The sequence below is a fragment of the Nocardia takedensis NBRC 100417 genome, assembly GCF_000308695.1.
GTDB classification, from domain to species: Bacteria; Actinomycetota; Actinomycetes; order Mycobacteriales; family Mycobacteriaceae; genus Nocardia; species Nocardia takedensis.
In genome coordinates, this window is sequence record NZ_BAGG01000099.1 from 1 (window position 1) to 56,660 (window position 56,660).

Annotated in this window: 55 protein-coding genes and 1 pseudogene (1 of these 56 running past the window's edge); 23 read left to right on the top strand and 33 right to left on the bottom strand. The window is 70.4% G+C overall.

Annotated features, from left to right (window positions below; translation table 11 throughout):
* Positions 1-382: pseudogene (locus ON30_RS21160) on the bottom strand (S9 family peptidase); the annotation flags it as partial.
* 25 nt (positions 383-407) lie between these two features.
* Entirely contained in the window at positions 408-1,700 is a 1,293-nt protein-coding gene (locus tag ON30_RS21165) for an acetyl-CoA C-acyltransferase (RefSeq protein WP_040709479.1), read from the bottom strand.
* 362 nt (positions 1,701-2,062) lie between these two features.
* Between ON30_RS21165 and ON30_RS21170 the strand changes: the two genes are divergently transcribed.
* Genes ON30_RS21170 through ON30_RS21180 form a run of 3 tightly spaced genes read left to right on the top strand, consistent with a single transcriptional unit; the run spans position 2,063 to position 3,772 of the window.
* Positions 2,063-2,746 (top strand): helix-turn-helix domain-containing protein, encoded by a 684-nt coding sequence (locus tag ON30_RS21170; protein ID WP_051029695.1) that lies wholly within the window; start codon positions 2,063-2,065, stop codon positions 2,744-2,746.
* Positions 2,747-2,763: 17 nt separating this feature from the next.
* Positions 2,764-3,192: a hypothetical protein gene (locus ON30_RS21175; RefSeq protein ID WP_157183802.1), complete on the top strand. Its 429-nt coding sequence runs from the start codon at positions 2,764-2,766 to the stop codon at positions 3,190-3,192.
* Positions 3,193-3,247: 55 nt separating this feature from the next.
* Entirely contained in the window at positions 3,248-3,772 is a 525-nt protein-coding gene (locus tag ON30_RS21180; protein ID WP_040709483.1) for a zinc metalloprotease, read from the top strand.
* Positions 3,773-3,832: 60 nt separating this feature from the next.
* Here ON30_RS21180 and hpf read toward each other — a convergent pair whose 3' ends face one another.
* From hpf to cofD, 16 genes are all read right to left on the bottom strand, one after another.
* Positions 3,833-4,534: a ribosome hibernation-promoting factor, HPF/YfiA family gene (gene hpf / locus ON30_RS21185; RefSeq protein WP_040709485.1), complete on the bottom strand. Its 702-nt coding sequence runs from the start codon at positions 4,532-4,534 to the stop codon at positions 3,833-3,835.
* A 301-nt stretch (positions 4,535-4,835) separates the two neighbouring features.
* Positions 4,836-5,480: a ComF family protein gene (locus ON30_RS21190; RefSeq protein WP_040709486.1), complete on the bottom strand. Its 645-nt coding sequence runs from the start codon at positions 5,478-5,480 to the stop codon at positions 4,836-4,838.
* 147 nt (positions 5,481-5,627) lie between these two features.
* Positions 5,628-7,433: an MtrAB system accessory lipoprotein LpqB gene (lpqB, locus tag ON30_RS21195; RefSeq protein WP_040709487.1), complete on the bottom strand. Its 1,806-nt coding sequence runs from the start codon at positions 7,431-7,433 to the stop codon at positions 5,628-5,630.
* Entirely contained in the window at positions 7,430-9,214 is a 1,785-nt protein-coding gene (gene mtrB / locus ON30_RS21200; RefSeq protein ID WP_373282599.1) for an MtrAB system histidine kinase MtrB, read from the bottom strand. The genes lpqB and mtrB overlap by 4 nt, the downstream gene beginning before the upstream one ends.
* A gap of 76 nt (positions 9,215-9,290) precedes the next feature.
* Positions 9,291-9,968, bottom strand: coding sequence for an MtrAB system response regulator MtrA (gene mtrA / locus ON30_RS21205; protein ID WP_040709488.1), 678 nt, complete (start codon positions 9,966-9,968; stop codon positions 9,291-9,293).
* A gap of 78 nt (positions 9,969-10,046) precedes the next feature.
* Positions 10,047-10,694 carry a dTMP kinase gene (locus ON30_RS21210; protein WP_040709489.1) on the bottom strand — a complete coding sequence of 216 codons (648 nt, stop codon included), beginning with the start codon at positions 10,692-10,694 and terminating at the stop codon, positions 10,047-10,049.
* A gap of 138 nt (positions 10,695-10,832) precedes the next feature.
* On the bottom strand, positions 10,833-12,317 hold the full coding sequence (ahcY, locus tag ON30_RS21215; protein WP_040709490.1) for an adenosylhomocysteinase: 1,485 nt from the start codon (positions 12,315-12,317) through the stop codon (positions 10,833-10,835).
* Positions 12,318-12,419: 102 nt separating this feature from the next.
* On the bottom strand, positions 12,420-13,163 hold the full coding sequence (locus ON30_RS21220) for an esterase/lipase family protein (protein ID WP_245554149.1): 744 nt from the start codon (positions 13,161-13,163) through the stop codon (positions 12,420-12,422).
* Between the two features lie 31 nt (positions 13,164-13,194).
* On the bottom strand, positions 13,195-14,352 hold the full coding sequence (locus ON30_RS21225) for an alkane 1-monooxygenase (RefSeq protein WP_040709491.1): 1,158 nt from the start codon (positions 14,350-14,352) through the stop codon (positions 13,195-13,197).
* A gap of 181 nt (positions 14,353-14,533) precedes the next feature.
* On the bottom strand, positions 14,534-15,166 hold the full coding sequence (locus tag ON30_RS21230; protein WP_040709494.1) for a TetR/AcrR family transcriptional regulator: 633 nt from the start codon (positions 15,164-15,166) through the stop codon (positions 14,534-14,536).
* Positions 15,167-15,206: 40 nt separating this feature from the next.
* Positions 15,207-15,389 carry a rubredoxin gene (locus ON30_RS21235; protein ID WP_040709496.1) on the bottom strand — a complete coding sequence of 61 codons (183 nt, stop codon included), beginning with the start codon at positions 15,387-15,389 and terminating at the stop codon, positions 15,207-15,209.
* The gene (locus ON30_RS21240) at positions 15,389-15,559 is read right to left on the bottom strand and encodes a rubredoxin (protein ID WP_040709498.1); all 171 of its coding nucleotides are present in this window, start codon (positions 15,557-15,559) and stop codon (positions 15,389-15,391) included. The genes ON30_RS21235 and ON30_RS21240 overlap by 1 nt, the downstream gene beginning before the upstream one ends.
* Positions 15,556-16,812: an alkane 1-monooxygenase gene (locus tag ON30_RS21245; RefSeq protein ID WP_040709562.1), complete on the bottom strand. Its 1,257-nt coding sequence runs from the start codon at positions 16,810-16,812 to the stop codon at positions 15,556-15,558. Before ON30_RS21245 ends, ON30_RS21240 begins: the two co-directional genes overlap by 4 nt.
* 208 nt (positions 16,813-17,020) lie before the next feature.
* On the bottom strand, positions 17,021-17,539 hold the full coding sequence (locus tag ON30_RS21250; RefSeq protein WP_040709500.1) for an NUDIX hydrolase: 519 nt from the start codon (positions 17,537-17,539) through the stop codon (positions 17,021-17,023).
* The gene (locus ON30_RS21255) at positions 17,536-18,885 is read right to left on the bottom strand and encodes a coenzyme F420-0:L-glutamate ligase (protein WP_051029704.1); all 1,350 of its coding nucleotides are present in this window, start codon (positions 18,883-18,885) and stop codon (positions 17,536-17,538) included. Before ON30_RS21255 ends, ON30_RS21250 begins: the two co-directional genes overlap by 4 nt.
* Complete coding sequence (cofD, locus tag ON30_RS21260; RefSeq protein WP_083911576.1) at positions 18,879-19,856, bottom strand: 2-phospho-L-lactate transferase; 978 nt, start codon at positions 19,854-19,856, stop codon at positions 18,879-18,881. The genes ON30_RS21255 and cofD overlap by 7 nt, the downstream gene beginning before the upstream one ends.
* A 511-nt stretch (positions 19,857-20,367) precedes the next feature.
* Here cofD and ON30_RS40160 point away from each other — a divergent pair.
* From ON30_RS40160 to ON30_RS21300, 7 genes are all read left to right on the top strand, one after another.
* Positions 20,368-20,601 carry a WhiB family transcriptional regulator gene (locus tag ON30_RS40160; protein ID WP_040709504.1) on the top strand — a complete coding sequence of 78 codons (234 nt, stop codon included), beginning with the start codon at positions 20,368-20,370 and terminating at the stop codon, positions 20,599-20,601.
* Between the two features lie 94 nt (positions 20,602-20,695).
* Positions 20,696-21,175 carry a metallopeptidase family protein gene (locus ON30_RS21275; RefSeq protein ID WP_169334933.1) on the top strand — a complete coding sequence of 160 codons (480 nt, stop codon included), beginning with the start codon at positions 20,696-20,698 and terminating at the stop codon, positions 21,173-21,175.
* A 105-nt stretch (positions 21,176-21,280) separates the two neighbouring features.
* Complete coding sequence (locus ON30_RS21280) at positions 21,281-21,661, top strand: DUF3499 domain-containing protein (RefSeq protein WP_083911577.1); 381 nt, start codon at positions 21,281-21,283, stop codon at positions 21,659-21,661.
* Positions 21,662-21,735: 74 nt separating this feature from the next.
* The gene (locus ON30_RS21285; RefSeq protein ID WP_040709507.1) at positions 21,736-23,112 is read left to right on the top strand and encodes a phosphomannomutase/phosphoglucomutase; all 1,377 of its coding nucleotides are present in this window, start codon (positions 21,736-21,738) and stop codon (positions 23,110-23,112) included.
* Between the two features lie 115 nt (positions 23,113-23,227).
* Positions 23,228-24,448, top strand: a complete 1,221-nt coding sequence (locus ON30_RS21290; RefSeq protein ID WP_040709508.1) for a hypothetical protein — start codon at positions 23,228-23,230, stop codon at positions 24,446-24,448.
* Positions 24,448-25,668 (top strand): mannose-6-phosphate isomerase, class I, encoded by a 1,221-nt coding sequence (manA, locus tag ON30_RS21295; protein WP_040709509.1) that lies wholly within the window; start codon positions 24,448-24,450, stop codon positions 25,666-25,668. The genes ON30_RS21290 and manA overlap by 1 nt, the downstream gene beginning before the upstream one ends.
* A 97-nt stretch (positions 25,669-25,765) precedes the next feature.
* Complete coding sequence (locus ON30_RS21300; RefSeq protein ID WP_040709510.1) at positions 25,766-26,680, top strand: cation diffusion facilitator family transporter; 915 nt, start codon at positions 25,766-25,768, stop codon at positions 26,678-26,680.
* 99 nt (positions 26,681-26,779) lie between these two features.
* Here ON30_RS21300 and ON30_RS21305 read toward each other — a convergent pair whose 3' ends face one another.
* The 3 genes from ON30_RS21305 to ON30_RS37655 all read right to left on the bottom strand — a co-directional run bounded on the left by ON30_RS21305 (position 26,780) and on the right by ON30_RS37655 (position 28,737).
* Entirely contained in the window at positions 26,780-27,034 is a 255-nt protein-coding gene (locus tag ON30_RS21305) for a hypothetical protein (RefSeq protein WP_051029707.1), read from the bottom strand.
* A 9-nt stretch (positions 27,035-27,043) separates the two neighbouring features.
* On the bottom strand, positions 27,044-27,382 hold the full coding sequence (locus ON30_RS38500; protein WP_157183803.1) for a DUF6247 family protein: 339 nt from the start codon (positions 27,380-27,382) through the stop codon (positions 27,044-27,046).
* Positions 27,383-27,516: 134 nt separating this feature from the next.
* Positions 27,517-28,737: a helix-turn-helix domain-containing protein gene (locus tag ON30_RS37655; protein WP_306307391.1), complete on the bottom strand. Its 1,221-nt coding sequence runs from the start codon at positions 28,735-28,737 to the stop codon at positions 27,517-27,519.
* On the opposite strand from ON30_RS37655, the gene ON30_RS40165 reads away from it, so the two are divergent.
* From ON30_RS40165 to ON30_RS21330, 3 genes are read left to right on the top strand one after another with little or no spacing between them, the layout of a single operon-like run.
* The gene (locus ON30_RS40165) at positions 28,738-29,184 is read left to right on the top strand and encodes a hypothetical protein (RefSeq protein WP_169334935.1); all 447 of its coding nucleotides are present in this window, start codon (positions 28,738-28,740) and stop codon (positions 29,182-29,184) included.
* Positions 29,181-29,678: a hypothetical protein gene (locus tag ON30_RS21325; RefSeq protein WP_040709514.1), complete on the top strand. Its 498-nt coding sequence runs from the start codon at positions 29,181-29,183 to the stop codon at positions 29,676-29,678. The genes ON30_RS40165 and ON30_RS21325 overlap by 4 nt, the downstream gene beginning before the upstream one ends.
* Positions 29,675-29,914, top strand: a complete 240-nt coding sequence (locus tag ON30_RS21330; protein WP_040709515.1) for a hypothetical protein — start codon at positions 29,675-29,677, stop codon at positions 29,912-29,914. The genes ON30_RS21325 and ON30_RS21330 overlap by 4 nt, the downstream gene beginning before the upstream one ends.
* Here the strand turns inward: ON30_RS21330 and ON30_RS21335 are convergent.
* Positions 29,895-30,935, bottom strand: a complete 1,041-nt coding sequence (locus ON30_RS21335) for an NAD(P)-dependent alcohol dehydrogenase (RefSeq protein ID WP_040709569.1) — start codon at positions 30,933-30,935, stop codon at positions 29,895-29,897. The genes ON30_RS21330 and ON30_RS21335 overlap by 20 nt on opposite strands.
* A 220-nt stretch (positions 30,936-31,155) precedes the next feature.
* Between ON30_RS21335 and ON30_RS40675 the strand changes: the two genes are divergently transcribed.
* Positions 31,156-31,563 carry a hypothetical protein gene (locus ON30_RS40675; protein ID WP_040709517.1) on the top strand — a complete coding sequence of 136 codons (408 nt, stop codon included), beginning with the start codon at positions 31,156-31,158 and terminating at the stop codon, positions 31,561-31,563.
* Positions 31,564-31,684: 121 nt separating this feature from the next.
* Positions 31,685-32,608 carry a cation diffusion facilitator family transporter gene (locus ON30_RS21345; protein WP_040709518.1) on the top strand — a complete coding sequence of 308 codons (924 nt, stop codon included), beginning with the start codon at positions 31,685-31,687 and terminating at the stop codon, positions 32,606-32,608.
* Here ON30_RS21345 and ON30_RS21350 read toward each other — a convergent pair.
* The 4 genes from ON30_RS21350 to rfbD all read right to left on the bottom strand — a co-directional run bounded on the left by ON30_RS21350 (position 32,563) and on the right by rfbD (position 37,075).
* Entirely contained in the window at positions 32,563-34,029 is a 1,467-nt protein-coding gene (locus tag ON30_RS21350; RefSeq protein WP_040709519.1) for a phytoene desaturase family protein, read from the bottom strand. The genes ON30_RS21345 and ON30_RS21350 overlap by 46 nt on opposite strands.
* A 39-nt stretch (positions 34,030-34,068) precedes the next feature.
* Positions 34,069-35,148 carry a mannose-1-phosphate guanylyltransferase gene (gene manB / locus ON30_RS21355; protein WP_040709520.1) on the bottom strand — a complete coding sequence of 360 codons (1,080 nt, stop codon included), beginning with the start codon at positions 35,146-35,148 and terminating at the stop codon, positions 34,069-34,071.
* 57 nt (positions 35,149-35,205) lie between these two features.
* Entirely contained in the window at positions 35,206-36,105 is a 900-nt protein-coding gene (locus ON30_RS21360) for a glycosyltransferase family 2 protein (RefSeq protein ID WP_051029711.1), read from the bottom strand.
* Positions 36,106-36,208: 103 nt separating this feature from the next.
* Entirely contained in the window at positions 36,209-37,075 is an 867-nt protein-coding gene (rfbD, locus tag ON30_RS21365; protein WP_245554150.1) for a dTDP-4-dehydrorhamnose reductase, read from the bottom strand.
* 184 nt (positions 37,076-37,259) lie between these two features.
* On the opposite strand from rfbD, the gene ON30_RS21370 reads away from it, so the two are divergent.
* From ON30_RS21370 to ON30_RS21380, 3 genes are all read left to right on the top strand, one after another.
* A complete protein-coding gene (locus tag ON30_RS21370; RefSeq protein ID WP_281004742.1) occupies positions 37,260-38,753 on the top strand; it encodes an LCP family protein in 1,494 nt (497 codons plus the stop codon).
* Between the two features lie 21 nt (positions 38,754-38,774).
* Positions 38,775-39,497: a TIGR03089 family protein gene (locus tag ON30_RS21375; RefSeq protein ID WP_040709523.1), complete on the top strand. Its 723-nt coding sequence runs from the start codon at positions 38,775-38,777 to the stop codon at positions 39,495-39,497.
* Between the two features lie 121 nt (positions 39,498-39,618).
* Positions 39,619-40,929, top strand: coding sequence for a cytochrome P450 (locus tag ON30_RS21380; RefSeq protein WP_040709524.1), 1,311 nt, complete (start codon positions 39,619-39,621; stop codon positions 40,927-40,929).
* Here ON30_RS21380 and ON30_RS21385 read toward each other — a convergent pair.
* The gene (locus tag ON30_RS21385) at positions 40,908-42,512 is read right to left on the bottom strand and encodes a carboxylesterase/lipase family protein (protein WP_083911572.1); all 1,605 of its coding nucleotides are present in this window, start codon (positions 42,510-42,512) and stop codon (positions 40,908-40,910) included. The two genes, ON30_RS21380 and ON30_RS21385, sit on opposite strands and share 22 nt — an antisense overlap.
* 147 nt (positions 42,513-42,659) lie before the next feature.
* Here ON30_RS21385 and ON30_RS37670 point away from each other — a divergent pair, with 147 nt between their 5' ends.
* On the top strand, positions 42,660-42,893 hold the full coding sequence (locus ON30_RS37670) for an FmdB family zinc ribbon protein (protein WP_040709526.1): 234 nt from the start codon (positions 42,660-42,662) through the stop codon (positions 42,891-42,893).
* Between the two features lie 38 nt (positions 42,894-42,931).
* Here the strand turns inward: ON30_RS37670 and ON30_RS21395 are convergent, their stop codons facing one another.
* The 4 genes from ON30_RS21395 to ON30_RS21410 all read right to left on the bottom strand — a co-directional run bounded on the left by ON30_RS21395 (position 42,932) and on the right by ON30_RS21410 (position 46,603).
* Positions 42,932-43,225 (bottom strand): Rdx family protein, encoded by a 294-nt coding sequence (locus ON30_RS21395; RefSeq protein WP_040709528.1) that lies wholly within the window; start codon positions 43,223-43,225, stop codon positions 42,932-42,934.
* Positions 43,226-43,297: 72 nt separating this feature from the next.
* Positions 43,298-43,687, bottom strand: coding sequence for a YchJ family protein (locus ON30_RS21400; RefSeq protein ID WP_040709572.1), 390 nt, complete (start codon positions 43,685-43,687; stop codon positions 43,298-43,300).
* Positions 43,688-43,722: 35 nt separating this feature from the next.
* The gene (locus ON30_RS21405; protein ID WP_085999376.1) at positions 43,723-44,082 is read right to left on the bottom strand and encodes a hypothetical protein; all 360 of its coding nucleotides are present in this window, start codon (positions 44,080-44,082) and stop codon (positions 43,723-43,725) included.
* Between the two features lie 82 nt (positions 44,083-44,164).
* The gene (locus tag ON30_RS21410) at positions 44,165-46,603 is read right to left on the bottom strand and encodes an AAA family ATPase (protein ID WP_040709532.1); all 2,439 of its coding nucleotides are present in this window, start codon (positions 46,601-46,603) and stop codon (positions 44,165-44,167) included.
* A 464-nt stretch (positions 46,604-47,067) separates the two neighbouring features.
* Here ON30_RS21410 and ON30_RS21415 point away from each other — a divergent pair, with 464 nt between their 5' ends.
* Genes ON30_RS21415 through ON30_RS21430 form a run of 4 tightly spaced genes read left to right on the top strand, consistent with a single transcriptional unit; the run spans position 47,068 to position 54,095 of the window.
* Positions 47,068-49,617, top strand: coding sequence for a DUF5691 domain-containing protein (locus ON30_RS21415; protein WP_040709534.1), 2,550 nt, complete (start codon positions 47,068-47,070; stop codon positions 49,615-49,617).
* Positions 49,614-50,708: an ATP-binding protein gene (locus ON30_RS21420; RefSeq protein ID WP_040709536.1), complete on the top strand. Its 1,095-nt coding sequence runs from the start codon at positions 49,614-49,616 to the stop codon at positions 50,706-50,708. The genes ON30_RS21415 and ON30_RS21420 overlap by 4 nt, the downstream gene beginning before the upstream one ends.
* A 16-nt stretch (positions 50,709-50,724) precedes the next feature.
* Entirely contained in the window at positions 50,725-52,947 is a 2,223-nt protein-coding gene (locus ON30_RS21425; protein ID WP_083911573.1) for a DUF5682 family protein, read from the top strand.
* Positions 52,944-54,095, top strand: coding sequence for a vWA domain-containing protein (locus ON30_RS21430; RefSeq protein WP_040709539.1), 1,152 nt, complete (start codon positions 52,944-52,946; stop codon positions 54,093-54,095). Before ON30_RS21425 ends, ON30_RS21430 begins: the two co-directional genes overlap by 4 nt.
* Before the next feature lie 15 nt (positions 54,096-54,110).
* On the opposite strand, the gene ON30_RS21435 is transcribed toward ON30_RS21430, so the two are convergent.
* A complete protein-coding gene (locus ON30_RS21435) occupies positions 54,111-56,660 on the bottom strand; it encodes an ABC transporter permease (protein ID WP_040709541.1) in 2,550 nt (849 codons plus the stop codon).
* Position 56,660, bottom strand: partial view of an ABC transporter ATP-binding protein gene (locus ON30_RS21440; RefSeq protein ID WP_051029713.1) — a 1-nt sliver only. Its footprint extends 776 nt past the window's final position; just 1 of its 777 coding nucleotides falls inside the window; its start codon lies beyond the right edge, outside the window; the stop codon is cut by the window's right edge — 1 of its three bases falls inside, at position 56,660. The genes ON30_RS21435 and ON30_RS21440 overlap by 1 nt, the downstream gene beginning before the upstream one ends.

Genomic DNA, 56,660 nt, shown 5'->3' on the forward strand with positions numbered 1-56,660 from the left:
CGCCGTCGGCGTAGCGATCACCGCGCGGAACGGCCGATTCCGGGGTCAGCGCCACCGGTTCGCCGCCCGGTGCGAGCCGGTACAGGCGCTGGTCGGCCCAGTCGGTGAACCACAGCACGCCGTCGCGGACCCACCACGCCGCGCCGCCGTATTCGTGCACCGCCGTGCGCGCGTCCCGGCCCTCGGGCAGCAGATCCGTCACCGTCCCGTCGGCGGCGCGGCGCACGATCTGGGTCCGCCCGCCCTCGCCGGGCCTGCCCTCGGACCAGTAGACGTCCGTGCCGTCCACCCGCACCTCCCCGAGTCGCACCGCCGCGGCGACGACGTGTTCGGAGGTGAGGGCAGTCGGCCAGGACCCGAAGGGCAGTTCGGTGGAAGTCACCCGGCTCAGGCTAGTCGGGGCGGGATCAGACCCGTTCGAGCACCGCCGACGCGCCGATGCCGCCCGCGGCGCAGATCCCCAGCAGCGCGGTCGATTTGCCGGTGCGGGCCAACTCGTTGGCGACGGTGGTGACCATGCGCGCGCCGGTGGCGCCGAACGGGTGACCCAGCGACACCGAACCGCCGTGCACGTTGAGCCGATCGATGTCGACCTCGCCGACCGCCGTGTCGCGGTCGAGGCGGGTCTTGGCCCATTCGTCGCTGCCCAGCGCGCTCAGCACCGCCAGGGTCTGCGCGGCGAACGCCTCGTGGATGTCGACCAGGTCGACCTCGCCCAGGCTCAGCCCCGCCTTGTCCAGCGCGCGCGGCATGGAGATCGCGGGACCGATGAGCACCTGGTCGGTGGGGTCGACCGAGACGTAGCTCCAGGACCGGAAGGCGGCCAGCGGCTTGTAGCCCAGCGCCCGCGCGGCCTGCTCGCTCATCAGCAGCACCGCGGACGCGCCGTCGGTGAGCGGGCTGGCGTTGCCCGCGGTGACGGTGCCGTTCTCGGCGAAGACCGGCTTCAGTTTCGCCAACTTCTCGACGCTGGCGCCCGCGCGGACGAGTCCGTCGCGGTCGATCTCCACGCCCTCGGGGGTGCGCACCCGCAGCACCTCGTCGTCGAAGCGGCCGGATTCGATCGCGGCGGCGGCGCGCTGGTGCGAGCGCGCGGCGAAGGCGTCCTGGTCGGCGCGGGAGATGCCGTGGATGCGCGCCATCTTCTCGGCCGATTCGCCCATCACCTCGCCGGTGGTGCGCTCGGCGATCTTGGGCCGGGTGGGCAGGATGTCGGTGAAGGGGGCGAGTTGGCGCAGCGCCGAGACGTAGTCCTTGGGCTTGGGCTTGCCCAGGGCGATCGGGGCGCCCGCGTGCACGATCTTCTGCGGCAGTTTCACTTCGGCGTTGCTGGTGGAGTCGCTGCCGCCGGCGATCATGATGTCGTATTCGCCGCGTTCGATCGCGGCGACGGCCGAGGTGACCGCCTGCAATCCCGACGCGCACGCCCTGGTGACGGTGTAGCCCTCGCAGCCGGCGTCGAGCCCCAGGTCCAGGGCGATCTCGCGCGCGATGTTGGGGGCCGCGCTGGGCAGGATCACCCCGCCCCACACGATGGCCTGCACCTGACCGGCGGGCAGCGCGGTGCGTTCGAGCAGTCCGCGCACGGCGGCGTCGGCCAGTGCGATGGAATCCATTCGGGTGTAGTCGGTGAACGCCCGCAGGAACGGGGTCCGAGCACCGGAGACGACGACGGCACGGCGAGCGCCCTTGGTAGCCATGGGGATTCCTTTCGAGAGACCTGCCCCACAAACTTACCGCGAGGTAAGTTCCAGGTCCACGGGGTGGCGCGGGTAACCGCCGGGTGCGTCGTTCGACGCGCCCGGCGATCCCCCCACCGCACCCACCCCGACCCGAGACGCGCCGCACGACTCAGCGATCCCCTCCGAATCCGCTGAGCCGGACTGCCGCGTTCTCGCACGACGAAGCCGCTCATCCCGGCGAACGCCCCTGCTCGCCCCGGAATCCCGACGCGGTCGGTGGGCTTCGGCGCAGCAGTACAGTAGCAATATTTCTACAAACTTTTCAAATCTTTTCGATTAACTTGCCATCCAGTTGCCAGACCTCTACGCTGAGGCCCACTATGCAAAGCACTTCGGAGCTGTCGCGGCAGAAGCGCTTCGGCCGGATCATCAGAGAGCGGCGGGATCAACTCGGCCTCACCCAGATGCAGATCGGCGACCTGGGGGGACCCTCGGCTCCGACGATCCGCAAGATCGAGGACGGCGACGCCGCGATCAGCATCCACACGCTCAACAAACTCGACGCGCCGCTGAGGTGGCGGCCGGGCAGCGCGGCGCGCACCTACGCGGGCGGCAGCCCGACCGAGGAACACGTCGAACAGCGCGACGACGAATCGATCGTCTCCGGCCCCGACTCGATCCGCTTCGAGCTCTCCGACCTCACGGCGCTGCTCGCCGCCTCCGGCCGACTCACCGACGCCGTCGAACTCGGCGCCGTCGACCCGCGCATCGCCGCGGCCATCGCCGACCTCAACGGCGTCGTGTCGCGCCTGTCGGCCCGCTACGCCACCGCCATGCTCGAACGCAACGGCGGACCGGGACGCGATCTGCATCCGCTGGTCGAGATGGCCTTCGCCCACTTGCTCGAGGTGCCCGTCGCGGCGGGCGAACCGGACGAGATCGAGGAACGGCGCTACCGACGCTGGCTGGCCAGTCGCGTCACCGACATCGACGCGAGCACCGAGGCCCGCTTCCGCAGCCGATGGCTGGCCGCGCACGGCACATCGAGAAACGGCAGACAGTAGTGAAGATGGTGATGGACATGACCGACAGCACGCGCAACGGTCTGGAGCTCAGCGACAAGATCAACCGCCTTTTCGAGACCATGCGGCCGCGGTCGGCGCCGCAGCGCAGCACCTCCTCGGTGGCCGAACAGGTCAGCGGCGCGCTGCGCCGCGCGATCCCCACCGATCACATCGACCGCATGCGCGCGGGCGCGTTCGACGACCGCGCGACCGAAGCGGCCGAACCGGAGGTCCTGGCCGCCATCGCCCAGTGTTTCGGCGTCAAACCGGATTACCTGACCACCACCGGGCCCTCGGCGGCGGCCATCGACCGCGAACTGGAACTGCTCGCCACCATGCGCGACGCCAACGTCGCCAGCATCGCGCTGCGCGGTTCCGAGGTGGACCCGGCCCGGCTGGCCCGACTGATCCAGAGCACCGAAGACGTCCCGCCGACGAGTCGGTAGCATCGTCACCTACACGGGGGGCGTAGCGCCGAACAGTTGTAGGAGATCGCGTCGCATGGCCGGTATGGACACCCGGTTCCGGGAACTGTCCCGGGAAGTCCCCCTTCCGCAACCCTGGGATCTGACCGCCTATCTCGCGGCGGTCGCCGACTATCGCGACCGTCCCATCACCTTGCATCCGGTCGACACCGCCGTCCTGGTCGGCACCGGCTGCGGCACCGGCAGCGGGCTGTGGATCGCCAAGAAGGACAGCGACGTCATCGTCTACGGCGCGGACGCCACCGAATGGCACGCCGAACACATCGTCGCCCACGAACTCGGGCACATGCTGCTCGGCCACGGCCCGGCCCCCGACCGGGACGCCGACCTGCCCAACGCCGAAACCCTCGCTGCCGTCACCGAATTGCTGCCCTCCATCGCCCCGGAGTCCATCCGGCACGTGCTGGGCCGCACCGACTACGGCAGCATGCGCGAACGCGACGCCGAGACCTTCGCCGACATGGTGATGTTGCAGGCGATGCGCTCCCAGCGCCGCGACTCGCTGCTGCACCGGACCTTCTTCCGCGACCGGCGGCACTAGCCGCCCGATACACGGCGAGGCCCGGCCGCGCGACGCGGGCCGGGCCTCGGTGTCGAGGTGTCAGGTCAGGCGGATCAGCCCGTAGTCGAAGGCATGCCTGCGATACACGACCGACGGACGATCGGTCGCGCGGTCGTGGAAGAGGAAGAAGTCGTGACCGACGAGCTCCATCTGGTAGAGGGCGTCGTCGACCGACATCGGGGTCGCGGAGTGCACTTTGGTGCGCACGATGTGGCCGGGACCGGCCTCGTAGTCCGGCGACAGCGCCGATGTGTCGGCGCGCTCGCCCGGGTGCGTGTGGGCGGCGTCGCCGTTGGTGAGCGCGAACAGGTGATCGTCGACCAGATCGGCGGTCGCCTCGGCGACCGAGACCGGGGTCTTCTCCCCGTAGTGCACCCGCCTGCGGTCCTTGGTGCGACGAAGGCGACTCTCCAACTTGGAGGTCACCGACTCCAGCGCGGCGTAGAAACTGTCCGCGCACGCCTCGGCGCGAACCACGGGACCCTTACCGCGCGCGGTGATCTCGACGCGCTGGCAACTCTTGCGTTGACGACGGTTGCGTTCGTGGAACAGTTCGACGTCGAAGAGGAAGATCGACGGATCGAAGCGTTCCAGACGGGAAAGCTTCTCCGCGACGTAGACGCGGAAATGATCGGGCACCTCGACGTTGCGGCCCTTGACCACGACGTCCGCGCGCGGGGCCTTGGGCTCCCGCTCCGCCTCGGGTGACTCGGCTGATTCGAACGTGCCCGTGTCGAGCATCGAAGGATCTTGCACTGAAGGTCGTGAAGAAGTCGTCACGCGTACCTCCCGGATCTGGCCGCACGGCCTGATTCCCGTGCGGCGGGGTCGATCCGCGCCGAGCGAGTTCTGATCCGGCCGAACCTGATGACCGGTGGACCCGTCGTGGTCACTCCTGGGGCATGTCCGCCCTGCTCACGTCGGGGAATCGCACGGCACGAAGTTGTCCGTTGCGCCACCTCCCAACTCCCGGTTCGGTGTGTGTCCGCGACGGTAGTACGCCGACGGGCAGTCCGCCAGTTTTCACGCGAATTTTCCCGAGTCAAGCGGCGCAGGTCACCAGCACGACATCCGGGCGGGCTCCCGCGCGGGTCAGCGCGCGTACCGATTCGCGCGCGGTGGCCCCGGTCGTCGCCACATCGTCGAGCAGGACTACCTCGACGTTCGCGCACGTCGGCCAGGGTGGCCGCCACCCGGGCGACACCCGGACCCGACCCTGCAGATTGCGGCGGCGTTGCGTCGAGGTCAACCCGACCGAGTCGCGGACCCCCGGCGAGAGGCACAGGATCGGAAGCACCTGGCTATCACTCAGCCACCGCGCCGCGGCGTGCGCCGCGCGCAGGACCGGATCGCCGCCGCGCCGCCGAGCCGCCGCACGGCGACTCGGCGCCGGAATCAGCGCCAGAGCGCTTCCGGGCGTGCGCATCCCGGACAGCGCCGCGGCCGTGGCCCGGCCGATCGGCTCGGCCAGATCGCGGCGACCGCGCTCCTTGGCCGCGAGCACCGCACGTCGCGCGGGACCGGCGTAGGGCGCCAGCGCCCAGCAGGGCACGCCCGGGTCCAGCCGGGGACGGATACGGATCGGTCCCGCGTCCAACGCGCGGGCGCATTCGGAGCACCAGGCGAGGCCGGGCAGGCCGCAGCCACCGCAGGACAGCGGCAGGACGAGGTCGAGCAAGGTGCGCATCGCCCGAGTGTGCACCCGGGCACCGACATCCCGGTTCGGCCGTGCTCCGATACCCCGTCCGGCCCGGGCTGGACATCTCAGCCCCGCCCGAACACCGGCATCCCGGCCCGAACTCCGGCACCTCGGTCCCGCCCGGGCACCGACACCTCAGCCCGGCAGCACCGGGACGGCGTTCTCCCCCAGTCCGGGGACCTCGCGCCAGTACGGTTCGCCGCCGTCGGGGTTGCTGGTCAGTTCCAGCACCGCACGCGAATCCGCGACGTACTGGTGTTCCAGCGAGACGCTGACCGAGCGCACCGGCGGAGTCAGGTTGCGTCCGGTCAGCGGCAGCAGGCCCGACCCGTCGATCTGCACGGTGCGCACCGGGTCGACATTGCCTTGGAAGGCGATGAAGATCGTGTCGCCGCCGAGCCAGTTCACCGACACCGCGGGCGTGCCGACGTCCACGGCCACCGGGATCGGCGAGTTCAGGGCGTACTTGCCGTCCGGTTTGCGGACCGCGACGGCGACGTAGACCTTGCCGTCGGCGATCAGCACCGCGCGCACGCCTGCCCGCGAGATCCGCACCTCGGTGATCGGCAGGCGCAGCCCTTCCGAGCCCGAGGTCAGGCCGGAGATGTCGACGTCCTCGAGCGAGACCGTGCCGGTGCCGCGGTCGTTGACCACCCGGATGACCCGCTCGCCGTCGATGACCGCCCACGCCGCACTGCCGTCGGCGGTCCAGGAGGGTCTGCTGATCGTGGTGCCCTCGGCCACGGGGAACTGGGTGCCGCCGTAGTTGCCGACCATCAGCGTGCGCGGCGGTTCCGGGGCCGGGCGGCCCGCGTCGGCCACCGCGGCGACGAACTGGCCGTCAGGGGTCAGCGCCGCCGACTGGAGGTTGCTGACCGCGCCGAAGTAGCCGGGCGCGGGCTGGATGCCGTCGGCGTCGACCTCGACCAGCGACCCCTGGCGCAGCGCGTGCAGGCCGACGCGGTTCTGGGCGATGAATTCCGGGCTCAACTGCTGGACGTCGGCCGCCGACCACCCGTTGGCGGCGTAGCGGTCGTCGAGCGGACGCCCGTCGGCGAGCAGGACGTACGGACCGAGGATGTCGGCCCTTGCCAAGGTCAGCACCACCTGGGCGGCCAGCAGTTCGCGGTCGCGTGGGGCCAGCGCCGAGGCCCCCGCGAAATCGATCCTGACCCCGCCGAGACCGACGCCGACCTCTTCGGGGTCGCCGTTGGCCTTGGTGATCGGCCCGCGCAGCGACACCGGGGGCGCGAGATTGTTGCGGACCACGGGAGCCAGGCCGGGCTGCGGCCCCTCGACCAGCAGCGTCATCAGGCGCTGAGTCAGCTGGTTCTTGGGCGAGGACACCCAGCGCAGGTCCGGCACCACCGCCGACCCGGACTGTTCGGCGAAGTAGAGCATGTAGCGGCGATAGGACTTGGCGAAGGCCGTCTCGTCCATCACCACGCCGTCGGGCAGATCCGCGATCCGCCACTCCCCGCCGACCTTGCTCATCTCGATCTTGTACTCCAGCGGCGGACCCTCGATGGCCCGGTACGCACCGTCCGGCGCGATTTCGGCGACCCGCTGCGCGCGGATGCGGTAGGTCGCGGTGTCCTCGGCCCTGGACTCGAGCAGTGTGTCGGGCCGGTCGACGATCACCGTGCTGGTGGTGTCGTCCCACCGGGCGTCGGCCGCCGGGGTCAGGTACTGCCGGGCGGCCGCGTGCCGGTTGGCCGGATCGGCGGTGGCCTGGAGGAAATCGCGCAGCAGCAGGCCGGGATCGCGGCCGAGCGCGGGCGGAACCGGCCCTTCGGAGGTCGGTTCCTGGTTGATGGTGCCCAACGCTTGCGGGGCCGAGGACTCCGGCAGGCTCGCGCACCCGCCCAGCATCGCGACGACCAGCGCCAGCACCCCGAGCAACAGCGGGTGACGACGCGAGAGTCGGACAGACACGGTCATGACTGTACGTCCCCGGATTCGCGCACCCGTCCGCCGCCGTCGGGCCCGGCGGTGTCGCCTTCGCCCGTTCGCCCGGCCTCCGGCGCGGTGCCGTTGCTCCCGGCCTCGGGGGTCTCGGGGGTGTCCGGGTGGTGCGGGAACGGGACCGCCGCGACATCCGGGGATTCGGCGGGCTCCGGATCGGCCGGGCGCGTCGACTTGCGCGACATCGGCTCCAGCGGCAGCGGGCTCGCGCCCATCCTGCGGCCGCGCACCAGCGGCAACGTCAACCGGAAGCTCGCGCCGACGCCGAGTTCGCCCCACGCCTCCAACCGGCCTTCGTGCAGGTTGGCGTCCTCGACGCTGATCGACAGGCCCAGCCCCGTACCGCCCGAGCGCCGCATCCGCGACGGGTCCGACCGCCAGAACCGGTTGAAGACCAGCTTCTCCTCGCCGGGACGCAGGCCGACGCCCTGATCGCGGACCACCACGGCCACCGCGTTGACCTCGCCGTCCCCGCGCATCCGGATCAGCACCGGCTTGCCCTCGCTGTGATCGATGGCGTTGGCGAGCAGATTACGCAGCACCCGCTCCACGCGGCGCGGATCGACCTCGGCGACCAGCGGGTCCTCCGGCAGGTCGACGACCACTTCGATACCGGCGTCCTTGGCCAGGTGCCGCACCGTGGTGATCGCGGCCCGCGCGCACATGCGCACGTCCAGCGATTCGATCTGCAATTCGGCCACACCCGCGTCGTGTCGACTGATCTCCAGCAGATCGTTGAGCAGACCCTCGAATCGGTCCAATTCGGTCACGAGCAATTCCGCGCTGCGCGCCAGAGCCGGATCGAGTTCGTCGCTGCTGCTGTGGATCAGATCCGCCGCCATCCGCACCGTGGTCAACGGCGTGCGCAATTCATGGCTGACATCGGAGGTGAACCGACGTTGCAGATTGCCGAATTCCTCCAGTTGGGTGATCTGGTTCGACAGGCTCTCGGCCATTTCGTTGAACGCCTGCGCCAGCCGGGCCATGTCGTCCTCGCCGCGCACCAACATGCGTTCCTTGAGCCTGCCGTCGGCGAAACGGCTGGCGATGCGCGCGGCCGAGCGGATCGGCAACACCACCTGACGGGTCACCAGCGCCGTGATCGCGGCCAGCAGGACCAGCAGCACCAAGCCGCCGATCATCATGGTGCCGCGCATCAGCGCCAGGCTGCGTTCCTCGTTGGCCAGCGGGAAGACCAGGTACATCTCCAGCGTGGGGATCTCCGCGCTGGGACTGCCGATGATCAGCGCGCGCCCGTGGTAGCCGTCGGGATCGGCGACCGTCGCGAACTGGTAGCTGACCTGGTTGCGCTGCACGAACCGGCGCAGCTCGTCGGGGATCTCCGAGATCGGGCCCACCGAGATCTGCTGCTGCGGCGTGCCGCCGACGATGCTCAGCGCCGAATCGAAACTGCCCGCGACGCCGCTGGATTGACCGGTGCCGCCGCGATTGGACAGCGCGTTGCGGGCATCGGCGAGGCGCTGCTGCTGGGTGCCGATGTCGTGCACGCCCGCGAGCTGACTCTCCACCGTGTTGCGGGCGCGGTCCATCTCCTCGACGGCGGCGTTGATCTTCGCGTCCAACAGCCGGTCGGTGATCTGGCTGGTCAGCACCACCCCGAGGATGGTGATGACGATCAGCGACAGCGTCAACGTCGAGACGATGACCCGCAGTTGCAGCGAACGACGCCACAGATGTCCCAGCGCGGTGCCGACCTCTTTGAACCACGTCGCCACCAACGCCGGTATCCGATCCACGCGACGACCGATCCCACCGTCGGCGCGAGATCGGTCCTGCTCCCCCGCGCGTCCGAGGGACGCTCCTCGCCATCGGTCACGGCGGTCCGGCCTTGTACCCGACTCCGCGAACGGTCAGCACGATCTCGGGGTTCTCCGGGTCCTTCTCGACCTTGGCGCGTAACCGCTGCACGTGCACGTTGACCAGCCGGGTGTCGGCCGCGTGCCGGTAGCCCCAGACCTGTTCGAGCAGCACCTCGCGGGTGAACACCTGGCGCGGCTTGCGGGCCAGCGCCACCAGCAGGTCGAACTCGAGCGGGGTCAGCGAGATCTGCGTGCCCGCCCGGCTGACCTTGTGCGCGGGCACGTCGATGACGATATCCGCGATGGACAGCAGTTCGGCGGGCTCCTCCTCGGTGCGGCGCAGCCGGGCGCGCACCCGGGCCACCAGCTCCTTGGGCTTGAAGGGCTTGACGATGTAGTCGTCGGCCCCCGATTCGAGCCCGAGCACGACGTCGACCGTGTCGGTCTTGGCCGTGAGCATCACGATGGGAACCCCGGAGTCGGCGCGCAGCACGCGGCACACGTCGATGCCGTTCATACCGGGCAGCATCAGGTCGAGCAGCACGAGGTCGGGACGCAATTCGCGCACCGCCGTCAACGCCTGCGTGCCGTCGCCGACCACATGCGGGTCGAACCCTTCCCCGCGCAAGACGATCGTGAGCATCTCCGCGAGCGCCATATCGTCGTCGACGACCAGAATCTTCGGCTTCATAATTACTATGTTGTCATCTCCCAGGCCAGGATCGGGCCGCCACGCCATTAATGGTGCGAACCCGCCGCACATCCAACCTTATCCGGCAACAAATTCGGCTAAACGCGCGGTCAGCGATCTCGGATCGTCATCGGAACCGAATACCCACCACGGCCCGCGCCAGTTCAGTTCGGCCAGGTCACGATATACCGTCGCCGTTCTATCCTGTAGTCCGCCATCGCGTTCGTAGGCGTCCAGCGCGCGGGCGGCGTCGGCGGCCTCGCGCGAGCGCGCCCGCTCGGCCGCCACCTCGGTCGCGACGTCGAGCAGGACCTGGAGGTCGGGCGCGGGCAGCGCGAAGCGGTCGAACTCCAATTCACCCACCCAGCGCGTGATTTCGCCGTCCGCCGACTCCTTCAGGCGGGCCGCCGAATACGCCGCGTTGGAGGCGACGTAGCGGTCCAGGATGACGATGTCGTTGTCGGCCAGCAGTTTCGACAGCTCCGGCAGCGAATCCGCCCGGTCCAGCGCCCACATCAGCGCCATCGCGTACACCGAGTCGAGCAGATCGCCGTGCCTGCCGCGCAGCGCCTCCGCGCCCAGATCGGCGTACACCGAACCGCCGTAGCGCGGGAAGGCCAGCGTCGCGACCCGCGCGCCGCCGGCACGCAGACCCGCCGCGACGCCGTCGATCAGCGTTCGCTTGCCCGCTCCGTCGAGCCCCTCGACCGATACCAGCGCTCCCATGCCGTGCAGGTTACAGGCGTGCCGGGACGATTCCCGCGAGACCCCGACCGCTTCTCGGCGAATACGGTCGCCGGGCACCTCGGGACACGGGTGTGCCCCGCCGGGCGGACCCGGCGGGGCACACGCGAGGTTCGGGACTCAGTACCGGTAGTGATCCGGCTTGTACGGGCCCTCGACGTCGACGCCGATGTACTCGGCCTGATCCTTGGTGAGCTTGGTCAGCTCGCCACCCAGCGCCTCGACGTGGATGCGGGCGACCTTCTCGTCCAGGTGCTTGGGCAGGCGGTAGACCTCGTTGTCGTACTCTTCCGGCTTGGTCCACAGCTCGATCTGCGCGATGACCTGGTTGGAGAAGCTGTTCGACATCACGAACGACGGGTGGCCGGTCGCGTTGCCGAGGTTGAGCAGACGCCCCTCCGACAGCACGATGATCGCCTTGCCGGACTCACCGAAGGTCCACAGGTCGACCTGCGGCTTGATGGTCAGCCGGGTGGCGCCCGAACGCTCCAGGGCGGCCATGTCGATCTCGTTGTCGAAGTGGCCGATATTGCCCAGGATGGCCTGGTTCTTCATCGCCTTCATGTGCTCGAGGGTGATGATGTCCTTGTTGCCGGTCGAGGTGATGACGATGTCGGCCTCGCCGATCGCCTTCTCCACGGTGACCACGTCGTAGCCGTCCATCAGCGCCTGCAACGCGTTGATCGGGTCGATTTCGGTGACCTGCACCCGCGCGCCCTGTCCGGCAAGCGATTCCGCGCAGCCCTTGCCCACATCGCCGTAGCCGCAGATCAATACCTTCTTGCCGCCGATGAGTACATCGGTGCCGCGGTTGATGCCGTCGATCAGCGAGTGGCGGGTGCCGTACTTGTTGTCGAACTTGGACTTGGTGACCGAGTCGTTGACGTTGATCGCCGGGAACACCAGTTCACCGGCCGCGGCGAACTGGTACAGGCGCAGCACGCCGGTGGTGGTCTCCTCGGTGACGCCCTTGACCGATTCGGCGATCGCGCCCCACTTGCCCTTGTCGGTCTCGAAGCGCTCGCGCAGCAGGTTCAGGAAGACCTTGTACTCGGCGGAGTGGTTCTCGTCCTCGGGCGGCACGGTGCCCGCCTTCTCGAACTGCGCGCCGCGCAGCACCAGCATGGTGGCGTCGCCGCCGTCGTCGAGGATCATGTTGGCGGGCTCGTTCGGCCAGGTGAGCATCTGCTCGGCGGCCCACCAGTACTCCTCGAGGGTCTCGCCCTTCCAGGCGAAGACCGGGGTGCCCGAGGGGGCGTCGACGGTGCCGTGCGGCCCGACGACGACCGCCGCGGCGGCGTGGTCCTGGGTGGAGAAGATGTTGCACGAGGCCCAGCGCACCTGCGCGCCGAGGGCGACCAAGGTCTCGATCAGCACCGCGGTCTGCACGGTCATGTGCAGAGATCCGGAGATCCGCGCGCCCTGCAACGGCAGGACCTCCGCGTATTCGCGGCGCAGCGCCATCAGACCGGGCATCTCGTGTTCGGCCAACCGGATCTCGTTGCGGCCGAACTCGGCCAGCGACAGATCCGCCACCTTGTAGTCGACGCCGTTGCGGACATCGGCGGTCAGGGACGTACGTGCGGGAAGTTCTGAGGTTGTCATGCGCCTGGCTCAGCCTCTCGGTGAATGTCGGTTCGTTCAAAGGCTAGTCCGTCCGCCCGTCGGTAAGCCAAGCCGCCGACTGCGGAATCGGACCGGGGCCGCTCAGCCGAAGGGCACGCCCGCGGGCCACAGGCTCGACTGTTCGTCGACCGCGCCCTCCGGGTCGTCGGCGGAGACGCCGTCGCAGACGCCCGCGAGCGCACCGCGCACCTGGGACTCCACCACCGGGATCACCGGCTCGAGGGTGTGGTCGAGTCCGCCGTTGCCGAGCGAGGCGAAGGGGGTGATCCGGCACTGTCCGCCGTCGAGACGGCCGTCGGTCCATTCGCGCTCGCTGCGGATCGAGTAGTAGGCGGTGCGGCCGGGGGTGTCGTCGCCCGTGTTGAGGGCGGTCATGAATTCGGTGCCGGGGCAGACCTCGGCCCCGACCGGTTGACCGCACGCGCCGGGCGAGCCGTATTGCGGCGCGCCGATGGCGACGTAGGTCGCGATCCGGTCCGCGCCGCCGAGTTCGCGCAGGTAGTAACGGCTGCTGACCGCGCCGACACTGTGGGTGACGAGCGCGACCGGCACGCCGGGATGGTCCGCGCGCGCGGCGTCGACGGCCGTGGCGACCGCATCCGCGTCGGCGACCATGTCGAAACCGCGCAGGTCCAGGACGCGGGTGGCGTAGCCGTCGGCGCGCAACGCGGCGGCCAGTGGTTGGTAGGGCAGCGCGCCGATGGACTGACCGGGGACGACCAGCACGACGCCGCGCGGGGTTTCGGCGGCGTGGGCGGTGGGCTCGGCGAGCGGGGTGGCGACCGCCGCGGCGGCGACGGCGAGCACCGACATCCTGGACAACATTAGCGCAGCCTAACCTAACCGCACTCGACCGTCAGACCGTGGCCCCGTGCTCGGCGAGCAACCTGCCACGCTTGCGCGGCTGGATGTTGGCCTTGGTGATGTCGCCGTCGTAGTGCGCCAGCACCCGCTTGTCCATCACGGCCCGCCACACCCGCGGCACGGCCGCCAGCACGATCATGGCCGCGTACCCGGCGGGCAGTTGCGGGGCCTGCGTGGAGGTGCGCAGCGTCTGATAGCGCCTGCCCGGATTGGCGTGATGATCGCTGTGCCGCTGGAGATGGAACAGGAAGATGTTGGTGACCAGGCGATCACTGTTCCAACTGTCGCGCGGCGAGCAGCGCCGGTACAGGCCGTTGGGCCGCCGCTCGCGCAGCAGTCCGTAGTGCTCGACGTAGTTGACCGTCTCCAACAGCCCGAACCCGATCACCGCCTGCAACAGCAGCCACGGCAGCACCGCGATCCCGAACAGCGCGATCAGCCCGCCGAACAGCACCGCCGTCATCGACCAGGCTTGCAGGATGTGGTTGTGCGGACTCCACCACCGACGACCCTGCCGGGCCAGTCGGAGGCGTTCGAGGGTGACGGCCGAGCGGAACCCGCCCACGACACTGCGCGGCAGGAACTCCCACAGCGTCTCGCCCAGGCGCGCGCTGGCCGGATCCTCCGGGGTGGCGACGCGCGCGTGGTGCCCGCGGTTGTGTTCGACGAAGAAGTGGCCGTAACCGGACTGCGCGAGCGCGATCTTGGCCAGCCAGCGCTCCAGACTCTCGACCCGGTGCCCCAGTTCGTGGGCGGCGTTGATGCCGATGCCGCTGACGAATCCGAGGGTGGCGGCCAACCCGAGTTTGTCCACGACGCTCAGATCGTCGCCCGCCCACATCGCGGCGGCGATGACCAGGCCGATCAGCTGGATCGGCAGGAACAGGTAGGTGCACCACCGGTAGTAGCGGTCGTTGGAGAGCACCTCGTAGTCCTCGTCGCGGGGATTGGTGCCGTCCTCGCCCACGAGAACATCCAGCACCGGGATCACGACGAGCACGATGATCGGGCCGATCCACCAGAAGATCTCCAGATCGGTGTGCAACACCAACTGCGAGGGCAGCAGCGCGCAGGCGGGAGCAATCAGACCGAGCACCCACAGGTGGCGTTTGGGATCGGGGGAACCCGACCGTTTGCCCTCTGATTGCACGTTTGCCCCGCTACTCCATTACGCCGACTTCGTTGCGACACCATACATACAGCGTTTCGGTTCGTTACACACTCTCTAGAACGAGAAACGTGGTGTCTGTTACAAGCGGCCTGGTCGGTTTTTGGAATCCTTCACAGGTGACGCGAGGCACGGCATGTGCCCGGCTACCGGCGAGAGCCCCTCAGGAACCCTGTTGGGACCGCGCCCGCGCCGCCAGGATCGACTCCACATAGGGCGCCAGCAACTCGCTGAGCTCGACAGGGGCATTACGCCCCGGCCCCGGCGGCGTCGGGATGTAACTCAACGCGATCCGCACCAACGCGTGCGCCAACACCTCGGATTCGGCCCGGGTGGCATCCACCCAGCTGTTCTCGAACGCCGTCGCCAACCGCTCGGTCGCGTGGTCCAGCAGCGGGGCGGCGTCCAAGGTGATCAACCGCAGCAGGTCGAGTTTCACCTCGCCCGCCAGCAGCGAACGCACCAGCGGGTCGGTGGCCGCGTCCAGGAAGAAGCCGGCCAGCCCCTCCCGGAACGCGGCCCGCGCGTCGCCGACGTTGCCGTCGATCGCGGTGTGCACGTGGTCGACCAGATCGTCGGCCAGGCGCAGCGCGTACGCCTGCGCCAGACCGGCCCGCGAGCCGAATTCGTTGTAGAGGGTCTGCCTGCTCACGCCCGCCCTGGTCGCCACGTCACCCAGGGTGATCTTGGCCCAGTCGCGTTCGGTGAGCAGTTCGCGCACGGCGTCCAGGACCGAGGTGCGCAACAACACCCGCGCGGCTTCCTGGTAGGGAACCCTCGGTCCGGGACGCGGCATACCCGCGACATTGTCACGGGCCCGCGTCCCAGTCAAAACGTCACGACCGCTCGATCTCGACCATGAAGAAGTCGGCCTTGGCCGCTCCGCAGTCGGGACAGGTCCAGTCGTCCGGGATGTCGTCCCAGCGAGTGCCGGGGGCGATCCCGTCCTCCGGCCAGCCCTGCGCCTCGTCGTACTCGAAACCGCACTGGACGCACTGATACAGCTTGTATTCGGTCATCACGCCACTCCTACCGGGTCGAAGTCGATCTTCTCGCGGACACCGCAATCCGGGCAGCACCAGTCGTCGGGCACCGCGGTCCAGGGTGTGCCCGCCGGAAAGCCCTCGTGCGGTTCACCCTTGGATTCGTCGTAGACGTACTCGCAGACCGGACAACGGAACGCGCTCACGCCCCGACTCCCTCGGTGGCCCCTGCCCGCCCCGCACCGTAGCGCGCGAGCACCCGCTCGCGCTTGCTCGGCTGGATATTGGCCTTGGTGATGTCGCCGTCGTAGTGCGCCAGCACCCGCTTGTCCATCACCCGACGCCACAGCGGCGGGAAGTAGGCCAGCATGATCATGCTCGCGTAACCGCTGGGCAGGTTCGGCGCGCCGTCCCAACTGCGCAGCGTCTGGTAGCGCCGGGTCGGGTAGGCGTGATGGTCGCTGTGCCGCTGCAAGTGGTACAGGAAGATGTTGGTGACGATGTGGTCGCTGTTCCAGCTGTGCACGGGGGCGGGCCGCTCGTAGCGTCCCGAGGCGGTGCGCTGCCGGACCAACCCGTAGTGCTCCAGGTAGTTGACCGCCTCGAGCAAACTGAAGCCGACCACGGCTTGCAGGATCAGGTACGGCAACAGTTCGATGCCGAACGCCGCGATCAGCACCGCGTACAGGGCCACCGTCATCAGCCAGGCGCTGAGCACCTCGTTGCGCAAGGTCCACGGCTTGCTGCCGAGGCGTTCGAGGCGGGTCTTCTCCAATCCCCAGGAGGAGCGCAGACTCCCCCACACCGTGCGCGGCCAGAAACCCCAGAAGGTCTCACCCACCCGCGAACTCGCCGGGTCCTCCGGCGTGGCGACGCGCACGTGGTGGCCGCGGTTGTGCTCGATGTAGAAGTGGCCGTAGCCCGTCTGAGCCAGTGCGATCCGGGAGAGCCACCGCTCCATGTGGACCTTCTTGTGGCCGAGTTCGTGGGCGGTGTTGATGCCGATGCCGCCGATCATGCCGACGGTGATGGCCAGGCCGATCTTGTCGATCAGGTGCAGTCCGCCGTCTATGCCGAGCCAACTCACGTTGTCGGCGGTGATGAGGTAGCAGGCCAGCAGCAGCGTCGCGTACTGGAACGGCAGGTACAGGTAGGTCAGGTAGCGGTAGTACCGGTCGTTCTCCAGGTACTCCATGACCTCGTCGGGCGGGTTGTCGCCGTCGGGTCCGAAGAAGACGTCGGCGATCGGGATCAGGATGTAGATCAGGATCGGCCCGAGCCAGAACGGCACCTGCGCCAGGCGGTGCCAGCCGAGTTCGTTGAGCCCCCAGATCAGCGGCAGGCCGATGGTGAACACTCCCGTCGGCGCGAACAGCCCCCACAGCCACATGTACCGCTTGCGATCGCGCCAGTCGGGGGTCCGCGCCTCCCGGCCGGGCGCGTCGGTATCCGTAGACATCATCGTCTCCATTTCCACACCGCGTGTGTGACACGCATTACATCTAGAATCGACAATAGAACCGATCATGTCGTCTGTCTAGACAAATTTGCCGATTTGTAAAACTTCGCCGGGCGATCGCTCCCGTCCCGTGACGGCAGCGACCCGGACACAGCGAACGGGCCGCATCCCGATGAGGGATACGGCCCGTTCGCTCGGCACGCGGGGTTCAGCGCAACAGGACCCCGGCATCCGCGGGCAGCGCGTCGATCGGCCACCAGCGCAGATCGGTCGACTCCGCGCTGCGCACCGGCACCGCGCCCGGCGGCGCGGTGATGCGGAACAGCAGGTCCAGGTGCCGGGTCGGCACACCCAGCGAACAGGTGATCGGATGGGCCTGCGCGCCGTAGAGCTTGGGGTCCAGATCCAGATCGGCGATACCGGACTCCTCGACCGCCTCGCGCAACGCCGCCGCCGCGACCGACTCGTCGCCCTGCTCGCAGTGCCCGCCCAATTGGATCCACCGTCCCACCCGGGGATGCAGGGTCAACAGCACCTCGCTCCCGTCGTGGGAGAAGACCACCGCCGAGGCGGTGATGTGCCCGGCGGCGTGCTCGCGCAGACACCCGCGCGGCGCGGAACCCAAGAAGGCCAGGAACGCCTCGCGCAGCGCCGACTCGCACTCGGTGGGCGGCGCCCAGCCCTCGAGCAACTCGACCGCCGAGGCGTGCAGCGACTCCGCGCTCACAGTTCGACCAACCCCGGGCCGGGACCGAACACCGGACGCGGCGTCAACTCCTCGAGCGGGTAGCCGATCGCGATCGCGCCCAACGGATTCCAGTCCTCGTCGAGATCGAGCGCCGCGCGGGTCACCTCGGGGGCGAAGATGGTCGACCCGATCCAGCAACTGCCGACGCCTTCGGTGGCCAACGCCACCAACAGTCCCTGCACCGCCGCGCCCACCGCGACGGTGAACATGGTGCGCTCGGCCGCGCGCCGCGGCTCGTCGGGATAGTCGTGCGCGCCGTCGGGCACGCAGAACGGCACGATCACCTCGGGGGCGTCGAACAGGATGCGGCCGCGCGCGATCCGACGCTCCACCCGTTCCGGATCGAGTCCGTCGGCGGTCAGATCCGCCCGCCACTTCTCCGTCGTGGCCGCCAGCAGTCGGGCGCGCACCTCGGGCGTGCGCAACCACACGAACCGCACCGGCCTGGTGTGATGCGGGGCGGGCGCGGTCAACGCCGTCGCCACCGCAGACCGGATGCGCTCCGGTTCGACCGGGGTGTCGGCGAACTGCCGGATCGAGCGACGCAGGCGCAGCGCCTCGCCGCGCCCCTTCTCGATGGCCTCGGCCGTGCCCAGCCAGAACAGGTCCTCCACGCCGCGGCGCAGCAGATCCGCGGCGCTGGACCCGTCATCGACCACCGGCAGGCCGCGCACCACCGCGATCGGCACCCCGCCGAGTTTGCCCTTGACCAGATCCGCCGCGGCCGCGAGTTCGTCGGCGATCGCGACCTGGGTGACGTGCAGTTCGTTACCCTGCCCGTCGACCGCGCCGTCGTAGTCGTGCAGCACGCGCAACCCGGACGCGCCGATCGCGGCGTCGGTCTGCCCGTTGCGCCAAGCCCGGCCCATGGTGTCGGTGACGACCACCGCCACCCGCACGCCCAACCGTTCGGCCAGCGCGCGCCGCAGCGCTTTGGCGCTGGCGTCGGGATCGCTGGGCAGCAGCACCAACTCGCCCTGTTCGACATTGGAGCCGTCCACCCCGGAGGCGGCCTGCACGATGCCCAGTTTGTTCTCGGTGATCAGCGTGCGGCCCTTGCGGGCGAGCACCCGCACCGCCTCTTGGTCGACCAGCGCGCGGCGCGCGGTGTCGCGCTCCTCGGGATCGAGCGGAGCCGTCACCACCCGCCCCTCCACTTTGGCCACGATCTTGCTGGTGACCACCAGGATGTCGCCGTCGACCAGCCACGGCGCGGCCTCGGCGACCCGCTCGGCGAGATCGTCACCGGGCCGGAACTCCGGTAGCCCGGTGATCGGGAGTATGCGCAGTTCGGTCGCGGCATGATCGGTCGGAACGGTCACCATGTCACCCCTGCCAGGTCCAGCGCCTCACGCACGATCTCGGCGGTCGTGGGCGGATCGGTCATCAACAGTGGAACGCTACGCACCTCGACGCCGGGCACCTCGGCGGTGTCGGTGCTGTGGATCAGCCAGCCGTCCAGGATCCCGGTGCCGGTGCGCGCCCCGTAGTGGCGACCGATGGCCTCGGCGGTGGTCTCGACGCCGATCACCGACAGGCATTCGTCGGCCATCCCGCGCAGCGGCCTGCCGTCGATCACCCCGGAGACCCCGATCACCTTGGCCGACGTGGTGCGCAACGCGCCGCGGATTCCGGGCACCGCCAGTATCGCGCCGATGCTGACGACGGGGTTCGAGGGGGCCAGCAGGACCGCATCAGCCGTAGCTATGATATCGATCACATTCGGTGCCGGCTTGGCGTCTTCGGCCCCGATTGTGGCGAATCCATGGGTCTCGATGTTCGCTCGGTATCGAACCCACCACTCCTGGAAATGGATCGCGCGACGTTCGCCGGAGTTCTCCGGATCACTCACAACAACATGCGTTTCACATCGATCATCGGTTGCCGGGATGAGTTTCACACCGGGCTGCCAGCGATTGCACAGGGCTTCGGTGACAGCGGAAAGCGGGTACCCGGCACGCAACATTTCGGTGCGAATCAGATGGGTCGCGATATCGCGGTCACCCAGTCCGAACCAGTCCGGCCGCGCGTGATATCGAGACAGCTCCTCTTTGGCGTGCCAGGTTTCGTCGACCCGACCCCACCCCCGTTCGGTATCGATACCGTCACCCAGCGTGTACATGCAGGTATCGAGGTCGGGGCAAATTCGGAGGCCGTGCATCCACACGTCGTCGCCGACATTGACGATCGCCGAAACCTCGGCTTCGGGCAGCAGTTCCCGCACCCCTTGCAGGAAGCGCGCGCCGCCGACGCCGCCGACCAGGACGGCGATCCGGGGTCCGCGCGCGGGCGCGATGTCCGCTTGTTGTCCAGTCACATCGACACAGCCTATGCGCTGCCCGAACGTATGGCGTTCACCTTATATTTGCTGTTCATTTGCTATTCCGAGGACAAGATCAACAGAGAAATCGACGGCGGATAGTAACGGAATAGTGTCGGTAGCTTGACCATCGTCCCACCCGGCGTGTCTAATCACAGACATGTCATTCCGGGTTCGCGCGAGAGTTCCTGGCGTGAACACGTTTTCGAACGCATGTTCGCACCGGAAGACGAGTTCGGGGATGTCCGCGGGACAACGTCGCGGGGTAGGGCCGTCGGTGTCCGTGTTGGTCCGACGGAAAGAATCATTCTGCGCTAACACACAGTGAGGAGGCGGAGCGATGGCCGACGATATGGTCACGCCAACCGATTCCACAGCAGGCGCAGCTCGTGGCGTCTGCGCAGACATCGGCCGAATCGAACGGGAGGGCGCGGGTGAGGACAACTCGACACCGCGGCTCAGCCTGATCGTGACGGGGTTCGACGAAATGTTCGAGTCCATCGAGGAACAGTGGCAGGAACGCGCCCTGTGCGCGCAGACCGATCCGGAGGCGTTCTTCCCCGAGAAGGGCGGCTCGACCCGAGAGGCGAAACGGATCTGCCTGGGCTGCGAGGTGCGCGACGAATGCCTCGAATACGCGCTCGCGCACGATGAGCGCTTCGGCATCTGGGGCGGGCTCTCCGAACGGGAGCGCCGCCGCCTCAAGCGCGGCATCGGCTGACCGACCCGAACCGCACCGACCTCCCCGAGAGGTCGGTGCGCGTTCACCCCGCGCCCGTGCACCCGGCGCCCGCGCCATGACATAGATTCGTCACATGGCTCGCTCACGCAATCGACGACCACCGACCGCGCGGTCTGTGATCCGCCGCGGTCGCGGCGTGCGCGGCCCCATGCTGCCCGACACCGTCCCCGCGTGGCGGACCAGGAGCCAGCAGTTCGACCGGTTGGTGCTCGAAGCCTTCGCCCCGCTCGACAGCCGCTGGCACGACCGGCTCACCAAACTCGACATCGCCGTGGACGACGTCCCCAAAATCCGCCCGCTGCACCCCGATTCGGTCACCTGGCCGGACGAGGTGGTGGCCGACGGTCCCGTCCCGCTGTCCCGCCTCGTCCCCGCCGGGGTCGACCGGCACGGCGCGGCCACCCGTGCCCGGGTCGTCCTGTTCCGCAAGCCGCTGGAACTGCGCGCCAGCGATCCCGACGACCTCGTCGACTTGCTGCGCGACGTCCTGGTCCAGCAGATCGCCACCTACCTCGGCGTCGACCCCGATCTCATCGACCCCGAACCGAGCTGAGTCCGCGGCCCTCGCGACGCCCGAAAGACGTGAGCCTCACCCCTTTTACCGCGTGTCTGGCCGCGTCCGCACGCCAGGGGGGTTACTCTCATCCGCGTGATCCCCATGCGTCGTTGTTGCCGACCAGGCTGCAAGAATCCGGCCGTCGCGACGCTCACGTATGTGTACTCGGACTCGACGGCCGTGGTGGGGCCCCTGGCCACCGTCGCCGAACCGCACTCCTGGGATCTGTGCGAGACCCACGCCTCCCGCATCACCGCCCCCAAGGGCTGGGACATGGTACGCCACGAGGGTGGATTCTCCTCCAGCACACCGGATGACGACGACCTGACGGCGCTGGCCGAGGCCGTGCGCGAGGCCGGTATGCGCAGGCGTCCGCCGGAACCGGACCAGCGCGGTTACCGCGACTACGCCCCGCCGCCGCAGCGCGCCGCCAGGACCGGCAGGCGCGGCCATCTGCGGGTGCTCCCCGACCCGCCGAGCTGAGCGGCCCTCCCGGCGCAACGGTCGGAGGTAGGACCCCGTCGGCGTCGTCGGAGACAGCCACTAGGGTGGTGCCCATGACAGCCACGCGCTCTGCCGAATTCGTGAACGCGGTGATCAAGGCCTACGACGTCCGCGGCGTCGTCGGCGAGCAGATCGACGCGCGCTTCGTCGGCGATGTCGGAGCCTCCTTCGCCCGCCTGATGCGCGGCGAGGGCGCGACCCGCGTGGTGATCGGGCACGACATGCGCGACTCCTCGCCCGAACTGGCCGCCGCCTTCGCCGAAGGCGTGCTCGGACAGGGCCTCGACGTCGTCCACATCGGCCTCGCCTCCACCGATCAGCTCTACTTCGCCTCCGGTCACCTCGGCTGTCCCGGCGCGATGTTCACCGCCAGCCACAACCCCGCCCGCTACAACGGCATCAAACTGTGCCGGGCCAACGCGCTGCCGGTCGGCCAGGACACCGGGCTCGCGGCCATCGCGGGCGAAGTCGTCGCGGGCGTCCCCGAGTACGAGGGGTCGCGCGGCACGGCCACCGAGGTCGACCTGCTCGCCGACTACGCGACGTTCCTGCGCGGCCTGGTGAACCTCGACGGGCTGCGTCCGCTGAAGGTCGCGGTCGACGCGGGCAACGGCATGGGCGGGCACACCGTGCCCGAGGTGCTGGGCGTCCTGGCCGGGATCACCGTCGTCCCGCTCTACTTCGAGCTCGACGGCGCCTTCCCCAACCACGAGGCCAACCCGCTGGACCCGGCGAACCTGGTCGATCTGCAAGAACTGGTGCGCCGCAGCGGCGCCGACATCGGCTTGGCCTTCGACGGCGACGCCGACCGCTGCTTCGTGGTGGACGAGAAGGGTGACCCGGTCTCCCCCTCGGCCATCACCGCGCTGGTCGCCGAACGCGAACTGGCCAAGGAGCCGGGCGCGACGGTCATCCACAACTTGATCACCTCGCGCGCGGTGCCCGAACTGGTCGAACAGCTCGGCGGCACCCCGGTGCGCACCCGCGTCGGTCATTCCTTCATCAAGCAGCAGATGGCGGCCACGGGCGCGGTGTTCGGCGGCGAGCACTCCGCGCACTACTACTTCCGCGATTTCTGGGGCGCCGATTCGGGCATGCTGGCCGCGCTGCACGTGCTGGCCGCGCTGGGCGAGAAGGACCGCCCGGTCTCCGAACTCATGGCCGCCTACCAGAAGTACGCCGCCTCCGGCGAGATCAACTCCACCGTCGCGGACGCGAAGGAGCGGACGATGGCGGTCCTGGAAGCCTTCGAGAACCGCGCCGTCGCCGTGGACCGGCTCGACGGCGTCACCGTGCAACTGGCCGAGGACGCCTGGTTCAACCTGCGCGCGTCCAACACCGAACCACTGCTGCGGTTGAACGTCGAAGCCCGATCGCAGGAGGAAGTAGACGCACTCGTGACCGAGATCCTGAGCATCGTCCGCTCCTGACTGGAATAGTGGAATCACAGACAGTGGATTCGCCCGACCTGGGCTCGTCGCGCACGATCCGGGTATCCCCAGGGCCGGATCACCCACAGCGCGATGAGGGGAGGTGGGACGCCCGATGATCGCTGGAACTCCGGTATTGGACCTCGATGACGCCGCTTCGCTGGAAGCGGCCGACAGCGGCGGCGTTCTGCGTTCGGCGGCCTCCGGCGGAGCCCAGGTGCGCGCCACCGCGGCCGCCGTCGGCGAGGACGCGCTCGCCCGACTCGCCGATCTCACGCCCCGCAGCCTCGTGCTGGTCACCGGGCCCGGCCGGGCCACCCGCGCGGCGGGCGTGCTCGTGGCCGCGCTCGGGGAACGGGCGGGGCTGCCGATCGTGCCCTCCCCCGCGTTGCCGCCCTGGGTCGGCCCGCTCGACGTCGTGGTCGTCGCCGGGGACGACGCGGGCGACCCGCGCCTGATCGAAGCCGTCGACCGCGCGCAGCGCCGCGGGGCCGAAGTGGTGATCGCCGCGCCGCTGGAAGGGCCGCTGCGCACCGCCGTCGGCAGACACACGGCACTGCTGGAGCCCCGGGTGCGGGTCCTGGACCACAACCGACTGCTGCGCTATCTCGCGGCCGTCATCGCGGTCCTGCGCGCGATCGACCCGACCCGCTCGGGCGCGATCGTCCCCGACCTGACGGCACTGGCCGACGTCCTCGACGCCGAAGCGCTGCGCGACTCCCCGCAGAACGAGGTCTTCCACAATCCCGCCAAGACCCTGGCGGCGCGGATGCAGCAGCACGGGGTCGTCTTCGCGGGTGATTCCCCGGCCACCGCGGAACTGGCCGAGCACGGCGCCGAAGTGCTGCTGCGCGCGGCGGGTCGGGTCGCCAGTGCCGTCGACCTGCACGAAGCGGTCGCCGCGCACGGTGTCATGCTCGACGCGGCGGGCGGGTCCGCCCCCGATTTCGATCCGCTGTTCCACGACGAGGAACTCGACGGACCCGCCCCGGTCGAACGGATGCGGATCTTCGTGCTCAGCACCGACCCCGACCTGGCCGCCGCGCGGCGCAGGCTCGCGGTGTTCGGCGGCGGCTCCGGCCTGGTCGACGCCGACCTCGTCGGCGCCGACGTGGACCTGTTGCAGAACACGCTCAGCGATCCGGCGGGCCCCACCCCGGCGCGGGTCGACGAAACAGGTGCGCCGCTGCCCGGATCGGCCACCCACAGCACCGAACTGGAGCAATTGGCCGTGCTCGCGCTCAGAATCGAGATGGCCGCCGCCTACCTCCGGCTGATCGGAGCGCGCGGCGGCGCGGCCCCCACCGACGACCGGTACGACGGGGGACGCTACTAGTGCACGAACTCGTTGGTGCACTGCGCTCCTACGCCTGGGGTTCGCGCACCGCGCTCGCTCAGTTGTGCGGCAGGCCGGTTCCCTCGGCCCATCCCGAGGCCGAACTGTGGTTCGGCGCGCACCCCGCCGACCCCGCGCACGTGCGGGTCGACGGCGGCGCGACGAGGTCGCTGCTGGATCTGGTCGCGGGCGACCCCGACCGGGAACTGGGCGCCGCCGCACCCGAATTCGGGGGCAAGCTGCCGTTCCTGCTGAAGATCCTCGCCGCCGAGGAGCCGCTGTCGTTGCAGGCCCATCCCAGCGCCGCGCAGGCGCGCCACGGGTTCGAGCAGGAGAACCGGGCCGGCGTGCCGGTGGAGTCGCCGATGCGCAACTATCGCGACGACAACCACAAACCGGAACTGGTCGTCGCGCTGGACCGGTTCGAGGCGCTGGCCGGATTCCGCGACCCGCTGCGCACGGTGGAACTGCTGCGCGCGCTGGACGTCCCGCAGTTGAACTCCTACGCCGACCTGCTCGCCGCGCAACCCGATTCGGCGGGGCTGCGCACCCTGTTCACGACCTGGATCACGTTGCCGCAGAACGTGCTGGCCACACTGCTGCCCGGAGTCCTGGACGGGTGCGTGCGCTACCTGTCGGCCAAGGGCGACCGACTGTTCACCGCGGAAGCGCGGACCACCCTCGAACTGGCCGAGGCCTACCCCGGTGACGCGGGCGTGCTCGCGGCGCTGCTGCTGAACCGGCTCACCCTCGAACCCGGGCAGGGGCTGTTCCTGGACGCGGGCAACCTGCACGCCTACCTGCGCGGCCTCGGCGTCGAGATCATGGCCAACTCCGACAACGTCCTGCGCGGCGGGCTCACCCCCAAACACGTCGACGTGCCGGAACTGCTGCGGGTGCTGGATTTCGAGCCCATCGACCTGCCGGTCATCCTGCCCGAACCCGCCGGCGACGGATCGGTGCGCTACCGCACCCCCGCACCGGAGTTCGCGCTGCACCGCTTCGACCTGACCGCCGGATCGGCGCAGGTGCCGCTGCACGACGGGCCCGGAATCGTGCTCGTCACCTCCGGCACGGTGCGGTTGCTACACGACGGGGCGACGCTGGTGCTCGAGCGCGGCGCGGCGGCCTGGATCTCCGCGGCCGACAGCGATATTCGCGCGCAGGCGGTGGACGGTCCGGCGCAGTTCTTCTGCGCCTGCGTCGGCGGCTCGCACTGATTCGATCCGGCGTCGCCGGGATTTCGCAGTAGCGTAGGCGGGAACTCCGCGGGGGACGCGGCATATTTTCGGTGGAACGAGAGAGGACATCCGACCCATGTCTGCTGGTGGCGGCAAGAAGGCGATCATCGCCGCGTTGGGGGCGAACGCCGGTATCGCGGTGGCCAAGTTCGTCGGTGCGGCGATCACCGGTTCGGCCTCGATGCTGGCCGAGGCCGTGCACTCGGTGGCCGACACCTCCAATCAGGGGTTGCTGCTGCTCGGCCAGAAACGCGCCGAACAGGAAGCCGACGCGCTGCACCCGTTCGGCTACGGCCGCAACCGCTACTTCTACTCCTTCATCGTGGCGCTGGTGCTGTTCACCCTCGGCTCGATCTACGCCATCTACGAAGGCATCCACAAGATCCAGCACCCCGAGGACCTGACCTCGCCGCTGGTGGCCGTGGTGATCCTGGTCATCGCCATCGGCCTGGAGACCTTCAGCTTCGCCACCGCCGTCAAGGAATCGCGGCCGCTCAAGGGCAACAGCAGTTGGTGGCGGTTCATTCGCTCCTCACGCAGCCCCGAACTGCCCGTGGTGCTGCTCGAGGACACCGGCGCGCTGATCGGCCTGATCTTCGCCCTCGTCGGCGTCGGCCTGTCGATCCTCATCGACCCGGTCTGGGACGGTATCGGCACCCTGGCCATCGGCGCCCTGCTCGGCGTCATCGCGATCATCCTCATCATCGAGATGCAGAGCCTGCTGATCGGCGAGGGCGCCACCCCCGACGAGGACCGCCTGATCCGCGAGAACCTGGTCGACGGCGAGCACATCGACCGCGTCATCCACCTCAAGACCCAGTACCTGGGCCCGGAGGAGATCCTGGTGGCCGCCAAACTCGCCTTCGTCCCCGACCTCGACATAGCCGCCATCGCCACGGCCATCGACGCCGCCGAAACCCGAGTCCGCGCCGCCGTCCCCGCCGCCCGAGTCATCTACCTCGAACCCGACCTCTACCGCACCGACAAGTAAGCGGCCCCGCCCACGCGGCGATCGGCCCCCACGGCGGAGACGCGCTGGGGGCCTTCGACTTTCGGTGAACTGACACCGGATAGCCTGCCGAGGGCAAGCTCAACCGATCCATGTCACGCTGACGACCACCACACGGCGATCCCGATCGAGGATCACGTAGACGACCAAGCCTTCGTTGCCGCGGCCGAAGACCATTCGACGCATATCGCTGTCGGGGCTGTCATCCCGATAGGGCGGTCCTTCCCACGGCGTCAACTCCAGGAAGGCTATGAGTTCCGCATAGTCGGTCAGCGCGGCAGCAGGGAGTCCGTCGACCTGTTCGAGCGCGTCGGCGACTATTTCGTAGCGGTACACCCCGGTCCGCTACCGGTCGAGCGCGGCATCGATCCGCGCCCGATGTTCGGCCGCGCCCGTGGTGACCACGGTGTGTCCGGCTCGCAAGTCGCGAACCTGATCCAACATCCGCGTGTGTGCTTCGGGGCCGTGCCGGAGCGTGGTCTCGGCGATCTGCCGGAAGGTGGCCAGCACGGCGAGAACACCGGTCAGGTCCAGCGACTGGGCGGCCGCGGACATCTCCTCGCCGTAGCGGCGCACGAATTCCGCGCGCTCCGGTTCGACCAGGGCATCGTGGATGGCACGCGGAGTCGAGCCCGCCACCCACGCGGGGTGCGCTGTCGACCTGGACGACTCCGGAGAGGCCATGCCGATAGTGTATCCCAGCGCGAATTCATCGGATCTCGGCTGGTGGGCGCGGTGTGCGGCGGGGGCGGAGCGGTCGGCGCGCGACGAAATGGGCAGTCGGAACCCGCGCTTGGCGGAGGGCTGGGGCATGGGTGTCATTCGGGGTCGAGGGCGGTGGGGCCGAAGTCGGGGAGGGGGTCGTAGAGGTCGAGGTCGGGGTGGTGGCGGGGGCGGGGTGGGTCGGGGAGGGTGGCGAGTTCTTCGGCGATGGCGGTGAGCAGGGTGCGGGTGGCGGGTTCGTCGAGGGCCATGTGGTGCAGGCGGGTGTAGGCCCGGCGGTAGAGGGTGACGGCGGCGTGCTGTTCGAGGTAGAGGCCGCCGGTGTAGCACTGGACGAAGGTGATGGGCGGTTCGGTCAGGTAGGGGCGGGGGTGGCGGGGGAACTCCATCAGGACGAACGCGTTCGAGATCAGACCGAGGTGCATTCCGGTCGTGGCGGGCAGCACCCGGATCGACACGTTGGGCAGTTCGCCGACCTCGGCGAGATGACGGAGTTGGGCCGCCATGATCCGCGGTCCGCCGATGGGTCGGCGCAGTTGCGCTTCGTCCACCACCACGGTGAGTTCGACGGGATCGTCCCGGTCCACCAGACGCTGCTTGCGGCGCTCGAAATCCTCGATGCGCGACTCGATCTCGGCGGTGTCGGCGTGCGGGAGTTCGGTCCAGATCACTTCGCGGCGATATTCCCGGGTCTGCAACAGACCGGGAATCAGCAAGGACTGGTAGGACATCAGCCGATGCGCTTCCTGTTCCAGTGCGGCGAAGGGGTCGAAACGTTCGGGGAACGCCTCGTCGAAGGCATGCCATTCGCCATTTCCCTGCGCCGCTTCGGCGAGTTTCAACAGCGCGGCAGTCTTGCGCTGATCCGCGCCGTAGGTCTGGCACAGCCGTTCGACATCGATGAGCCGTAGGCGCACCGGTTGTCCGGTCTCCATGCGCCAGATTGTCTGTTTCCCCACGGAGATCGAGGCTTTCGCCTCCTCCATGGTGACGCCGGCCGCTTCCCGGAGCCGATAGAGCTCACGACCGAGCAGGCGACGAGGCAGCGTCGAACTTGCCCCCATTTTCTGGACCCCTTCCGAAATCGCGGTTCCAATTGGAACGCGCCACACATTCCAACTGGAACCGAGAAGAATATTTCGCCGAATACGGTCCGGAACGCCTTCATATCCGCCCGTTCGGGTGGTCTGCTGAATAAGCGCCCGGTGCAAGCGGTTCCACACATCCACTCGTGAACCGCCACCCGCTTCCACGTCGCCATCGGGAAAAGCGGGGCCGCGGCGCACACTACACCACACACTTTTCCAGGGGGTCATATGACCGCATCGACCGTGCCCGACGAAGTTCTGCACCGGTGCCACTACTTGCGCACCGTCGGAGCGTTGCCGGTGTACGTCGATTCCGACAATCGTCTCGCCGTGAGCACCGGCGGGAACCTGAACGCGCTGACGACCGGCGAGTATTGGGGTTATCGACTCGCCGAACGGCTGCGCGAGTTCGGCATCGGCTGTCCGGTGCTGTGGCATCCGTTGCGCAAGTTGACCTTCCTCACCGGGGCCCGCGACGGCGACGACACCGAAGGGTTGGACGAGCTACTGCGCGTGACGGATTCGCGGCTGGTCCGCCCCGGTGAACCGGTCCGGCTGCCCTCGGGCGTGGAGTACACGCGCGGCTGGGTGGTCCCGGTCAGCGGGCCGTCACGGCCGTCGACCGACGTCGTGCTCGACATGCTGTCGGCCTGTGTCGGCGCGGAGCGACGATGATCGGCTCGGAGTCGGTCGGGTTCGCCGACACACCGCGCGCCCGCTGCGAGTACTACCGCAAGGTGTGCGGGCTACCGGCCGTCCTCGATCCGCGCCACGGCGGGATCACCTTCCGCGCCGGGTTCGTCTGGGGGCTGATGATGCCGTCCGAGCTGGGCAATCGGGTACGTCTCGATCTGGAACGGCACGGCGACGGCGGCGGTCCGATCGTCTCGCATCCGCGCAGCGCGACGTGGACGTTCTTGATGCGTTCCGACATTCCGGCGACCCGACTACCGGAGTTCGGCGCGTTGCCGCGCGCGGGTGTCCGGTTGATCCGCGAGGGCGGGGTGATCGCGTTGCCGTCTCCGGCGGACAGCGATCCGGTGTATCGGGCGTGGATCACGGCCGCGCACAGCGCGTTCCGTCCTTCGGGGATGGTCGTGTTGGAGGCGGCGAAGCGGTGTGTCGCGGCCGGGGCCACGTGGGTGTCGCCGCAGGCGGGTGAGCTGTGAACGAGGTGTCGCCGCGACCGCACGAACCGGATGTGCGGCTGTCGATCTTCCTGCACGGCTTGCGTTTCGAGTATCTGGCGTGCCGGTCGGCGGCGACGGGACTGGTGGACGAACACCACTGCCGCCACTACGTCGACGCGGCGGCGATCCTGCCGCTCGAGGACGGGGCGAGCTATCCGCGATTACCGAACGAGCGGCTGTATCTCGCGGCGACGACTACCCATTCGGAAGAATGACCGCGCGCCCGTTGATCTTGCCGCTGTGCAGGCGTTCGTAGGCCAACGGCGCCTCGTCCATGCCGAAGGTCTCCACGTGCACCCGCACCGAACCGGCCCGCGCGAGGTCGAGCACTTCGCGCAGTTCCGGGCGGGTGCCCCAGTAGGGCGCGGTCACGGTCACCTCGAACGGCAGTGCGCCGAATCCGACGGGGACCGTGCCGCCGCCGATGCCGACGATGGTCACGTCACCCTCCATCGCCACCGCGGCCGCGGCGGTCGCGGTGGTGGGGGGTGCGCCGACGAAGTCGAACACGGCGGTCGCGCCGCGTCCGTCGGTGAGTGCTTTGATCCGGTCGGCGGCTTTGTCGTCGGAGGTGACGGTCTCGTGCGCGCCGACGGTGCGCGCGAGGTCGAGTTTGTCCTCGGCGAGGTCGACGGCGATGACCCTGGCGGGCGTGAGCGCGCGCAGCAACTGGATAGCAACATGGCCGAGCCCGCCCGCGCCGATGACCACCGCGGTCGAACCTGGCACCAGTTTCGGCAGCGAGCGGACGATGGCGTGGTACGGGGTGAGGCCGGCGTCGGTCAGCGGCACGGTGCTGACCGGGTCGAGACCGTTCAGCGGTTCCAGGTGCCGGGGGTTGTCGACGATCAGGTATTCGGCGATGGCTCCGGGCGCACCCAAGCCGGGCGGGTTGATGCCGAGTTCGGCGGCGCGCAGGCAGTAGTTCTCGCGTCCCGCCGCGCACGGATGGCAGGTGCCGCAGCCCCACGGGCCGTAGACGGCGACGTCGTCGCCGACGGCGAATTCGGTCACCCCGTCGCCCAGTGCGGCCACGGTGCCCGCGCCTTCGTGGCCGAGGGTGAGCGGCAGTTCGTACGGGAATTCGCTCTCGGGCCAGGACATCACCGCGATGTCGGAGTGGCACACGCCCGCGGCGGTGACTTTCAGCAGCACCTGCCCCGGTCCGGGTTCCGGGTCGGGCACGGTGACCACTTCCGGGGCCGCGCCGATGGTCCGGTACTGGAGAGCCTTCATCGCCATACCTCCGCGGTGGTGTTTTGGCAAATATTCAGCACACGCCCGGGTTCGAGTGTAGCCACCCGCGCCTCGCGACGGTCGGGACTCGGGAACACGGTGGCCGCCACCACCCGGGCGAACCGATCAGGAATCGAGAAGCGCAGGTCAGGGGGTCGGTCTAGCGTCGAGGACGACACCGGCACCGAGCCGGCAACCCACGGCCTTCGAGGAGAACACCATGGCAACCACCCCGCGGACCCGTCGGGCGCACCGGTGGCTCGCGCTCGTCTTCCTGGCGGCGCTGCTGATCACGATCGTCGGCCTGGCCGTCGGCGGACCGGTCTGGCTGTCCTACCTGCCCATCCCGCCCCTGCTCCTGCTGCTGGGCACCGGCCTGCCGATCCTGGTGACCGCGCTGCGTCGCCCCGCCACGACCCGCGCGACCGGTTGGCAGCGGGTCCTGCACCGCTGGTCTGCCTCGGTCTTCGCGATCACCGTCCTGGCCACCGTGGTCGCGCTGTCCCTCCCGGACCCGATCGTCTGGGTCTCCTACCTGCCCCTGCTCCCGCTGTTGGGCCTCCTGGTCTCCGGCCTCCCCATGCTCGCCCGCCCCTACCTCCGCCGTCGGGCCGCCGCGACCGCCTGAGTCGCACGCAGGACACGACACATCCGGAACATCGCGACGTGGACGCCCGAGCACCCGCGGCCGGGCGACCCGCGCGGCGTGGGGCGAGGAGGCGATGTCGCGGCGGCGGTAGCGTCGAACGGTGGCCGGCGGAAGCAAGACAGCGGTGTACGCGGCGTTGGCGGCGGACGCGGGGATCGCGGTCGCCAAGTTCGTCGGCGCGGCGGTGACGGGGTCGTCATCGATGTTGGCGGAGGCGGTGCACTCGGTGGCCGACACCGCCAACCAGGGGCTGTTGTTGATCGGACAGCGACGCGCGGAGCAAGCCCCCGATCGGTTGCACCCGTTCGGGTACGGACGCAATCGCTACTTCTACGCGTTCGTGGTGGCGTTGGTGCTGTTCTCGCTCGGCTCGCTGGCCGCGATCGATGAGGGCATCCACAAGATCCGCGACCCCGAGCATCTGAGCGATCCGCTGGTCGCGATCGTGATCCTGCTGGTGGCGATGGTGTTGGAAGGGTTCAGCCTGGCCACCGCCACGCGGGAGTCGCGGCCGTTGAAACAGCGGGCGAGTTGGTGGGCGTTCATCCGCAACTCCCGCAACCCGGAACTGCCGGTGGTGCTGCTGGAGGATTCGGGGGCGCTGATCGGATTGGTGCTGGCGTTCGCGGGCGTCGGGTTGACGATGGCGACCGGCGACCCGATCTGGGACGGCATCGGCACGCTCGGCATCGGGGTGCTGCTCGGCGCGATCGCCACGGTGCTGATCGTGGAGATGAAATCACTGCTCATCGGCGAAGGCGCGACGGCCGCCCAGGACCGGGCACTGCGGTCGAATCTGGTCGACGGACGGTGGATCGAGCGGGTCATCCACCTGGAGACCCAGTACCTGGGGCCGGAGGAGTTGCTGGTGGCGGCCAAACTCGCGATCGCGCCGGGTACCGGGATCGCGGAGTTGGCGGCGGCGATCGACGCGGCGGAGGCGCGGGTGCGCGCGGCGGTGCCGATCGCGCGGCGGATCTACCTCGAACCGGACCTCGATCGCGGGAGGTCCGCCGGGTCGTAGTCGCGGCCGAAGTGTTTGCGCAGCAAGTGGCGGGCGGCGTGCTGTCCGCACATGCCGTGCACGCCGGGGCCGGGCGGTGTGGACGACGAGCACAGGTAGACGCCGGGCAGCGGGGTGGCGTAGGGGTTCCAGCGCGGGGCGGGCCGGAACAGGAACTGACGCAGGCTCATCGTGCCCGACGAGATGTCGCCGCCGACGTAGTTGGCGTTGTGGTCGGGCATCTCGGCGCCGGTGCGGACGTGGGTCGCCAGGATCAGGTCGCGGAAGCCGGGCGCGAACCGTTCGACCTGGGCGATGACCGTCTCGCTGACATCGCGCGGCGAACCGTGCGGGACGTGCGCGTAGGTGTAGAAGGTGTGTGTGCCCGCCGGGGCGCGGGTGGGGTCGACCACACCGGGCTGGATCGCCAGGACGTAGGGCCGGTCGGCGTGGCGACCAGCGGCGACCGTGTGTTCGGCCACCATCGCTTCCGCGCGGGTGCCGACCAGGTGCAGGGTGCCGGCGCGGTCGCAGTCGCGCGCGGCCCACGGCACCGGACCGGACAGGGCGAAGTCGACCTTGCAGGCCGCCGAACCGTAGCGGAAGCGACGCAACCGGTCGGCGTAGCGGCGCGGCAGACGCTCGCCCGCGAGGCGCAGGAGTCCGGCGGGGGCCAGATCGAGCAGGATCGATGTGCCGCGCGGGAATTCGTCGAGGGTGTCGACGCGATGACCGGTTTCGACGCTGCCGCCGAGCCGTTCGATCTCGGCGACGAGCGCGTCCACGATCGCCTGGCTGCCGCCTCGCGGCACCACCCAGCCGCCGACGTGGGCGAGCGTGGCGAGCAGTAAAGCCGCACCCGCCGGGGGGATCGCGCGCGGCGGGACGATGGCGTGGGTGGCTACGCCGGTCAGCAGCGCGGGGGCGGCGTCGTCGCGGAATCGCCGATTCCACAGCGGCGAGCCCTGTTCCAGCACCCGCAGGCCGAAGCGGACGCTCGTCACCAAGTCGTCGGGTATCCGGCGCAGATCCGACATCGCGAGATCGACCACGGCGGACCAGTTCTCGACCAGCGGCGCGAACAGCGCCCGCCACGCCGGACCGTCGGGGCCCAGGTCGGCGACGGTGCGATCCAGGTCGCGCCAAGCCCGCCCCGCGCGACCGCCGTCGAGGGGGTGGGCGTAGGACAACTCGGGGGCGAGCAGGTCGACGCCGTGCGCGGCCAGGTCGAAGGAGCGGAAGAACGGGGAGGCCAGCGCCATGGGATGCGCGCCCGCGCAGACGTCGTGGTGGAAACCGGGCAGCGTCGACTCCGCAGTTCGGCACCCGCCGCCCACGGTCGGCTCGGCTTCGACCACGCGCACGGTCAGACCGGCGCGCGCCACCTCCACGGCCGCGGCCAACCCATTCGGGCCCGACCCGACCACCACGACATCAGCCATGACCCCACGCTACCGATCCCGGCGGCGCGGCAGGCCGACTCAGACGTCGGTGGAGAAGCGGATGCCGCCGTCGGGAATCTGCACACCCGGCCACACCCGGGCGCCGCGCAGCAGTTCGCACCGCGCGCCGACGTGCGCACCGTCACCGATGACGCCGTCGCGGACCAGCGCGCGCGGACCGATGCGCGCCCCGAACCCGATGATGGACCGTTCGACGGTGGCGCCCGCCTCGATGACCGCTCCGTCGAACACCACCGCGCCGTCGAGTCGCGCGCCCGCCCCGATCTCCGCGCCGCGGCCGACGACGGTGCCGCCGATCAGCAGCGCACCGGGCGCCACGCCCGCGCCGGGGTGCACCAGCGACTCCCCGCGCTGGCCCGGCAGAGCGGGCGAGGGGGCGATGCCGCGCACCAGGTCGGCGGACCCGCGCACGAAATCCTCCGGCGTGCCCATGTCGCGCCAGTAGGAGGTGTCGACGTGGCCCTGCACCCGCGCCCCCTCGGCCAGCAGCGCGGGGAACACCTCGCGCTCGACCGAGACCGGGCGGCCCGAGGGGATCTTCTCGATGTATTCGCGGCGGAAGACATAGCAACCCGCGTTGATCTGATCGGTCGGCGGGTCCTGGGTCTTCTCCAGGAACGCGGTGACCCGACCCTGCTCGTCGGTGGGCACGCAGCCGAAGGCCCTCGGGTCGCTGACCCGCACCAGGTGCAGGGTGACGTCGGCGCCCGTGGACTCGTGGGTGTCCAGGATCGCGCCGAGATCGGTGCCGCCCAGCACGTCGCCGTTGAACACCATGACCGTGTCGGCGCGCAGTTTGGGCAGGACGTTGCGGATGCCGCCGCCGGTGCCCAGCGGCTCGGTCTCGGTGACGTACTCGAGGTCCAGGCCCAGGTCGGAGCCGTCGCCGAAGTGCTCCTCGAAGACCTCCGCCTTGAACGAGGTGCCCAGCACGACGTGGGTGATCCCGGCCTCGGCGATGCGCGCCAGCAGGTGGGTCAGGAACGGCAGCCCGGCCGTCGGCAGCATGGGTTTGGGGGCCGACAAGGTCAGCGGACGAAGCCGCGTTCCCTGGCCGCCGACCAGAATCACGGCATCGGTGCCTGCATGTCCTGCCATCGTGTGTTTCCCCTGTTCACAGTGGATCGGTCCCGCGGGACGCGCGCCGACCGGCGATCAGCCGCGCGCCTGCTCTCGCAGCGCAGATCGAACCGCAAGACGGCAGCGAACCGCAAGTCCGGCCTTCAACGCCACCCGCAACGGCGCCTGCCACCAGTGCGGATGCCGGTCGGCCTGGAACCGGTAGGCGCTGGCGTGGTGCGCGGGCAACATCAGTTCGGGGTGTTTGCCGGCGGCGTGCCCCTTGGCGTGGGTGACCTCGGCGTCGGGCACGAACACGTTGTGCCAGCCCGCCTTGCCGATGCGGTCGCCGAAGTCGACGTCCTCCATGTACATGAAGTAGCGCGAGTCGAAGCCCTCGATGGCGTCGAAGGCGCTGCGCCGGACCAGCAGGCACGAGCCGGAGAGCCAGCCCACGGTGCGCTCGGCGATCTGTTCGTTCTCCTGGCGGTAGCGTTTGGTCCACGGGTTGGCGGGCCACACGGTGCCCAGGATGGCGTGGCCCGCGCCGTCGAGCAGGCCCGGGACCGAGCGCGCCGACGGGTAGACGGTGCCGTCCGGTTCGAGCACCATCGGGCCGATGGCGCCCGCGCGCGGCCAGCGCTGGGCGGCGGCGAGCATGGTGTCGATGGCGTCGGTGCCCCAGCGGATGTCCGGGTTGGCGATGACGACGAATTCGATGTCGGGGTCGATCTCGGCGACCGCGCGGTTGATCGCGCCGCCGTAGCCGAGGTTGCCGCCGGTGCGCAGCAGTCGCACGTGCGCGTTGGCTTCCGCGACCAGTTCCGGAACCCCGTCGGTCGACCCGTTGTCGGCTAGGATCACCTGCGGCTTCTCGCTGGTGGCGTGGGCCAGGGTGGTGACGAAGTGCTCGAGGTGCTCGCCGGGTGAATAGGTCACGGTGACCACGGCAAGGCTCGCGGAATGGTGGTCGGTTCGCTCGCTGGGCTCACTCACGACCGCCCAGCCTAGCGGGATCGGGACCGCCGCGCGTGGCCGGTCCGTAACCCGGTGCGCGCGACGAAATCCCGCGCGGTGAAACCCGTTCCGCCGTCGGCGCTCAGACCGGACGCACGGCCCGGCGACCCGCCAGCGCGGTGTGCAGCGCCGCGCGCCACGGCTGCGGCGGGGTCAGTCCGGCCGAGGTCCAGGCGCGGTCCGACAGCACCGAATAGGCGGGGCGTTTCGCGGGGCGCGGGAAGGCGGCCGAATCGGTGGGGCGCACGCGGTCCGGGTCGGCTCCGATCTCCTCGAACACCGCGCGGGCGAGTTCGTACCAGGTGGCGACACCCGCGTTGGTGGCGTGCAGTACCCGGGGCGCGTCGGGGGTGCGGGCCAGTTCGAGCAGGCCGGCGGCGAGGTCGACGGCGTAGGTCGGTGAGCCGAGTTGGTCGTCCACCACGTCGAGGGTGTCGCGTTCCTGCTCGAGCCTGCACATGGTCGCGACGAAATCGCCGCCCGTCCCCCGGTAGAGCCACGCGGTGCGCACGACCTGTCCGCCGAGGTCGAGGACCGCTTGTTCGCCCGCCAGTTTGGACCGGCCGTAGACGGTGGTCGGACCGGTCGGGTCGGTGGTGTCGTAGGGGTGCGAATCGGTGCCGGGAAAGACGTAGTCGGTGGACAGGTGGATCAGCCGCGCACCCGCCTCCGCGCAGGCCGCGGCCACGGTCGCCGCGCCCGCGGCGTTGATCGCGAAGGCCGCCTCGGGTTCGGATTCGGCCCGGTCGACGGCGGTGTAGGCGGCGCAGTTCAGGACCACGGCCCCGGGGGTGAGCACGGACCGCACCGCGTCGGCATCGGTGATATCGAGCTGAGCGCGGGTATATCCGCGGGCGTCGGGCGCCAGGCGGAGCAGTTCCTCGCCGAGCTGGCCTCCGGCTCCGGTGACGAGCAGAGGTGCGGTCGACGACGAAATCGCGGCAATCACGGGCGACAGTCTGGCACGCCGGGCGGTGTCGGTTGCCCCGCGACGGGGTAACCGTTGGTTAGCCTATGGGGCCACGGGAGGGCGGACGGAGGGGCCGGGGCCCCCGCCGGAGTACGGCTACACCTGGTTCGACCACACGCCGAGTTCACCGAGTTCGTCGAGAGGATGCGGGCAGTTGCAGGCGATGAGCGGGTCCGGCCCGTCCCGGATGCACCGACCGGAACCGGTCGGCCCAGGCCGGGTGGTGGTGGCGATCCTGGCGGCGGTGGTCGTGGTGGTGACGGGTCTGGCCTGGCACAGCGTGGACTCGCTGATCGCCAATATCGAACGCATCGGCGACCTGGGCCTGGGCGGCGGCAACGACGACGGCGCGACCGACATCCTGATGGTCGGCGTGGACAGCCGCACCGACGCGCACGGCAACCCGCTGACCGGCGCCGAACGCGCGATGCTGCACGCGGGCGACGAGGTGGGCACCAACACCGACACCATCGTGCTGATCCGCATCCCGAACGACGGCGAGTCGGCGACCGCGATCTCCATCCCCCGCGACGCGCACGTCCAGATCCCCGGCCTGGGGAAGGGCAAGATCAATTCCGCCTACGGCGCGACCAAGGAGACCGAGCGTCAGGCGCTGATCGAGCGCGGCGTCGCCGAGGGCGAGGCGGAACGCGAATCCACCCAGGCCGGCCGGAAGGCGCTGATCAGCACCGTCGCGGAGTTGACCGGCATCACCGTCGACCACTACGCCGAGGTCAGCCTGCTCGGGTTCGTGCTGCTCACCGACGCGGTGGGCGGGGTCGAGGTGTGCCTGAACTCCGCGGTGGACGAGTGGATGTCGGGGGCGGACTTCCCGGCGGGCGAGCAGCGCCTGGACGGGCCGCAGGCGCTGAGCTTCGTGCGGCAGCGCCACGACCTGCCGCGCGGGGACCTGGACCGGATCGCCCGCCAGCAGGTGTTCATGGCGCAGTTGGTCGGGCAGGTGCTCAGCGCGCGTACCCTGGCCAATCCGGCCAAACTGGCGCAGTTGAGCGAGGCGGTCGGCCGCACGGTGGTGCTCGACGAGGACTGGGACGTGGTGGCGTTCCTGCAACAGTTGAAGGACCTCTCGGGCGGGCAGGTGCGGTTCGAGACCATCCCGGTCGCGGACCTGAACGCGATCACCGGCGACGGCGAGTCGGTGGTGCGCGTCGACCCGCGCGCGGTGCGCGAGGCGGTGGCCGCGCTGGTCGGCGAACAAGCCGAATTCTCCGGGGAGACGGGCGAATCCCCCGACACCCGGGTCGAACCCGCGTCGGTGAGGGTGAACGTCGCGAACGCGGGCGGCGTGCCCGGTCTGGCGGCGCAGGTGTCACAGGCGTTGAGCGCGAAGGGTTTCCGGGAGGGAACGGTCGGCAACTACACCGGGTCCGGTGTGTCGGGCAGTCGGGTGCTGGCCGCCGACACCGCCGATCCGGCGGCCGCCGCGGTGGCGAAAGCGTTGGGCGGATTGACCGTCCTGGCCGATCCGACGTTGTCGCGGGATACCGTCGGCGTGGTGCTGGCGAGCGACTATTCTGGTCCGGGCTCGGCGGCGGCGTCGATGTTCGATTTCTCCGGAACCTCGACCGCGCCGACGCCCGTCCCACCGGCACCACCGATCGACGCAGGCCAGAACGGACCGACATGCGTGAACTGACCACCACCGGAAAGCGTGACAATGCGTGATCGAGACCAAGCGCTGACCCTCACCGAAGCGGTCCTCGATCCGATCCTCGCGCGCGAACCCGCGGGTCCGCGCGTCACCTACTACGACGACGCCACCGGGGCCAGGATCGAACTGTCCGGCCTGACGCTGGCGAACTGGGCGGCCAAGACCGGCAACCTGATCCGCGACGAATTCGGTCTCACCCCCGGCGCGCGGGTCGCGGTGCTGCTGCCCGCGCACTGGCAGACCGCGGCCGTGCTGCTGGGTTGCTGGTGGGCGGGCGTCGAGGTGGTGCTGCGTCCTGACGAGGACGCCGATCTGGCCCTGGTGACCGCGCGGCGTCTCGCGGAGGTCGACGGTGTCGGCGAAGTCGCGGCGCTGTCGCTGGACGCCATGGGCGGCCCGGTCCGTGACCTGCCGGTGGGCGTCACCGATTTCGCCACCTCCGTGCGCGTGCACGGTGACCAGTTCCATCCCGGCGGCGCGGGCGTCGCGCTGGACGGCGAACCGGTGGCGGAGGTGCTGTCCCAGGCGCGCCGGTCCGCGGCGGCGCAGGGGTTCGGCGAAGGCGACCGGGTGCTGTCGACCACGCCGTGGGAGACGCCGCAGGACCTGATCGACGGGTTCGTGGCGGTGCTCGCGGTGGGCGCGTCGCTGGTCCAGGTGGTCAATGCTGATCCGGCGCGGCTCGAGCACCGGGTCGCCGAGGAGCGGGTGACGGCGCGTCGCGACTGAGTCACGGAGCGGGCCGTCTCCTACTCCGGTAGGGGACGGCATCCGACCGGAGGCCGTTCCACAATCGCCGGGAAGTCCGTACGGTGGGATGTACATCACACGACGGTGAGGCGGTGGGGTCATGAGAACGCAATACCTGCTCCGGTGGATGTCGACCCACGGGGCCGCGCGCCTCGGACTGCGGGTCCAGTCCCGCCGCGGCGACGCCTTCGCGACCCTGCTCGGCGGGCAGGCGGGCATCGCCGACCCGTATCCGCTGATCGCGGAACTGCGCGGCGAGCGACGACTGCTGCGCACCTCGCTGTCGTGGGCCACCTTCGACCACGAACTGTGCCGGAGCATCCTGCGCGACAAGCGATTCGGGGTCCGGCTCCCGGAGAGCTTCGACCTGCCCCGACCGCTGAAGGCGATCGCGAAACGGGCACCGCTGCCGCCCAATCCCGTCGACGACCCCTCGATGCTGGTCATCGACCCGCCGCACCACACGGCCATGCGCAAACCCGTCGCCGCGGCCTTCACCCCGCGCGCGATCGGCAAACTGCGCGACCGGGTCACCACCGTCACCGAGGAATTGCTCGCGGCGCTGCCCGCCCACGGCTCGACCGACCTGATCGCCGCCTACGCCGCGCAGATCCCCATCGCGATCATCTCCGAGATGCTCGGCTTCCCCGACCGCGACCGGGCGCTGTTCCTGCGCTGGGGCGACGACCTCACTCCGCTGCTCGACATCGGCATCGGGTGGCGCGCCCACTACCGCGCCATGCGCTCGACCGAGCGGATGAACGAGTACTTCGACGTCCACCTGGCCCGCCTGCGCCGCGAACCCGGCGAGGACATCCTCAGCAGCATGGTGGCCTCCGGCGAACTCGACGACCACGAACTCAAGGCCAACGCGAGCCTGCTGATGGGCGCGGGCTTCGAGACCACCGTCAACCTGATCGGCAACGGTGTCGCACAGTTGCTGGCCCACCCCGAACAGCTCGAACGTCTGCGCGCCGAACCGGACCTGTGGCCCAACGCGATCGAAGAGATCATGCGCTACGACTCCCCCGTGCAGACCACCGCGCGCTCGGCCCACGAGGACGTCGAGATCGACGGGCGCACCGTGCGCACCGGCAACGCGGTCATCCTGTCGCTGGCGGGCGCCAACCGCGACCCGAAGGTGTTCACCGACCCCGACCGGTTCGACATCGCGCGGGCCAACGCCAGGGATCACCTCGGCTTCAGCAGCGGCATCCACGTGTGCCTCGGCGCCAGTCTGGCCCGCATGGAGGCCGAATACGCGCTGCGCGCGCTGTTCGAGCGCTTCCCGGATCTCGCCCTCGACGGTCCGCCGCGCCGCAGGCAACTGTTCACCCTGCACGGGTATTCGCGGATGCCGGTACGGCTGGGCGCGCCGGCCCGGCCGCGTCAGCTGAACCCGACGGCCTGATCGCCCCAGGCGTTGTGCAGGTCGGCGTCGGGGTCCTCGACCACCCGGTCGACGGCGTCGATGAGCAAGGTGGCGCGGGTGTCCGGTCGGTACGGCGGCCAGTGTTTGGACCCGTCCAGCGCGGCGGGCACACCGTGCGTCGCGAAGGCCAGCCACCGCCGCATCATCCGGCCCGACACCTCCCCCGCCGCCTTGCGGCCGCCCAACCAGAACGTCGGGTCCAGGTTGAGCGTGCCGAAATTGCCGAACACATAGGGTAATTCGGTGGCGTGGCCCGCCCCGACGCGCGCCGCGCGCAGCATCGGGGTGGCGTGGTCGAAACGATAGACCCAGGTCGGTGAATGCTGGGCGTGGCCGTCGGCCACCCAGTGCGCGGGCATCCGGAACGCGGCGTCGGTCGACATCGCCAGCGCGCCACGGGATTTGCTCAGATCCGGGTAGGCCGAGGTGATCTCGGCGATCCGCTCGGCCGACATGCCGGGATTGCCCGCCGCCACGTCGTGCAGCATCAGGTTCACCGCCTCCGGGGTCACCGGCATGATGGGGGAACGGAACACCCGGAACAGCGACGCCTCGTCCTTGTTGGTGCCGATGATCAGCGGCACCCGGTGCGAACGCCCGTTCTGGAAACGATCGACCGGATAGGTCGGCAGCAGGTCGCCGTCCACCACCGGGGCCGCCGCCAACCGACCCGGTTCGGCCAGCGGCACCTCGTCGAGCAGCACGCCCGCCGCCCGCACGATCCGCTCGATCGGCATATCGATCAGTTCCAGCGCGCGCGAGGCGGGCAGATCCAGCAGTTCCAGGAACCGCCGGGCCACGCTCACGCCGCGTTCCGGCCCGAACACCGTCGTCGCGGGCGGGCTCTGCGCCATCGCCCGGTGGAAGAGACCGGCCGAATGCGGCGAGGTCAGCAAGGCCGTCACACAGCCGCCGCCCGAGGATTCGCCGAACAGGGTGACATTGCCCGGGTCGCCGCCGAACGCGGCGATGTTGTCGCGCACCCACTCGAGCGCGGCGATCTGGTCGTGCAGACCCAGGTTCGGGGTGAAGCCGTGGAACAGCGAGGACAGATCCAGGAAGCCCAGCGCGCCGAGTCGGTAGTTGACCCCCACGACCACCACGTCGCCGGTCTCGGCGAGGCGACGGCCGTCGTAGACGCCCTGGGCGGCCGTGCCGAGGCAGTACGCGCCCCCGTGCAGCCACACCATGACCGGCCGCGGTTCGCCGTCCCCGGTCAGCGCGCCGCGCGGCGCCCACACGTTCAACCACAGGCAGTCCTCGCCCATGGCCAGGTCGGAGTCCACCGGCACCATCGTGCCCATCGTCTGCGGGGCGACGTCACCGTAGGTCAGGCAGTCGCGCACGCCGATCCAGCGCTGCGGGCGAACGGGCGGTCGGAAGCGATTGGTGCCGGTGACGGGGGCGGCGTACGGGACACCGCGCCAAGCGGCGACCGGCCCGTCGTGGAACCCGCGGACCTCGCCGTACTCGGTGCGGGCGACCGGGGCCGCCGCGGGGTCGGTCACGGGGATCTTCCCGCGGGTGGCTGTGCTGGGGCTCGTCGCGCTCGGCTCGGTCATGATCCGCACCTCCTGCCCGATCCGGTGGTTCGCCGGAAGTTCGCCACCGGGGTCGGCACTTCTGATCTTTCCTCCCGAGGGTACGTCGCGAATCGGGTCCGAGCAGGTGAGACGCTCGATTCGGCGCGAGCGCGCTAGGCTGATCCGATGCCGAGCTACGCGTACCGGTGCCGGGGATGTGGGGACACCTTCGAGGTGAACCGACCGATGGCGCAGTCCTCCGACCCCGCCGTCTGCCCGGGCGGCCACACCGACACCGTCAAATTGTTGACCACATTCGCCACGGTCAGCAGGGGTGGCGGCGGCGTTCCCGCGCCCGCGCCGAGCGCCGCGCCCCGCCCCTCGGGCGGTGGCTGCTGCGGCGGCGGATGCTGCGCCTGACGCGCTCCCCTTCCCTCGTCACCGGACGGTGACCGACGTCACGAGCGACCGGCGTCACCGTCACGACGATCGACATGCCCCAGATCGCGGTCCGGCGACACCCGGTCGCGCACCCGCTGCTTGAGCACCGCGATCTCCGGGAACCCGCCGTCGGCCTTGCGCTCCCACACCTGATCCCCGTCCACGGTGATCCGGAACACGCCCCCGGTCCCCGGTACCAACGCGACCTCGCCGATCTCGGTGCCGAACGTGCTCAACAACTCCTGCGCCATCCACCCGGCCCGCAGCAACCACCGACACTGCGTGCAGTACTCGATCGCGATCCTCGACATCCGCCGAACCTACCGCCGCCGATCGGCCGCCGCCCACCTACGCACGGTGAGCACCCCCGGCACGGGCATCGCTCAGGGGTGCAGGAGGCCGTCGAGGTAGAGCCACGCGCCGTCCTCGCGGACGAAGCGACTGGTTTCGTGGAGAGTGCCGCGACCGTCGGGGCCGCGGTGGTGGGCGCGGAATTCGACGGTGCCGGTGGTGTCGAAAGGGCCGCCGCGTTCGGTGCGCACGATCTCGAGGAACAGCCAGCGCAGGTCGGGGTCCGGGTCGATCGAGGCCGGGCGGTGGGTGGGGTGCCAGGTGCGCCACAGGTAGTCGGTGTCGCCGAGCGCGAACGCGGTGAACCGCGAGCGCATCAGGGCCTCGGCGGTCGGGGCGGGGCGCGCGCCGGACAGCGCGGGGCCGCAGCATTCGGCGAAGGTGTCGCCGCGACGACACGGACAGGGACGCGACTCGGCCATGGTCCCGATTCTGGCCTCCCGGTCGGGCGAGCCGGTCACGGGGTGGCGACCTGGGACAACAGCACCGAGATCGCCTCGGCCTGCTCGCGCCAGCGACGCAGTTCGGTGACGCTGGGGGCGAGTTCGTAGTCGTGGTGGTGCGCCGCCCGCGAGAGCGCCGCCCAGACCGTCGCCACCTGCGAGGCCGTCTCCACGCCGGTGAACGCGCGCAGGGCGAGCAGTTGCGCGCGCATCGGGCAGCGCATCAACTCCGGGACCGAGCGCGCCCACAGTTCGTCCACCGACTGTTCCAACGCCAGGCGCAGGATCCAGGCCGTCGCCCGCGACCACACGCCGCCCGCGTCGGTGACCTCGCCGTCGAGGAGTCGGTCCACCGCGCCGAAACGCTCCGTCACCGTCGGGCGCGGCGCTCGCGGACCCGACGGCCGGGGATCACGCCGCGGCCGAGGCCGGCGCTGCCCGCTCACCCGCGCGCCCTCACCGGGCCAGCCACGCGATGAAACGTTCGGTGTCGGAGATCAATTCGCGCATACCGCGCCCGATCGGCACGTGCGCGCCCGCTGTCACGTCCCGCAGCGCGCTCACCAGCCATTTGCCGTCGCGGGCGAGGAATTTGTTGAGGTCGTCGACGTTGTAGCGCACACCCATCACGGCCAGCGCGACCATCGCTCGGGTGGTGTGCGCGCCCTCGATGTAGCGCTGCACGTCGCGATGCGGTCGCCCCGCCGCCAGCAGGTCGCGGCGCGCGCGGGCCTGCGCCGCCGCTTCCACCGCCGACCGGCAGCACGTCGCCACCAGTTCGTCGGCGATGGCCGGCGGCAACTGCGGGGTGCGCACCAGCGACCGCGCGTCGTCGAGGTAGCGGCGCACCGGGTCACTGGAGACGCGCACCTCCACGACCGACCGTTCGCGGCGCTGCACCTCGACCACGTGCGCGTCGAGTTGCATGCGCCGCACCGCCTCGGCCAACCGCTCGTCGTGGGTGAACACCACCACCTGGCGCGTCCAGGCGACCGCGGCCAGCACCGTCGCCAGACCGTCCACCTTGGCCGGGTCCATCGCCTGCACGGGATCGTCGATCATGACGAACCGGAACGGGCTGTCCTCCACGGTCGCGCGCGGCAGGAACAGCGAGAGACCGAGCGCGTGCAGTTCGCCCTGACTCATCACGCCCAGCGCGGCGCCGTCGACCTCGTCCACGGTGACGTCGAGCAGCACCCGGCGCGCGGTTCCGGCGTTGCCCTGCAAGCGGATCGCGCCCAATTCGACATTGCTCTGCTGGCGCAGGGTCCGCCACACCCAACGCGCGGTGGTCTCCAACGGGGTCATCCGCTCGCCGCGCAGCCCCGCGGTGGCCGATTTCAGCCAGTCCTCGGCGCGCCGCAGCGTGCGCAACTCCGCCGACCGCAACGCGACCTCGCGTGCGCCCTCCAACCAGCCCGCGATGCGCGGGATCAGCGGCGTCCACACCTCGTCCAACCGGTCGAGTTCCTTGCGGGTGCCCTGCTGGAGCAGTTCCAACTCGTCCACCAGCGCGGCGTGCGCGCACCGCAGGCGATCGGCGAGGTCGGGGGCATAGTCGACCTCGGTCAGCTCCGCCCACTCCGCCCAGGCCCGACGCACCGCACCGGTGTCGATCGTCGGCGGGGTGCGCGGATGGAACTCCAGGTCGCGCGGCACCTGTTCGGGCAGGGCGCGCGCGGCGCGGATCGCCTCGCCCAGGTCGGCGCGCGCGGAGGCCAACGCCTCGCTCTTCGCGGTCAGCGCGGCGATCGTGGCGTCGGCCCCTTCGGCCCACCGCGCGTCCAGGGTCGAACGCCCGCAGACCGGACACGCGCAGGAACCGCCCAGATCCACGTGCTCGCGCGCGGCGCGCAGCAGTTCCAGGACGCGCAGATCGGATTCGACGTCGGCCGAACTCCCCCGGTCCACCGCCGCGCCGAACCGCTCCAACCGCGCGGCCACCTCCTCGACCTGTTCGGCCCCCGGCACCGTCAACCGGACGATCGCGCGCAGTCCCTCCGGACCGATGGGCTCGGCGATCGCGCCGAACACGTGCGCGCCCACCGCCTTCAGGTCCGGTTGCGGGCGGCGCAGCAGTTCGGTCATCGCGATCGCGCGGTCGTCGGCCAGATGTTCCATCGCGGCGACCAGGCCGAGGCGCTCGTGGCGCGAATGACGCGCCGCGCGTTCGAGTTCCAGCCGCCGCGTCCGCAACCGCTCCTGCGCGACGGTCAATTCGTCCAAGCCCAACAACTGGTGCAGCGCGTCGAACAGATCGCTGGGGCGTCCGTCGACCAGCGCGCCGAGTTCGCTGTAGGACAGGAAGGGGCGGTACAGATCCAGCACGCCCGCCCACCGGGCGATGTCGAAAGGCGTTTCGCCCGTGGCGGATCCGGTGTCGCGTTGGGTCCAGTCCGCGTCGGTCAGCTCGGCCTCGGGCGACCACTGTTTGGCCACCGTCAGTTCGGGGTCCGCGCCCGCGGTGAGCAGGTCGACCTCGATGCGCGCGCCCTCCCCCGTGTGCAGGTTGCGCCAGCCCTCCCGCCACGCCGACGACCGACCGTCCCAGCGCCGGTTACCGCCGGTCAACGCGAGTTCGGCGGCCTCGGCGAAACTGGATTTGCCGCTGCCGTTGCGGCCGACGACCAGCGTGAGGCCCGGGCCGGGTTGCAGGGTCAGCGTGGCCTCGGGGCCGATCCCGCGGAATCCGCGCACCCGCACGGCCCGCAGGAAGATCCCGCCGATCTCGGAATCCACCGCGCCCGGCGGATTCTCACCGTGCTGTAGCGCCCCGAGAACGGCCTCGGCCACCTCACGGGTGACCGTCGGATCCTCGGCCAATCGCCCGGCCACCACCTCGGGCAGCCGCGGGGGTGCGTCCGTGGCCGGATCGGCCGCGGGATTCACGCGCATACGAAAACCCCTTCACCACCGAACCGCGGCCTGCCCTCCCGCTCCGGGCTCGGTGTCCCTGTCGAAAGCTGAGCGAAACGGTACCCGATCATGGCGCGATCACCCACCGGCGGTGCCGAATACTGTGGAGAGACGATGCGAGCTCCCGGTTGCGACGGGGACCTGACAGTTGCCGAACGAAAAGGTGACGCGAGCCTGCCCGCGGGGATGGATATGGCCATCGAGCGCACGCGGCCGCGTTCGATGTCCACCCCTCGCCAGCCCCGGCGGGCAGCTCGATGTGTCTCACCCGAGTCGGGTGGCCCGGACGAGCCGAACAGGACAGGATGCCGTACGCGGGTGAATTACGCAACACGAACGGAATGTTCGAATCCGATGCGCACACAGCCGTTTCCGCCCGGACGTGCGCGGCTGTCGGTGGGCTGGGGTAGAACTCCGTTCGACACCGACGAGGGGGGAACGCAGTGAGTGAGCGCAAGGTCGACCCGGCCACCGTCGCGCAGCGCCGCCTGCGCGTCACGGCCGGTCTGGAAGAACTCGATCTCTGGCTCGGCGACCAGGTCCGCACGGGCCTGGCGCAGACGGACCGCTCGCACCGGGCGTACGAGGCCGTCGCCGCCCGCATGGTCGACGCCCAGGCCCCCGGCGTGGCCGCCGCGCTGCGTCAGATCCCCACCACCATGGCCACCCGCGCCGACTGGCCGGATCGCGTCCTGGGCGAATACGCCCGCCTGCACCTGCTGATCACCGCCCACCGCCGCCTCGACGACCTGCCCGAAGCACTGGGCGCGAGCGTGCGCACCCACATCGGGTATCCCACCTCCTCGGAGTCCGTGCGGGCGTGTACACCGGTCCGCGACCACTGGATGGCGGTGGGTCGGCGGGTCACCGAGGAGGACCGACTCCACACCCGCCGCACCTGGTTGCTCGGCCGGGCCACCGGGCAATGGGCGCTGCTGGTCGAGCACAGTTTCGGGACCCCGGAATTCGCCCGGACGGTCCCCGAACCCGGTGCGATGGTCGACGCCGAGGTCCACTACTACCCCGCCGCCGCGCCGTTGCGGGCGATCTGGGGCGCGCAGTACGACATCGCGGAGCCCTTCACGACGATTCCGGTGACGGCGTCCGAGACGACTCGGGGAACCGTGTCCGAAGCGCTGGACGCGCACGCGCGGGCGCTGGCCGCCGACCCGTGGTTGCGGTCGTGGCCGGTGCTGCTGCGCGAGATCGTCCCGGTGGTCGACGGCGAGCGGTGGCGAGTGGTCGACGCGACCGGCGCGGCGGTCGAGGTGGCGGCCGCCGAACAGCCGTGGCAGTTGCTGGGGGTTTCCGGAGGACATCCGGTGACGCTGGTCGCCGAGTGGACGGCCGACGGGGTGACCCCGATCGCGGCGCTGGTCGGCGGCGAGATCGTGGACGTGGTCGCGGAGCGCGGGGCGACGCGATCCGGCGACGGTCGCGGTGCGGCGGGCAGCGGTGCGGATCTGACCTCCGTGGCCCTGCTCGGCACGGCGCGGCGCACCCCGGACCCGGAGCGGTTGCCCGCACCGGTGGCCGCGGCGGCGCGCCGGGTGGAGGGGGAATCCGGCCGCGCGCTGCTCGAATACGCCGCGCTGCGTGACGCTTTCGCGCGCGCGGGCGTGTGCCCGGGTACCGCGACCATACCGTCGCCTGCCCCGGACGACGAACGACGACGATTACCCGCGCCCGCCGCGCGCACGGTGGCCGCGATGCTGCGCGAGAACTCGCGATTCCTGGCGGAATGGTTCGAGGCCGCGCGGCCCCACGATTTCCGCGCCCCCGATTCGCTGTGCGCGCTGCTGCTCGAACAAGCCGCCGGCAGTACCAGGTGGCGCACGCCCCTGCTGGCCCTGGCGGGCGAGCGCGGGCGCTGGTTGGCGGCGCGTCATCCGCAGTGGCGCGCGCTGCCCTGGCCCGCCGTCGACGCCGCGACCGCCGGGGCCGAGGTGTGGCAGTACGGCGGCGCGCAGGCCCGGCGCACCTGGCTGACGGAGTTGCGGCGACGCGATCCGGCCGCCGCGCGCGACATGCTCGTCGCGACCTGGGCCACCGAATCCGGTCCGATGCGCGCCGAACTGCTCGCCACCTTCGAGGCCGGGATCTCCGTGCGCGACGAACAACTGCTCGAGTCGGCCTTGGACGACCGGCGCGCCGACGTGCGACGCGCCGCGGCGGGACTGCTGGCGCTGCTTCCGGATTCGGCGTTCGCCGGGCGGATGCTGGCCCGCGCGGCGACGTGGGTGCGCCCGGTCCGGTTGCGCGCCGACGGCACGGTGGCGCGCACACACCTGGTGATCGACATCCCGGAACCGCTGGACGCCGAGGCGATCCGCGACGGATTGGTCGATCGCGGCGTGGAGTTCTCCTACCGCTGGTCGGGCGCGCCCGACACCGCGGCCGGGCTGCTGCGCCAACTGGTCGCCGCGACGCCGCTGCGGTACTGGGAGGGCGGTGTGGCGCCGACGCCACGCGAGATGGTCGCCATCGGCGTGGTCGACAGGTTCCGGCAGCCGCTGTTCGACGGCTGGGTGGACGCCGCGCTGGCCCAGCGTGATCCGCGCTGGGCGGCGGCGCTTTTCGAGGCGGGCGTCCCCTCCGATTCCGCGCTGTTGCGTCGCCGGGAACTGTTCGCCCTGCTGCCCGACGCCGACCGCACCCGACACCTGCTGCGCCTGGACGGTTCCTGGCTCTCGGAGATCGAGGCGCTGCTACCCGCGCTGGCCCACCCGTGGCCCGCCGAGGTGGCCCAACACCTGCTCCTGCTGCTGTTCGACCGGGCCGGGATCGCGGCGCGCTCGTCCACCGCGCACGGCGTCGGGCCGCGCGCGCACCGCTCGCTGCTCACCGCCGCCTCGGTCCACCTACCGGTCACCGCCGCCCCCACCGTCGCGGGTCTGGCCCGCCGCTGCGACGATCCGGACTGGGAGCACGCCTTCGACCGGCTGGCCCACGACCTCAACCACCGCTCGATGATGCTCGAGGAGTTGCAGTGACGACCACCGACCCCGACCTGCTGCGCCCGCACGCCGAACAGGCCTTCGCGGGCGAACTCGCCGCGCTCGCCGCGATCGACGACCGCCCTCGTCCGCCCTCGTGGCGGCTCTCGCCGTGGGCGGTGGTCACCTATCTGCTGGGCGGGACGCTCGCCGACGGCACCGTGATCAGCCCCAAGTACGTCGGGCCGCGCCGCCTGGTCGAGGTGGCCGTGGCCACCCTGGCCACCGACCGAGCCCTGCTGCTGCTCGGTGTCCCCGGCACCGCGAAGACCTGGGTGTCCGAACATCTCTGCGCGGCGGTGAGCGGGACCTCGACCCTGCTGGTCCAGGGCACCTCGGGGACAGCGGAGGAAGCCATCCGCTACGGCTGGAACTACGCGCGCCTGCTGGCCGAAGGCCCCAGTGACGGCGCGCTCGTCCCCTCCCCGGTGATGACCGCCATGCGCACCGGGTCCGTCGCCCGCATCGAGGAGCTGACCCGCATCCCCTCCGACGTGCAGGACGCGCTCATCACGATCCTGTCCGAGAAGACCTTGCCGATCCCGGAACTCGGCGCCCAGGTGCAGGCGGCGAAGGGGTTCAACGTCATCGCCACCGCCAACGACCGCGACCGGGGCGTCAACGACCTGTCCTCGGCGCTGCGCCGCCGCTTCAACACCGTCGTGCTGCCGCTGCCCGCCGACGAAGAGGAAGAGGTCGCGATCGTCGTGCGGCGCGTCGAACAACTCGGCGCGGCACTGGAACTGCCCACCGTGCCCGCCGCGGCCGAGGAGGTGCGGCGGGTCGTGCGGATCTTCCGTGAATTGCGTTCGGGGGTGACGGCCGACGGCCGCACCAAACTGAAATCGCCGTCGGGCACCCTGTCCACCGCGGAGGCGATCTCGGTGATCACCAACGGCATCGCGCTGTCGGCGCATTTCGGCGACGGGACGCTGCGGGCGGGCGATATCGCCGGCGCGGTACTCGGCTCGGTCGTCAAGGACCCGGTCGCCGACACGGTGGTGTGGACCGAATACCTGGAGGCCGTGGTCCGCGAGCGGCCCGACTGGGCCGATTTCTACCGCGCCTGCCGCGAGGTGAAGGGATGAGCGCAGGGAGCGGCCGGTGAACACGCTCGAGGCCGAAACCGAGCCGGTGACGAGGGTTTTCGGCATCCGGCACCACGGTCCGGGGTCGGCGCGGTCGTTGCGGACCGCGCTGGAGGCCTTCGCTCCCGACGCCATCCTCATCGAGGGGCCCGCCGACGCCGATCCGCTGGTCGAGTTCGTCGCCGCCGCGGACCTGCGTCCGCCGGTCGCGGTGCTGGCCTACGTCCGCGACGAACCGGCGTCGGCGGCGTTCTGGCCGTTCGCGGCCTTCTCCCCGGAATGGCAGGCGCTGCGCTACGCCGCCGAACACGGTGTTCCCGCGCGGTTCTGCGACCTGCCCGCGGCGCAGGTGCTGGCCGCGGGCGAGGAGGGCGGCGAACGCGGCGACCCGCTCGCCGACCTCGCCGCCGCGGCAGGCTACGACGACGCCGAACGCTGGTGGGACGCGGTGGTGGAATCGCGCGCGGACGCGGCCGAGGACGCCGCCGACGTCGCCGACGCGGGTTTCGAGGCGATCACCGAGGCGATGGCCGCGCTGCGCGAAGCCGAGGACGCCGTGGACGCGCACACCCTGCGCCGCGAGGCCTACATGCGGCAGCGCGTGCGGGCGACGCAAAAGGGCGGCGCGCGCAGGCTCGCGGTGGTGTGCGGGGCGTGGCACGCGCCCGCGCTGGTCGGTCCGCTGGGGCCCGCCGCCGCCGATCAGCGGTTGCTGACCGGCATGCCGAAGGTGAAGGCCACGCTGACCTGGGTGCCGTGGACGCATTCGCGGCTCTCGGTCGGCTCCGGATACGGCGCGGGCATCACCTCGCCCGGTTGGTACCACCACTTGTTCACCGCCACCGAACAACCCGTGGCGCGCTGGCTCACCGCCGTGGCCGGGGTGCTGCGCGCCCACGACCTGCCGGTGTCCAGCGCGCACGTCATCGAGGCGGTGCGTCTCGCGGAAACCCTGGCGGCGCTGCGGGATCGACCGTTGGCGGGGCTGTCGGAGGTCACCGAGGCGGTGCGGTCGGTGCTGTGCGGCGGCGACGAGACGATGGTCCGGGTCGTGGTGAGCGAACTCGTGGTCGGCGAAGCGCTCGGCGGCGTCCCGGAGGACGTGCCGACGGTTCCGCTCGACGCCGACCTGCGCGCCGCGATCCGCTCGCTGCGCCTCAAACAGGAGCCCAAGGCCCGATCGGTCGACCTGGATCTGCGCAAGGAACGCGATCTCGCGCGGTCCCGACTACTGCACCGACTGCGGCTGCTCGGCATCGACTGGGGCGAGCCCACCACCGGCGAGGTGCGCGGCACCGGCACCTTCCGGGAGAGCTGGACTCTGCGCTGGCGGCCGGAATTCGCGGTCGCGATCATCGAGGCGTCGCGCTGGGGGCCGACGCTGCGGGTGGCCGCGCAGACACGCATCCTCGACGCCGCGCACCGCCCCGACATCGGTCTGGCCGAACTCACCGCCGCGCTGGACGCGGCACTGCTCGCCGATCTCGGCGAGGCCACCGACGGTCTGGTCGCCCGCGTGGAGTCGGTGGCCGCGCTCGATCACGACGTCACCCATCTGCTCGCCGCCTTGCCCGGCCTGATCGACACGCTGCGCTACGGCGATGTGCGCGGCACCGACACCGCGGCCCTCGCCCATGTCGCCGACGGGTTGCTGGTGCGGATCTGCGCGGGTCTGCCCGGGGCGGTCACCGGTCTGGATGCCGAAGCCGCCCACCAACTCCGGGTCCTGTTGGACGCGGCGCACACCGCCGTGCACACCCGCGACGATCCCGCCGCCTCGGCACGCTGGCTGGCCGCGCTCGGCAGACTCGCCGACCGCACCGACGTGCACGGCGAACTGGTCGGCCGGGCGGTGCGGTTGCTCGGTGACGCGGGTGTCCTCGACGAGGCGCGGTCCGCGCGCCGTTTGGCCGCGGCGCTGTCGGTGGGCAACACCGCCGCCGCCAAGGCCGCCTGGATCGACGGCTTCCTCGGCGGGCGCGGTCTGCTGCTGGTGCACGATCGGGAACTGCTCGGACTCATCGACGCCTGGTTGCGCGACCTGGACGACGAAGAGTTCGTGCGCACCCTGCCGTTGCTGCGCCGCACCTTCGGCGCTTTCGAATCCGCGGAGCGGCGGGCCATCGGTCGCGCCGTCCGCGACACCGGGACGACCGCTCAGGCGCCCGGTACGGCCATCGACGCCGTGCGGGGCGCGCTCGCGCTGCGCGCCGTCGCCGACATCCTGGGGGTCCGGTGACCGACGACGACCACGCGCGGCGCTGGCGACTGGTGCTCGGCACCGCCGCCGAACCCGAACTCGGCGGGCTCGCGACACCCTCCGACACCGCCATGGACCGCGCGATGGGCACCCTCTACGACGGGCCCGACGAGGCGGTCTCGGCGAAACGGTCCGCCGGACTGGGCGGTTCGGCTCCGCGCGTGGCGCGCTGGCTGGGCGACATCCGCACCTACTTCCCGTCCACGGTGGTGGAGGTCATGCAGCGCGACGCGGTCGAACGGCTGAACCTCACCCAGTTGCTGCTGGAACCCGAACTGCTCGAAGCCGTGGAACCGGACGTGCACCTGGTGGGCACCCTGCTCGGGCTGAACAAGGTGATGCCCGAGACCACCAAGGCGACCGCACGGATGGTGGTGGAGAAGGTGGTGCGCGATATCGAGGCGCGCATCGCCGCGCACACCAGGGCGACGGTCACGGGGGCGCTGGACCGCGCCGCGCGCGTCACCCGACCGCGGCCGCGCGACATCGACTGGGACCGCACCATTCGCGGCAATCTCGCCCACTACCTGCCCGAATATCGCACGGTCGTCCCGCAGCGGTTGATCGGCCACGGCCGACGGGCCCAGGCCGTGCGCAAGGAGGTGGTGCTCGCCATCGACCAGTCGGGGTCGATGGCGGCCAGCGTCGTCTACGCCTCGGTGTTCGGCGCGGTGCTGGCGTCCATGCGCGCGTTGCGGACCTCCCTGGTCGTGTTCGACACCGAGGTGGTCGACCTCACCGATCGGCTGGCCGACCCGGTCGAGGTGCTGTTCGGCACGCAACTCGGCGGCGGCACCGACATCAACCGGGCGCTGGCCTACTGCGCCACGCTCATCACCCGCCCCGCCGACACGCTGTTCGTGCTGATCTCCGACCTGTACGAGGGCGGGATCCGGCGCGAGATGCTGCGCCGGGTGCACGCGATGAAGGAGTCCGGGGCACAGGTGGTGGTGTTGCTGGCGCTGTCGGACGAGGGCGCGCCCGCCTACGACCACGACAACGCCGCCGCCCTGGCCGCCCTGGACGTGCCCGCCTTCGCCTGCACCCCCGACCGGTTCCCCGAATTGCTGGCCACCGCCATGGATCGCGGCGACATCCACGCGTGGGCGGACCGCAACGCGCGCTGATCCGCCCCGCTCACCTCACAGGTCCGCGATGGCGGCCAGCGGCGGCGTGCGCGCGGCGCGCACACCCGGCCACACCGCGGCCAGGACGCCGACCACCGCCGAGGCCACCAGCACCGACACCAACTGCGTCCACGGCACGGTGATCTGGTCGATGCCGAAATCTCGCAGGGTGCGGAGGAATCCGATGCCGAGTCCGATGCCGAGCACCACGCCGACCAAGGCGCCGAAGATCGCGATCAGCATCGACTCCAGGTAGATGGTGCGGCGGACCTGGGCGCGCAATGTGCCGACCGCGCGCAGCATGCCGATCTCCCTGCGTCGCTCCACCACCGACAGCGCCAGGGTGTTGATGATGCCCAGGATGGCGATCACCACGGCCAGCGCCAGCAAGCCGTAGAGGATGGCGAGCATTGTGTTGATCTGTCGGCCCTGCGCGCCCTTGAACTCCTCGCGGTCCTGGACCTGGACGACGGCGAACTGATCGGTGGCCTTCTCCAGATCGGTGCGCATGGCGGACAGGTCGGCCCCGGGCTGCGCCTTGACCAGCACGAAGAAGTTGTTCTGGAAACTCACCGGTATCACCTGTTGGAACACGGTGGGCGCGAGCACCATCTGTCCGAGCAGCGGGGACTTCTTGTAGACGCCGCTGATCGTGACGGGCACCTTCTGGTTCTTGTCCAGCGTGGTCAACTCGATGCGCTGCCCGGCGCTCCACCCGTGCTCGGCGGCCTCGTCCTGATCGACCATGACCTCACCGTCGCCGAGTGAGCCGGTGCCGCTGACCAAGTCGTAGTTGAGCACGTCGTCCATCGGGCGGTCCGGCGAGATGCCGGTCATCTGATCGTCGCCGACCTTCACCGCCGCGCCGCGGAAGCCCACCGCGTCGGCGACACCGGTGACCGCGCGCGCCGAATCGGGCACGCCCAACGGCAATCCGATGAGCTGGGACTGCTGGGGCCCCGACAGCACGTAATCGGCGTCGACGCCTTTGTCCACCAGGACGCCGATGCTGGTCTTGGCCGACGCGCCGAGCATCCCGATCGCCGAGACCAGCATCAGGCCGAGGGTCAGTGCGAAGGCGGTGGCGGCGGTGCGGCGCGGATTGCGCACCGCGTTGTTGCGCGCCATCCGACCGATCGCGCCGAAGGGACGCACCAGGATGCCGAGCGCACCGACGATCGGCCGTGACAGCGCGGGCGAGGCCAGCAGGACCGCGAGAATCAGCGCCAGCGCGCCGGCGCCCACCGTCGCCGCCGCGCCGCCGCCCACCGACTGCGCGCCCACCACGACCAGGGTGACGCCGAGCACCGCGAGCACCGCGCCGACGAGGGTGCGCACGCGCAGGGAATCGCCCATGCTGGCGAACTCCTCGCGCATCGCCTCGACCGGCGGGATCTTCGCCGCGCGTCGTGCCGGGGCGTAGGCGCTGATCACCGTGACCAGCAGACCCACCAGCAGGCCGACGATGATCGTGCGCGGCAGGATCGTCATCGATCCGGTGGGAACGCCGAGGTCGAAGGCGTTGAGCAGACCCGACAGTCCGTAGGCCAGACCGACGCCCGCCACGAGTCCGATGACGCTGCCGATGAATCCGATCACCAGCGCCTCGGAGACCACCGTGCTGCCGACCTGGCGGCGGCTCGCGCCGACCGCGCGCAGCAGTGCCAGTTCGCGCAGGCGCTGGGCCACGATCATCGAGAAGGTGTTGTAGATGATGAAGGTGCCGACGATCAGCGCGATCGCGCCGAAGGCGAGCAGGAAGTAGTTGATGAAGTTCAACGCCTCGGAGATCTGCGATTTCAGATCCGCGCGGACCTGTTCGCCGTTCTGCACCTTGTAGCCGGGCAGTTCCGCGGCCAGTCTGTCGCGCACGGTGTCGGCCGCGACGCCGGGCGCGGTCGCGATGTCGACGTGCGCGACGTGGTACCCGTCGGTGAACAGGTCCCTGGCCTGGCTGTCCTCGAACAGCAGGCCGATGTAGCCGCCGGTGTCGGAGGCGACCGAATAGATCCCGGAGACCGTCACCTCGAGGGTGGGGCTCTGCTGGGTGCTGCGCGAAGGGATGAGCACCTTGGCCTTGTCGCCCACCGCGAGGCCGGCGCGCTCCGCGCCGCCGGTGTTGATGGCGACCTGCCCGGGGGCGCTGGGCGGTGCGCCCGCGACGATCTCCTGCGGTTCGGCGATGGCACGGTCGGGCGGCAGGTAGGACTCGCCCCAACTGGGCGCGCCGCCGGTCTGCACCGGCTTGTTGTCCTCGTTCAGCAGCACCAGCGGACCGTTGACGCTCGGCGCCACCGCGCGCACGCCCTCGGTGCGGCCGATCTGGTCGACCGCGGCCAACGGGACGCCGAAGGACTGCTGGTTCTCCGGGCTGACCCGGACGTCGACACCCTTGGCCTCGTTCTCGAAGATGCCGTCGAAGGTGCGCTGCAAGGTGTCGGTGAACACGAACGACCCCGCGATGAACGCGGTGCCGAGCACGACCGACAGCAAGGTCAGGGCCAGGCGCACCTTGTGCGCGGCGAGGTTGCGCAAGGCGACCTTGCGCATCGGATTTCCGGCCAT

Excerpts from the sequence above, each read along its gene's own strand:
- ON30_RS21165 (WP_040709479.1), bottom strand. The coding sequence starts at position 1,700 with ATGGCTACCAAGGGCGCTCGCCGTGCCGTCGTCGTCTCCGGTGCTCGG.
- ON30_RS21170 (WP_051029695.1), top strand. The coding sequence starts at position 2,063 with ATGCAAAGCACTTCGGAGCTGTCGCGGCAGAAGCGCTTCGGCCGGATC.
- ON30_RS21175 (WP_157183802.1), top strand. The coding sequence starts at position 2,764 with ATGACCGACAGCACGCGCAACGGTCTGGAGCTCAGCGACAAGATCAAC.
- ON30_RS21180 (WP_040709483.1), top strand. The coding sequence starts at position 3,248 with ATGGCCGGTATGGACACCCGGTTCCGGGAACTGTCCCGGGAAGTCCCC.
- hpf (WP_040709485.1), bottom strand. The coding sequence starts at position 4,534 with ATGCTCGACACGGGCACGTTCGAATCAGCCGAGTCACCCGAGGCGGAG.
- ON30_RS21190 (WP_040709486.1), bottom strand. The coding sequence starts at position 5,480 with ATGCGCACCTTGCTCGACCTCGTCCTGCCGCTGTCCTGCGGTGGCTGC.
- lpqB (WP_040709487.1), bottom strand. The coding sequence starts at position 7,433 with ATGACCGTGTCTGTCCGACTCTCGCGTCGTCACCCGCTGTTGCTCGGG.
- mtrA (WP_040709488.1), bottom strand. The coding sequence starts at position 9,968 with ATGAAGCCGAAGATTCTGGTCGTCGACGACGATATGGCGCTCGCGGAG.
- ON30_RS21210 (WP_040709489.1), bottom strand. The coding sequence starts at position 10,694 with ATGGGAGCGCTGGTATCGGTCGAGGGGCTCGACGGAGCGGGCAAGCGA.
- ahcY (WP_040709490.1), bottom strand. The coding sequence starts at position 12,317 with ATGACAACCTCAGAACTTCCCGCACGTACGTCCCTGACCGCCGATGTC.
- ON30_RS21220 (WP_245554149.1), bottom strand. The coding sequence starts at position 13,163 with ATGTTGTCCAGGATGTCGGTGCTCGCCGTCGCCGCCGCGGCGGTCGCC.
- ON30_RS21230 (WP_040709494.1), bottom strand. The coding sequence starts at position 15,166 with ATGCCGCGTCCCGGACCGAGGGTTCCCTACCAGGAAGCCGCGCGGGTG.
- ON30_RS21235 (WP_040709496.1), bottom strand. The coding sequence starts at position 15,389 with ATGACCGAATACAAGCTGTATCAGTGCGTCCAGTGCGGTTTCGAGTAC.
- ON30_RS21245 (WP_040709562.1), bottom strand. The coding sequence starts at position 16,812 with ATGTCTACGGATACCGACGCGCCCGGCCGGGAGGCGCGGACCCCCGAC.
- ON30_RS21255 (WP_051029704.1), bottom strand. The coding sequence starts at position 18,885 with ATGGTGACCGTTCCGACCGATCATGCCGCGACCGAACTGCGCATACTC.
- ON30_RS40160 (WP_040709504.1), top strand. The coding sequence starts at position 20,368 with ATGTTCGAGTCCATCGAGGAACAGTGGCAGGAACGCGCCCTGTGCGCG.
- ON30_RS21275 (WP_169334933.1), top strand. The coding sequence starts at position 20,696 with ATGGCTCGCTCACGCAATCGACGACCACCGACCGCGCGGTCTGTGATC.
- ON30_RS21280 (WP_083911577.1), top strand. The coding sequence starts at position 21,281 with ATGCGTCGTTGTTGCCGACCAGGCTGCAAGAATCCGGCCGTCGCGACG.
- ON30_RS21285 (WP_040709507.1), top strand. The coding sequence starts at position 21,736 with ATGACAGCCACGCGCTCTGCCGAATTCGTGAACGCGGTGATCAAGGCC.
- ON30_RS21290 (WP_040709508.1), top strand. The coding sequence starts at position 23,228 with ATGATCGCTGGAACTCCGGTATTGGACCTCGATGACGCCGCTTCGCTG.
- ON30_RS21300 (WP_040709510.1), top strand. The coding sequence starts at position 25,766 with ATGTCTGCTGGTGGCGGCAAGAAGGCGATCATCGCCGCGTTGGGGGCG.
- ON30_RS38500 (WP_157183803.1), bottom strand. The coding sequence starts at position 27,382 with ATGGCCTCTCCGGAGTCGTCCAGGTCGACAGCGCACCCCGCGTGGGTG.
- ON30_RS37655 (WP_306307391.1), bottom strand. The coding sequence starts at position 28,737 with ATGACCCCCTGGAAAAGTGTGTGGTGTAGTGTGCGCCGCGGCCCCGCT.
- ON30_RS40165 (WP_169334935.1), top strand. The coding sequence starts at position 28,738 with ATGACCGCATCGACCGTGCCCGACGAAGTTCTGCACCGGTGCCACTAC.
- ON30_RS21325 (WP_040709514.1), top strand. The coding sequence starts at position 29,181 with ATGATCGGCTCGGAGTCGGTCGGGTTCGCCGACACACCGCGCGCCCGC.
- ON30_RS21335 (WP_040709569.1), bottom strand. The coding sequence starts at position 30,935 with ATGAAGGCTCTCCAGTACCGGACCATCGGCGCGGCCCCGGAAGTGGTC.
- ON30_RS40675 (WP_040709517.1), top strand. The coding sequence starts at position 31,156 with ATGGCAACCACCCCGCGGACCCGTCGGGCGCACCGGTGGCTCGCGCTC.
- ON30_RS21350 (WP_040709519.1), bottom strand. The coding sequence starts at position 34,029 with ATGGCTGATGTCGTGGTGGTCGGGTCGGGCCCGAATGGGTTGGCCGCG.
- manB (WP_040709520.1), bottom strand. The coding sequence starts at position 35,148 with ATGGCAGGACATGCAGGCACCGATGCCGTGATTCTGGTCGGCGGCCAG.
- ON30_RS21370 (WP_281004742.1), top strand. The coding sequence starts at position 37,260 with ATGAGCGGGTCCGGCCCGTCCCGGATGCACCGACCGGAACCGGTCGGC.
- ON30_RS21375 (WP_040709523.1), top strand. The coding sequence starts at position 38,775 with ATGCGTGATCGAGACCAAGCGCTGACCCTCACCGAAGCGGTCCTCGAT.
- ON30_RS21380 (WP_040709524.1), top strand. The coding sequence starts at position 39,619 with ATGAGAACGCAATACCTGCTCCGGTGGATGTCGACCCACGGGGCCGCG.
- ON30_RS21385 (WP_083911572.1), bottom strand. The coding sequence starts at position 42,512 with ATGACCGAGCCGAGCGCGACGAGCCCCAGCACAGCCACCCGCGGGAAG.
- ON30_RS37670 (WP_040709526.1), top strand. The coding sequence starts at position 42,660 with ATGCCGAGCTACGCGTACCGGTGCCGGGGATGTGGGGACACCTTCGAG.
- ON30_RS21395 (WP_040709528.1), bottom strand. The coding sequence starts at position 43,225 with ATGTCGAGGATCGCGATCGAGTACTGCACGCAGTGTCGGTGGTTGCTG.
- ON30_RS21400 (WP_040709572.1), bottom strand. The coding sequence starts at position 43,687 with ATGGCCGAGTCGCGTCCCTGTCCGTGTCGTCGCGGCGACACCTTCGCC.
- ON30_RS21410 (WP_040709532.1), bottom strand. The coding sequence starts at position 46,603 with ATGCGCGTGAATCCCGCGGCCGATCCGGCCACGGACGCACCCCCGCGG.
- ON30_RS21435 (WP_040709541.1), bottom strand. The coding sequence starts at position 56,660 with ATGGCCGGAAATCCGATGCGCAAGGTCGCCTTGCGCAACCTCGCCGCG.